General features: G+C 59.3%; 46 protein-coding genes and 2 pseudogenes (2 of these 48 only partly in view). 27 read left to right on the top strand and 21 right to left on the bottom strand.

Annotated features, from left to right (window positions below; genetic code table 11):
• Positions 1-64: the 3' portion of an HD domain-containing protein gene (locus K5R88_RS28925; protein ID WP_192419563.1), read on the top strand. The gene continues 527 nt to the left of window position 1, outside the view; only the last 64 of its 591 coding nucleotides appear in the window; its start codon lies beyond the left edge, outside the window; it ends in the stop codon at positions 62-64.
• Positions 65-171: 107 nt separating this feature from the next.
• On the opposite strand, the gene K5R88_RS28920 is transcribed toward K5R88_RS28925, so the two are convergent.
• Complete coding sequence (locus tag K5R88_RS28920; protein WP_008043641.1) at positions 172-987, bottom strand: UDP-2,3-diacylglucosamine diphosphatase; 816 nt, start codon at positions 985-987, stop codon at positions 172-174.
• Positions 988-1,122: 135 nt separating this feature from the next.
• Here K5R88_RS28920 and K5R88_RS28915 point away from each other — a divergent pair, with 135 nt between their 5' ends.
• Positions 1,123-1,881 carry a helix-turn-helix transcriptional regulator gene (locus K5R88_RS28915; RefSeq protein WP_008030432.1) on the top strand — a complete coding sequence of 253 codons (759 nt, stop codon included), beginning with the start codon at positions 1,123-1,125 and terminating at the stop codon, positions 1,879-1,881.
• A 78-nt stretch (positions 1,882-1,959) separates the two neighbouring features.
• Positions 1,960-2,853, top strand: coding sequence for a DMT family transporter (locus K5R88_RS28910; protein WP_226298807.1), 894 nt, complete (start codon positions 1,960-1,962; stop codon positions 2,851-2,853).
• Here the strand turns inward: K5R88_RS28910 and K5R88_RS28905 are convergent.
• From K5R88_RS28905 to recQ, 4 genes are all read right to left on the bottom strand, one after another.
• Positions 2,847-3,134, bottom strand: a complete 288-nt coding sequence (locus tag K5R88_RS28905; protein ID WP_008030428.1) for a SelT/SelW/SelH family protein — start codon at positions 3,132-3,134, stop codon at positions 2,847-2,849. The genes K5R88_RS28910 and K5R88_RS28905 overlap by 7 nt on opposite strands.
• A 45-nt stretch (positions 3,135-3,179) precedes the next feature.
• Positions 3,180-4,868: a FimV/HubP family polar landmark protein gene (locus K5R88_RS28900; RefSeq protein WP_226298806.1), complete on the bottom strand. Its 1,689-nt coding sequence runs from the start codon at positions 4,866-4,868 to the stop codon at positions 3,180-3,182.
• Positions 4,869-4,996: 128 nt separating this feature from the next.
• Positions 4,997-5,431 (bottom strand): MarR family transcriptional regulator, encoded by a 435-nt coding sequence (locus tag K5R88_RS28895; RefSeq protein WP_008030423.1) that lies wholly within the window; start codon positions 5,429-5,431, stop codon positions 4,997-4,999.
• Positions 5,432-5,561: 130 nt separating this feature from the next.
• Positions 5,562-7,688, bottom strand: coding sequence for a DNA helicase RecQ (gene recQ / locus K5R88_RS28890; protein ID WP_008030420.1), 2,127 nt, complete (start codon positions 7,686-7,688; stop codon positions 5,562-5,564).
• A gap of 1,493 nt (positions 7,689-9,181) precedes the next feature.
• On the opposite strand from recQ, the gene K5R88_RS28885 reads away from it, so the two are divergent.
• From K5R88_RS28885 to K5R88_RS28875, 3 genes are all read left to right on the top strand, one after another.
• Positions 9,182-9,769, top strand: coding sequence for a UPF0149 family protein (locus K5R88_RS28885; RefSeq protein WP_008035840.1), 588 nt, complete (start codon positions 9,182-9,184; stop codon positions 9,767-9,769).
• A 10-nt stretch (positions 9,770-9,779) separates the two neighbouring features.
• The gene (locus K5R88_RS28880) at positions 9,780-10,166 is read left to right on the top strand and encodes a YbaN family protein (RefSeq protein WP_226298805.1); all 387 of its coding nucleotides are present in this window, start codon (positions 9,780-9,782) and stop codon (positions 10,164-10,166) included.
• A gap of 481 nt (positions 10,167-10,647) precedes the next feature.
• The gene (locus K5R88_RS28875; protein WP_226298804.1) at positions 10,648-11,823 is read left to right on the top strand and encodes a hypothetical protein; all 1,176 of its coding nucleotides are present in this window, start codon (positions 10,648-10,650) and stop codon (positions 11,821-11,823) included.
• A gap of 61 nt (positions 11,824-11,884) precedes the next feature.
• On the opposite strand, the gene K5R88_RS28870 is transcribed toward K5R88_RS28875, so the two are convergent.
• The 3 genes from K5R88_RS28870 to K5R88_RS28860 form a co-directional block, all read right to left on the bottom strand.
• Positions 11,885-14,164, bottom strand: a complete 2,280-nt coding sequence (locus K5R88_RS28870) for an autotransporter outer membrane beta-barrel domain-containing protein (protein ID WP_226298803.1) — start codon at positions 14,162-14,164, stop codon at positions 11,885-11,887.
• 278 nt (positions 14,165-14,442) lie between these two features.
• Positions 14,443-16,335 (bottom strand): hypothetical protein, encoded by a 1,893-nt coding sequence (locus K5R88_RS28865; protein ID WP_226298802.1) that lies wholly within the window; start codon positions 16,333-16,335, stop codon positions 14,443-14,445.
• Between the two features lie 287 nt (positions 16,336-16,622).
• Positions 16,623-21,803, bottom strand: coding sequence for a retention module-containing protein (locus K5R88_RS28860; RefSeq protein ID WP_226298801.1), 5,181 nt, complete (start codon positions 21,801-21,803; stop codon positions 16,623-16,625).
• A gap of 590 nt (positions 21,804-22,393) precedes the next feature.
• Here K5R88_RS28860 and K5R88_RS28855 point away from each other — a divergent pair.
• The 3 genes from K5R88_RS28855 to K5R88_RS28845 are packed head-to-tail and all read left to right on the top strand — an operon-like array spanning position 22,394 to position 27,296.
• Complete coding sequence (locus tag K5R88_RS28855) at positions 22,394-23,752, top strand: TolC family outer membrane protein (RefSeq protein WP_226298800.1); 1,359 nt, start codon at positions 22,394-22,396, stop codon at positions 23,750-23,752.
• A gap of 18 nt (positions 23,753-23,770) precedes the next feature.
• Positions 23,771-25,930, top strand: coding sequence for a type I secretion system permease/ATPase (locus K5R88_RS28850; protein ID WP_226298799.1), 2,160 nt, complete (start codon positions 23,771-23,773; stop codon positions 25,928-25,930).
• A 10-nt stretch (positions 25,931-25,940) separates the two neighbouring features.
• On the top strand, positions 25,941-27,296 hold the full coding sequence (locus K5R88_RS28845) for an HlyD family type I secretion periplasmic adaptor subunit (RefSeq protein ID WP_223481428.1): 1,356 nt from the start codon (positions 25,941-25,943) through the stop codon (positions 27,294-27,296).
• A 138-nt stretch (positions 27,297-27,434) separates the two neighbouring features.
• Here the strand turns inward: K5R88_RS28845 and K5R88_RS28840 are convergent, their stop codons facing one another.
• Both K5R88_RS28840 and K5R88_RS28835 read right to left on the bottom strand, forming a co-directional pair.
• Positions 27,435-28,031 carry a tRNA-uridine aminocarboxypropyltransferase gene (locus K5R88_RS28840; protein ID WP_226298798.1) on the bottom strand — a complete coding sequence of 199 codons (597 nt, stop codon included), beginning with the start codon at positions 28,029-28,031 and terminating at the stop codon, positions 27,435-27,437.
• A gap of 4 nt (positions 28,032-28,035) precedes the next feature.
• Positions 28,036-28,929 carry a LysR family transcriptional regulator gene (locus K5R88_RS28835; RefSeq protein ID WP_008034255.1) on the bottom strand — a complete coding sequence of 298 codons (894 nt, stop codon included), beginning with the start codon at positions 28,927-28,929 and terminating at the stop codon, positions 28,036-28,038.
• Positions 28,930-29,263: 334 nt separating this feature from the next.
• Here K5R88_RS28835 and speB point away from each other — a divergent pair, with 334 nt between their 5' ends.
• From speB to K5R88_RS28805, 6 genes and pseudogenes are all read left to right on the top strand, one after another.
• Positions 29,264-30,214: an agmatinase gene (gene speB / locus K5R88_RS28830; protein ID WP_008034256.1), complete on the top strand. Its 951-nt coding sequence runs from the start codon at positions 29,264-29,266 to the stop codon at positions 30,212-30,214.
• A 9-nt stretch (positions 30,215-30,223) separates the two neighbouring features.
• Positions 30,224-30,646, top strand: a complete 423-nt coding sequence (locus tag K5R88_RS28825; protein ID WP_008040968.1) for a YybH family protein — start codon at positions 30,224-30,226, stop codon at positions 30,644-30,646.
• 54 nt (positions 30,647-30,700) lie between these two features.
• Entirely contained in the window at positions 30,701-32,212 is a 1,512-nt protein-coding gene (locus tag K5R88_RS28820; protein WP_008034259.1) for a purine-cytosine permease family protein, read from the top strand.
• Between the two features lie 205 nt (positions 32,213-32,417).
• A complete protein-coding gene (locus K5R88_RS28815) occupies positions 32,418-33,797 on the top strand; it encodes a sodium:solute symporter (protein WP_008034261.1) in 1,380 nt (459 codons plus the stop codon).
• Between the two features lie 85 nt (positions 33,798-33,882).
• Positions 33,883-34,608: an MBL fold metallo-hydrolase gene (locus K5R88_RS28810; protein WP_008040969.1), complete on the top strand. Its 726-nt coding sequence runs from the start codon at positions 33,883-33,885 to the stop codon at positions 34,606-34,608.
• A gap of 34 nt (positions 34,609-34,642) precedes the next feature.
• Positions 34,643-34,732, top strand: a pseudogene (locus K5R88_RS28805) (acyl carrier protein); the annotation flags it as partial.
• Between the two features lie 93 nt (positions 34,733-34,825).
• On the opposite strand, the gene K5R88_RS30755 reads toward K5R88_RS28805, so the two are convergent.
• The 3 genes from K5R88_RS30755 to K5R88_RS28795 all read right to left on the bottom strand — a co-directional run bounded on the left by K5R88_RS30755 (position 34,826) and on the right by K5R88_RS28795 (position 37,072).
• The gene (locus K5R88_RS30755; RefSeq protein ID WP_007914492.1) at positions 34,826-34,954 is read right to left on the bottom strand and encodes a PA1414 family protein; all 129 of its coding nucleotides are present in this window, start codon (positions 34,952-34,954) and stop codon (positions 34,826-34,828) included.
• A 183-nt stretch (positions 34,955-35,137) separates the two neighbouring features.
• A complete protein-coding gene (locus K5R88_RS28800) occupies positions 35,138-36,070 on the bottom strand; it encodes a DMT family transporter (protein WP_223435077.1) in 933 nt (310 codons plus the stop codon).
• Positions 36,071-36,235: 165 nt separating this feature from the next.
• Positions 36,236-37,072 (bottom strand): CvfB family protein, encoded by an 837-nt coding sequence (locus tag K5R88_RS28795; protein WP_008034266.1) that lies wholly within the window; start codon positions 37,070-37,072, stop codon positions 36,236-36,238.
• Positions 37,073-37,423: 351 nt separating this feature from the next.
• Here K5R88_RS28795 and K5R88_RS28790 point away from each other — a divergent pair, with 351 nt between their 5' ends.
• Positions 37,424-37,612 carry a hypothetical protein gene (locus tag K5R88_RS28790; RefSeq protein WP_028621608.1) on the top strand — a complete coding sequence of 63 codons (189 nt, stop codon included), beginning with the start codon at positions 37,424-37,426 and terminating at the stop codon, positions 37,610-37,612.
• A gap of 275 nt (positions 37,613-37,887) precedes the next feature.
• Positions 37,888-38,757, top strand: a complete 870-nt coding sequence (locus tag K5R88_RS28785) for a DUF6279 family lipoprotein (protein WP_226298797.1) — start codon at positions 37,888-37,890, stop codon at positions 38,755-38,757.
• Positions 38,758-38,881: 124 nt separating this feature from the next.
• Here K5R88_RS28785 and K5R88_RS28780 read toward each other — a convergent pair whose 3' ends face one another.
• Positions 38,882-39,271: a hypothetical protein gene (locus K5R88_RS28780; RefSeq protein ID WP_008034272.1), complete on the bottom strand. Its 390-nt coding sequence runs from the start codon at positions 39,269-39,271 to the stop codon at positions 38,882-38,884.
• Between the two features lie 177 nt (positions 39,272-39,448).
• On the opposite strand from K5R88_RS28780, the gene K5R88_RS28775 reads away from it, so the two are divergent.
• A complete protein-coding gene (locus K5R88_RS28775; RefSeq protein ID WP_226298796.1) occupies positions 39,449-40,183 on the top strand; it encodes a DUF899 domain-containing protein in 735 nt (244 codons plus the stop codon).
• A gap of 257 nt (positions 40,184-40,440) precedes the next feature.
• Positions 40,441-40,716, top strand: a complete 276-nt coding sequence (locus K5R88_RS28770; protein ID WP_008034277.1) for a hypothetical protein — start codon at positions 40,441-40,443, stop codon at positions 40,714-40,716.
• 145 nt (positions 40,717-40,861) lie between these two features.
• Here the strand turns inward: K5R88_RS28770 and K5R88_RS28765 are convergent, their stop codons facing one another.
• Positions 40,862-42,208 (bottom strand): DEAD/DEAH box helicase, encoded by a 1,347-nt coding sequence (locus tag K5R88_RS28765; protein WP_008034278.1) that lies wholly within the window; start codon positions 42,206-42,208, stop codon positions 40,862-40,864.
• A gap of 193 nt (positions 42,209-42,401) precedes the next feature.
• On the opposite strand from K5R88_RS28765, the gene K5R88_RS28760 reads away from it, so the two are divergent.
• Positions 42,402-43,700 (top strand): mechanosensitive ion channel family protein, encoded by a 1,299-nt coding sequence (locus K5R88_RS28760; RefSeq protein WP_226298795.1) that lies wholly within the window; start codon positions 42,402-42,404, stop codon positions 43,698-43,700.
• A 134-nt stretch (positions 43,701-43,834) separates the two neighbouring features.
• Here K5R88_RS28760 and K5R88_RS28755 read toward each other — a convergent pair whose 3' ends face one another.
• Positions 43,835-44,479, bottom strand: a complete 645-nt coding sequence (locus K5R88_RS28755; RefSeq protein WP_008040938.1) for a hydrolase — start codon at positions 44,477-44,479, stop codon at positions 43,835-43,837.
• A 159-nt stretch (positions 44,480-44,638) separates the two neighbouring features.
• Here K5R88_RS28755 and K5R88_RS28750 point away from each other — a divergent pair, with 159 nt between their 5' ends.
• Complete coding sequence (locus K5R88_RS28750; RefSeq protein ID WP_008034284.1) at positions 44,639-45,526, top strand: LysR family transcriptional regulator; 888 nt, start codon at positions 44,639-44,641, stop codon at positions 45,524-45,526.
• A 104-nt stretch (positions 45,527-45,630) separates the two neighbouring features.
• Here K5R88_RS28750 and K5R88_RS28745 read toward each other — a convergent pair whose 3' ends face one another.
• The 3 genes from K5R88_RS28745 to K5R88_RS28735 form a co-directional block, all read right to left on the bottom strand.
• On the bottom strand, positions 45,631-46,497 hold the full coding sequence (locus K5R88_RS28745) for a carboxylate/amino acid/amine transporter (protein ID WP_008040940.1): 867 nt from the start codon (positions 46,495-46,497) through the stop codon (positions 45,631-45,633).
• Between the two features lie 334 nt (positions 46,498-46,831).
• Positions 46,832-47,431, bottom strand: coding sequence for an FMN-dependent NADH-azoreductase (locus tag K5R88_RS28740; protein WP_207286301.1), 600 nt, complete (start codon positions 47,429-47,431; stop codon positions 46,832-46,834).
• A 262-nt stretch (positions 47,432-47,693) separates the two neighbouring features.
• A complete protein-coding gene (locus K5R88_RS28735) occupies positions 47,694-48,008 on the bottom strand; it encodes a hypothetical protein (RefSeq protein WP_008034289.1) in 315 nt (104 codons plus the stop codon).
• Between the two features lie 49 nt (positions 48,009-48,057).
• Here K5R88_RS28735 and K5R88_RS28730 point away from each other — a divergent pair, with 49 nt between their 5' ends.
• The 5 genes and pseudogenes from K5R88_RS28730 (at position 48,058) to aqpZ (ending at position 54,223) form a co-directional block, all read left to right on the top strand.
• Positions 48,058-48,981 (top strand): LysR family transcriptional regulator, encoded by a 924-nt coding sequence (locus K5R88_RS28730; protein WP_226298794.1) that lies wholly within the window; start codon positions 48,058-48,060, stop codon positions 48,979-48,981.
• A gap of 14 nt (positions 48,982-48,995) precedes the next feature.
• A pseudogene (locus K5R88_RS28725) lies at positions 48,996-49,801 on the top strand (alpha/beta fold hydrolase).
• Positions 49,802-49,804: 3 nt separating this feature from the next.
• The gene (locus K5R88_RS28720) at positions 49,805-50,368 is read left to right on the top strand and encodes a peptidylprolyl isomerase A (RefSeq protein WP_008040944.1); all 564 of its coding nucleotides are present in this window, start codon (positions 49,805-49,807) and stop codon (positions 50,366-50,368) included.
• Positions 50,369-50,458: 90 nt separating this feature from the next.
• On the top strand, positions 50,459-52,291 hold the full coding sequence (locus K5R88_RS28715; RefSeq protein WP_226298792.1) for an ABC transporter ATP-binding protein: 1,833 nt from the start codon (positions 50,459-50,461) through the stop codon (positions 52,289-52,291).
• Between the two features lie 1,236 nt (positions 52,292-53,527).
• The gene (gene aqpZ, locus K5R88_RS28710; protein WP_008029032.1) at positions 53,528-54,223 is read left to right on the top strand and encodes an aquaporin Z; all 696 of its coding nucleotides are present in this window, start codon (positions 53,528-53,530) and stop codon (positions 54,221-54,223) included.
• 15 nt (positions 54,224-54,238) lie between these two features.
• Here aqpZ and K5R88_RS28705 read toward each other — a convergent pair whose 3' ends face one another.
• Positions 54,239-55,363, bottom strand: coding sequence for a GNAT family N-acetyltransferase (locus K5R88_RS28705; RefSeq protein ID WP_192419522.1), 1,125 nt, complete (start codon positions 55,361-55,363; stop codon positions 54,239-54,241).
• 284 nt (positions 55,364-55,647) lie between these two features.
• Between K5R88_RS28705 and K5R88_RS28700 the strand changes: the two genes are divergently transcribed.
• Positions 55,648-56,964 (top strand): putative porin, encoded by a 1,317-nt coding sequence (locus K5R88_RS28700; RefSeq protein ID WP_008029035.1) that lies wholly within the window; start codon positions 55,648-55,650, stop codon positions 56,962-56,964.
• 161 nt (positions 56,965-57,125) lie between these two features.
• Here K5R88_RS28700 and K5R88_RS28695 read toward each other — a convergent pair whose 3' ends face one another.
• Positions 57,126-57,671, bottom strand: partial view of a beta-ketoacyl-ACP synthase III gene (locus K5R88_RS28695; RefSeq protein ID WP_008029037.1) — the 3' portion only. The gene runs 576 nt beyond the window's last position; the window shows 546 of its 1,122 coding nt (coding positions 577-1,122); the start codon falls outside the window, past its right edge; the stop codon is at positions 57,126-57,128.

Here is a 57,671-nt window from a genome sequence, read left to right as displayed (position 1 = left end):
GTTGTTTGCTCATCCGAAGAACTCGATTTACAGGGCGGCGATGGAAGAACACGCGCCGGCCTGACAGATCTGCGGTGTCAGGCCTGGCCTCTTCGCGGGCAAGCCTCGCTCCTACAAATGCGGCGCTGGCCCTGTAGGAGCGAGGCTTGCCCGCGAAGGCGTCTGACCGGCCTACGCGGGCTCCGCGATTTTGATGGCCTTCAACTCCGCCTCCCGCGCCTGGGCATCCGCCAACCGGTACAACTCGATCGAACCATCCCAATGTTCGATCAGCGCCGTACACGACTCCACCCAATCCCCGCAATTGAGGTAATCCACCTCGCCCACCTTGCGAATCTCGGCATGGTGAATGTGCCCGCACACCACGCCGTGCAACTCGCGTTTGACGCATTCGTGGGCGATGGCTTCTTCGAAGTCGCTGATGAAGCTGACCGCGGTTTTCACTTTGTGCTTGAGGTACGCCGACAGTGACCAGTAACCGTAGCCATACCGGGCACGCCAATGGTTGAGCCAGCGGTTGAGGGTCAGGGTGAATTCGTAGGCCGAGTCGCCGAGGAACGCCAGCCAGCGGTGATAGCGGGTAATCACGTCAAACTGGTCGCCGTGGATCACCAGCAAATGACGGCCGTCGGCGGTCACGTGCACGGCCTCATCCACCAACTGGATGTTGCCCAGAATCAGCTTCGAGTAACGGCGCAGGAATTCGTCGTGGTTGCCAGTGACATAAATCACCTCGGTGCCGCGCTTGCTCATGGTCAACAGACGACGGATCACGTTGGTGTGCGCCTGGGGCCAGTACATGCCGCCGCGCAGCTTCCAGCCATCGATGATGTCGCCGACCAGGTAGATCTTGTCCGCGTGGTAGCCCTTGAGAAACTGCGACAAGTGCTCGGCCTGGCAATCCCGGGTGCCCAGATGCACATCGGAAATCCACAAGGTCCGCACACGTTGCTTACGACTGGGTTTGGCGAGCTCGGCGCTGGTCATGGGCAACCCTCTGCGATTGTTTGCGCAAGCTTGCGCCGGTCGGGTTAATTGCCCATGACAGGGACAAGTCAGTCCTGTGACAACGCACATGAACGCCCTCGGTGTAGACTGGCAGCCTTAATCGGGAGACCTGCGATGAGACCGATCCTCACGCTGCGCCAATACACTCACGACCTGATCGTCCACAGCCACGACCACGCGCAACTGGTGTTCGGGTTGTCGGGTGCGCTGGATTTCGAAGTCGACGGGCATGGCAGCCAGGTGGTTCAGCAGAGTTTCGTGGTCGTCCCGTCCGGCTTCCATCATGCGTGCGGCAGCGCCAATGGCAGCCGCTGCCTGGTGCTGGATGTGCCGAGCGATCAATGGGTGGTTCAGTCCCTTGGCGAGCACGCCGATGCCAGCCGCCGCTTGCTCGACAACGCAGGGCGCCTGCCGCTGGATGCCGGGCAAAGCCAATTGGTCAGTTGGCTGGCGGGCAGTCAGGTCAGCGACCCGCTGATCGCGCAACAAGGCGCGGTACTGTTGCTGGCCAGCCTCAACAACGCCAAAAGCGAAGGGGTGGGCGGTCGGCGCCTGCCGTACGCCGCATTGAATGCGCACATCGATCAATACGCGGCCTATCCGTTGCAAGTGGCCGATCTGGCGCGCATTGCCGGGCTGTCCAGCGCTCGGCTGCATGCGCGATTTGTCGCTGAATGCGGGCAGACGCCGATGGACTACATCCGCAGCCGTCGTTTGCACATGGCCGTGAGTATGTTGCGCGATTCAGCATTGCCCGTTGGCGAGATTGCGAGTCGGGTCGGCTACAGCTCTCAAAGTGCATTTTCAGCGGCGGTGCTGCGGGAGTTTGGTGTCTCACCCGGCAAATTGCGGCGCGAGGCTGGCGACAAATGATGCGAGCCTGACGACAGACAGGCATACCGACAGCCCTCTAGACTGCACCTCTGTTGGTTATGTTTATCAAGGATCGCAATGACTCCCCGTACCGCCCTGGGCGCACTGCATATCGGCGCATTGATGTTTGGCCTGACCGGCGTGTTCGGCAAACTCGCCGCCGCCTCCCCCGCCGTTATCGTCTTCGGTCGTGCGGCCTTTGCCGTGCTCGCCCTGGCCCTTTTCGCACGGTTCGCCAGCCACACCCGCTGGCAAAAACTCGACGCCGTGGACTGGCGCCGATTGCTGCTCAGCGGTTTGTTGCTGGCCGGACACTGGGTGAGTTTCTTCATTGCGGTAAAGGTGGCGGGCGTGGCGATCGCGACCCTCGGTTTCGCCAGTTTCCCGGCGTTCACCGTGATCCTGGAAGGGTTGATCTTCCGCGAGCGAATTCGCGCCAACGAGATCCTGCTGGTGGTACTGGTGAGTGTTGGGCTGGTGCTGGTCACGCCAGACTTCGATCTGGCCAGCGGCGCCACCACCGGCCTGTTATGGGCGGTAGGTTCTGGCCTGCTGTTCGCGTTGCTGTCGCTGACCAACCGCGCCAGTTCCGGCCGAATTCCGCCGGTACAGGCTGCGCTGTGTCAGAACGTAGTGGTCGCGTTGTGTTTGCTGCCGGTAGCGGCACCGCAACTGAGCGAAGTGCGCACCATTGACTGGCTGTGGATCGGCCTGCTGGGAGTATTCTGTACCGGCGTCGCCCACAGTCTGTTCGTCGCCAGCCTCGCGGTGATCAAGGCACGAACCGCCGCCGTGGTATTTGCGCTGGAGCCGGTGTACGGCATCACCATGGCGTGGTTGTTGTTCAATGAAAATCCGACGCTGCGCATGCTGATCGGCGGCGCGTTGATCATCGTCGCGATTGTCGTGTCCAGCAGGCTCTCCGGCGGTTCAAGCAAGAAAGTGGTCGCTGCCGAAGCCGCGTCTCACTGAGTGCGGTCGTTGTGGCCCAGGTCGCGGTCCGGATCAATCTGATCGCGGACCCGCTGCTTGAGTACCTTGGCCTCCGGAAAACCGCCGTCAGCCTTGCGCTCCCAGATCTGCACATCGTTACAGAAAATGTGAAACACGCCACCGGTGCCAGGCACCAGCGACACCTTGCCCAAATCGTCGCCAAAGGTACTGAGCAGTTCTTGCGCCAACCACGCCGCACGCAACAGCCATTGGCATTGCGTGCAGTAAGTGATGACGATTTCCGGTTTATGCGCGGTCATGACGGGCGAAACTCCTGAGCCAAGGGGCACCGCCATGATAGAGCGTCAGCGGATGCCGGCCAACAAGGTCCGCGCAGTCTGTTTGAGTGGCTCATCACCGTCCTTGAGCAACTCGTTCAGCAGCTCGATGGCGCTGTCCAGATCGCCGTCATCGATGCAGGTCTGAGCCTGTTCCAGTTTGCCTGCGTTGGTCGGTTCCACCGGTTCCTGTTTCAGCGGTACAAGCTCAAGCGACTGACCTGCATCGGCGAATTCATTGAGAAAATCGTCGTCCAGAGACTGTGAGTCCGGTTCGGCGATCCATTCCAGCTCGGGCTCGCCCAGGGTCGGTTCTTCGGGTTTGGGCGGTTCGTCCGAGGGTTTAGGGTTTTCGAATGGACTGACCAGGTCCCAACTCGAATCCATCGACAGGTCCTCCAGGTTCAACTGGAACTCATCGCTCGGCGCTGCTTCGGTTTTTACCGGAGTCGTGATAACGCTGGTCGCAGCCTCGGGCACCGCGCTGTTCAGCTTCGGGTAGCGGGCACGGATTTCCTGAAGTTGCCGGGAATCGAACCCGGCGTCTCGCAAGCTGCTCTCCTGCGCATCATAGGCTGGCACATCCCCTTGTTTACCGAGGACTTCCAGCAGTTGCACCGCCAGATCCGTGCGCTGTGGTTCCTTGACCAGGGCATCTCGCAACAATGCCGCCGCTTCGGAAAAACGCCCATACGTCAGATAGATGCCCACACCCTCCAGCACATCGCCGGACGGCGTTTCTTCGTGATGCACAGGGGCGGCCTTCACAACCGGCGCTACGGTTCGATCAAGCACCGGTTCATGCCGTGACGGTAAAACCGGGAGATCTTCGGGCAATGCCTGAATCTGCTGTCGTTGCCGACGAACAATCAGCCCCAGCACCAGCCCCAGCAGCGCCAGCAACCCGATAATCAGCGGCCAGTTGAACGCCTCCGGCTCTTGTCCCACGACCGGGGCAGGCACCACGGCTTGCGGCGTGACCGGCGGTGCTTGCTGGACCTCCGCCAGGCGGGTTTGCAATTCGGTGATCTGTTTTTTTTGGCCGGCGATCTGTTCGTCTTGAGCCTGCAGCTTCGCATTCAACTCATCGACGGTTTTTTGCAGTTGCTGATTTTGCAGCACGCTGGCAGTCAGCTGTTCTGCGACAGGATCAATCACCGGTACAGCGGCCGGCGGCTCAACCTTCGCCTGGGCGGTTTTCTTCGCTACGGGTGGAGGCGCAACGGCGGGTGTAACGCTCGGAAATGGAGAGTTCGGTGAACTGGCGGCGGGTTCGTCAGTGACCGGAGTAATGCCCGGCGTTCCCGGAGGATCGATCAGCACGGTGTACTCGCGCAGCACACGGCCGTTCGGCTGGTTCAGTTGCACGAGAAAATTCAGGAAGGGTTCGTTGACCGCTTTGTTGGAGCTCACCCGGATCAGGCTGCGATTGCCCCGCAGGATCGGTGTGAACTTCAGGTCATTGAGAAAGAAAAGCCGTTCGACACCGGCACGGCTGAACTCGTCTGCCGTCGCCAGGCTGACCGACAGCTCGCCCTCCTCCAGACCGACGGCATCCACCAGGGCGATGTCGGCACGCAACGGTTGATTGAGCGCCGAATGCAGGGTGATCTCACCCAGGCCCAGTGCAGGCGCCAATGCCGAGTAGCTGACAAACCCACCGGCCAGCAGCAGCCTGGCGCAACACCGCAATACAACGTGCCAACTCTCAAGCATGAGCATCCCTTAGATAACCAGAACCAACCAGTGCGTGTTCGCACATCCGTTACGAACACGATATTGCCTGGTAGTTCTTTATAGTCTGCCCAACGGGGTATCTCAAAAAGCCGGCGCTTGCTTATGCCTCAAGATTTTTCCAGGTTGGCCAGTATGTGCCCGTGGACTCGCATGCAGACCTTCAAATCCGCCTCATCGACGCCGTCGAACAGCTCGTGGCGCAGTTGAGTGGCAATGGTTTCAATTTGTTCGATCAGGGGAAGGGCCGGTGCACAGAGGACGATTTTTTTTGCCCGGCGATCTTCGAGCACTGCCTGGCGCTGAACCAGGCCCTGGCTTTCCAGGCTGTCGAGCAGTCGTGCCAGGGTGGGCCCTTCGACGCCGACGCTTTGCGCCAATTCACGTTGGGTCGGGGCGTCGTCAAAACGCGCGAGGTGCAGCAGCACCAGCCAGCGCGCCTGAGACAAACCCAGGCCGGCCAGACGGCGGTCCAGTTCGGCACGCCAGCCGCGCGACATCTGGGCCAGTTGCATGCCAAAGCGGTGTTGATCGGTTAACGGCATAAAACACTCATGGTTAGACTGAAATAGAGAAAAACTAATTATTAGTCAGCTAAGCATGACCCTTGGCTTGAGGCAAGGTTTGCTCTGTACTGAATCGTTACATCAATACAACCGTTTCAGGATTTGAGCGTCAGATCTCGAATTCCGATTGCAGTGCGGCACGTACGCAGTACAAAACACCTTCCGGCACACGACCGGCGAACAGCGCAGCAATCTCCGCCACCGGCGGCAACTCACCCTCGCCGTCGAGGAACGCGTCCTGCACTTCCCCCATCAAGTCTTCGGGCAGATCCAGCGCCTGTTCCAGCGACAACTGCTGCTTGCCAATGGCCTCGGCGAGCATGGTGTAGACATTCTTTTCCGAACATTGCAGCTGACCGGCGATTTGCAGCGGCGTCATGCCGGCCCGCGCGAGCGTTATCAATTCGTGGCGCACGTCGGCCACCACTTTTGGTGCCTCGACCTGACCGCCGAGGACTTCGAGGAAGGCCTCGCCGTAACGCTCCAGTTTGCGCGCACCGACACCGCTGACCGTGGCCATTTCCGATAGAGAGGTCGGCTGGCTGCGGAGCATTTCCAGCAAGGTCGAGTCGGGGAAGATGACGTACGGCGGCACCCCATGCTCCTCGGCGAGCTTGCGGCGCAAGGCGCGCAAGGCTTCCCACTGTTCGCGTTCTTCGCCGCGAACCAGCTGGCTTGCCTGGCTCTTGCTGCTTTTCGCCGTGGTTTGCGGCTTGAGGTCGCGACGCAGTTCCAGGGTCACTTCACCCTTTAGCAGCGGTCGGCAGGTGTCACTCAGGCGCAGGCCGCCATAACCTTCGAGATCGATGTCGGCCAGACCGCGCGCCACCAATTGGCGAAACAGGGAGCGCCACTCACTCTCGCCCATCGACTTGCCGACACCGTATACCGACAGGTGTTGATGGCCGAAGCTGCGGACCTTTTCGTTGTCCTTGCCCAGCAACACATCCACCAGATGCCCGACGCCATAACGCTGGCCGGTGCGATAAATCGCCGAGAGCGCCTGACGGGCCGGTTCGGTAGCGTCCCAGGTCTGCACGCCGTCAACGCAGTTGTCGCAGTGACCGCACGGCTCGGGCATGTCTTCGTCGAAGTAGGCCAGCAAGGTTTGACGACGGCAGCGGGTTTCTTCGCAGAGCGAGAGCATGGCATCAAGCTTGTGATGCTCCAGACGCTTGTGGCGCTCGTCACCTTCGGAGTTCTGCAACATCTGCTTGAGCATCACCACGTCTTGCAGGCCGTAAGCCATCCAGGCATCCGCCGGCAGACCGTCACGGCCGCCGCGACCGGTTTCCTGATAGTAAGCCTCAAGGGATTTCGGCAAATCGAGGTGAGCAACAAAACGTACGTTGGGTTTGTCGATGCCCATGCCGAACGCCACGGTGGCAACCATGATCAGGCCTTCCTCGTTGAGGAAGCGCTTCTGGTGCAGCGCTCGTGTTTCGTTGGGCAGGCCGGCGTGGTACGGCAGCGCCGGGAAACCCTGCTCGCTGAGGAACACCGCCACTTCATCGACTTTCTTGCGCGACAGGCAGTAGACAATGCCGGCATCGCTGCGCCGCTCCGCGAGGAACGCCAACAACTGTTTGCGCGGCTGCTCCTTGGGCACGATGCGGTAAAAAATGTTCGGGCGGTCGAAACTGGAGAGGAAGCGCTCGGCATCCTGCAAGTGCAAACGATCGACGATTTCTTCGCGAGTACGCTTGTCCGCCGTCGCGGTCAGGGCGATGCGTGGAACATTGGGAAACAGTTCCGCCAACTGGCCCAGTTGCAGATACTCGCGGCGGAAGTCGTGGCCCCATTGGGACACGCAGTGGGCTTCGTCGATGGCGAACAGGGCAATTTCAAGGCTTTGCAGGAAGGCCAGCATGCGTGGCTGGACCAGACGTTCCGGCGCGAGGTAGAGCATCTTCACTTCACCGCGCTTGATCCGCGCAGCGAGATCGCGCTGCTGCTCGGCGCTCAGCGTGGAGTTCAACGCAGCGGCAGCGACGCCCAATTCTTCGAGGGTCGCGACCTGGTCGTCCATCAGCGCGATCAGCGGCGACACCACCACCGCCAGCCCTTCGCGCAGCAGCGCCGGCACCTGGAAGCACAGGGATTTACCGCCACCGGTAGGCATCAGCACCAGGGCGTCGCCGCCACTGGCCACGCGCTCAATGATTGCACCCTGACGGCCACGGAAACTGTCGTAGCCGAAGATGTCCTTGAGGACGCGTTGAGCCTGTTCGAGCATAAAAACTCCAAAAATCACCGAAACATCCCTGCAAGGCTGGTTCAGAACCACGCAGGCTGCACTGACAAATCGTAAGTGCGCATTGCATGACGCTTCACATTTCAGCCGCGACGCCAGCAGGGCATCACAAAGCGCGGGAGTATACCCGAGGGCTTCCTTGCAAAGGGCGCCGCTTAGAAGAGGATCACGATGTAACGTCCGTGGGATATTTCATGTTGCACCGCGATCAGGTGGGGTTGGGGTTGGGGTTGGGGTTGGGGTTGGGGTTGGGGTTGGGGTTGGGGTTGGGGTTGGGTACATATCCGTTTCTGCGGTAATGGCTGCTATTGGTTTCGCCCTTACGGCGAGTTACTTGGAAAAGCGCCAAGTAACCAAGCGCTCTTGCCCCTTTCGTTCGGCCCTTCGCCAAGGCTCAGGGTTCCCTCGCTCCGGTCCTGCTCCGTGGGCCCGCCGCCATCGGCCATCCATGGCCGGGGGCGGCTAACCCGGCCTCCATGCCGGGTTGCCCACTGCGCAGAACCTCCACTCGGCCTCTCGAGGGGGCGACTACCGCCACAGCCGCCGAGGCGGCCTGAAAGCCGACCTGGCTCTTTGGATGTCCGCGTTGTCCTTCTCTGCTGCGTTCACTCATTCCGGATATGTACACCGCCCCCCTGTAGGAGCTGGCTTGCTGGCGATGGCGTCCGTTCAGTCACGCACTCATTGCCTGACCCACCGCTATCGCCAGCAAGCCGGCTCCTACACGGTGATTGGGTTCACACGATTCAAAATTGTAGGAGCTGGCTTGCCAGCGATGGAGGTCAACGATAACGCGGGCTGTCTGAATGAACGCGTTGCCCCGACGCTTTTCGCCGGCAAGCCGGCTCCTACAATGGATTGGGTTCACACGATTCAAAATTGTAGGAGCCGGCTTGCTGGCGATGGACGTCAACGATAATGCGGACTGTCGGAATGAACGCGTTGTCCGGTCGTTTTTCGCGGGCAAGCCTCGCTCCTACAGGGAATCGTGTGTGCTTTTGATTTCCACCACTCATCAGGCCGAGCGTTAGCTCGCCTTCCGCTTTTGATCTGAGCGCCCCCTCGAGAGGCCGAGCGCAGGTTCTGCGCAGTGGGCAACCCGGCATGGATGCCGGGTTAGCCGCCCCCGGCCAGGGATGGCCGATGGCGGCGGGCCCACGGAGCAGGACCGGAGCGAGGGTATGCCGAGCCACAGCGAGGCACCGAACGAAAGGGGCAAGAGCCCTTGGTTACTTGGGGCTCTTCCAAGTGACTCGCCGTAAGGGCGAAACCGATAGCAGCCGTAACCACAGAAACGGATATGTACACCATCAAAATCCTCGCCGACTGACACACAGCATTCGCAAGCAGGCTCGCTCCAGCAAGGAATGCGCTGTTCTGGAAAATCGCTGGGGGCAAATATGCCGCGCGGCTGGCCTGAGTGCTCAAGAAGGCCTAGAATTCCCGCATCTGTTAATTCCCAAGGTAGCCCTTTAATGTCCTTCGCTGAGCAACTAACCCGCCTGCAAGTCTTCCTCGACGCCGATGAACTGCATGACGAGGCGCTGGACTACGTGGCCGCCCACGGCTACCTCACCGCGCTGTCGATCTGTTCCGAAAGCGTTCCCGACCGTGAATGGATCGACGCCCTCTTCGCCGAAGAGCCGCATTACGCCGACGACACCGAGCGTGAAGCCATCGAATCCACCCTGCTGGCCCTCAAGGCTCACATCGCCCGTCAACTGGCGTCCGATGAAGAGTTCGAGCTGCCGTGCGAACTGGACCTGGGCGACGACCCGGACGATTCCGACCTGCGTGGCTGGTGCATCGGCTTCATGGAAGGCGTGTTCCTGCGCGAAGCGGCCTGGTTCGAAACCGCCGAAGACGAAGTCAGCGAAATGCTGCTGCCGATCATGGTCGGTTCGGGTCTGTTCGACGAGCAGCCCGAGTTCTCCGACATCGCGGCCGACGCCAACCTGATGGACGACATGATCGTGCAGATCCCGGAAGCCCTGACCGCGCTGTACCTGCTGTGCAACGCGCCAGACGAAAAACCGGCGATCCTCAAGCCACGTCACCACTAAGGTTTTGCCTATGGACAACCCCATAGGCAACCGCTCCCTGATGTTGCGTTACGGGCTGCTGGCCATCGGCTGGCTGAGCGTAGCGCTGGGGGTGATCGGGATTTTCCTCCCGGTATTGCCCACCACGCCTTTCCTGCTGCTGGCGGCCGCCTGCTTCGCCCGCAGTTCGCCGCGTTTTTACAACTGGCTGGTGGAGCATCCACGGCTGGGTCCGTGGATTCGCGACTACCTCGACGGCAACGGCATCCCGCTCAAGGGCAAGGTCTACGCCATCGGCCTGATGTGGGTAAGCATTCTGTTGTCCTGCTACCTGGTGCCCCTGCCGTGGGCGCGCGGGTTCATGCTGACCAGTGCGGTGCTGGTGACGGTATATATTCTTCGGCAAAAAACTCTCTGAAAATCCGGGCCATTGCGATGTGATGCTGGCTGTCACTCCAACCGCTTATCGGAAACCCTCCCACAACTGTTATTTCTGACAGTAGTCAATGCTGATGCTTCACGCATTAAATCAATCCGGCACTCACACCAGGACCGGAGTCCATCACCATGACAGCCAGACAACCGAACGTCCCGTCGGGCACTGCGCCCGAGGAAACAGATTTGATATTGAGTATCACAGCCGTCTGGGACTCCGAAGGGGTCCTTGTAGGTCAAAACCGCGAGACCTCCGACACCTTCTTCACGGTCAGTGGAACCGCTGACCCGGACACGCAGATTGCAGTACGGGACGGCTTTACTCCATTGGCATACGCGCGAAGCAATGCGCAAGGCGTATGGAAGACCGATTTATTCGGGGTCACGCAGGTCAAACGTTACAGCCTGATAGCCAGGAATGAAGCCCCCCCTAACAACACTTCTACCCCCCTCGAGTCTTCACCGTGGTCGCCGACGCCCCCATCATCGAGTACATAGAAGATGACGAGGGAACGATTGATGAAGGCGAAACGACCTACTCCTCATCGGTGAGCGTCACAGGTAAAGCCCTCCCGAGCCAGAAGGTTCAGGCGTTCAATGGCAGCACACCACTTGAAGAGGCGCCGGTTAACCAAAATGGCGTTTACACACTTGAACTCAAGAATCTGCTGTCAGGCACCTCCTACACCATCACCGTCAAGGCACTCTACGGCGAAGGTAAATCATCCGAACCACGAAACTTCAACGTTGCAGCGGACATCGGCCTGTCTCTCGATGCTGTCGAAGACTCGGACGGCAATCCTGTCAACGAAGGCGACACTACCTCCGACCAAAACCTCACCGTCACGGGCAAGTGCAGGCCAGGCAAGGATGTTCAACTCCTCGACCACGACGACCCAGAAGGATTTCCGCCGGCGACCGCCAAGGGTAACGGAGAGTGGGAAATCAAAATCAGCCTGGCCCCTGGCGAGCACAGCCTGAAAGCCAAAAAACTGTACGGTGACGGGGAAGTAACCCCTACGCCCAGAACCTTTACCGTTAAAGGGGCGGATCTTGTAACGCTGGACACCGTGACTGACACCCATGGAACAACCGTCGATGACGGTGGTTTCACCTATGAGAGCAACCTGATTGCCAAAGGCGAAGGCGAAGCAGGCGAGTACGTCGAGATATTCAACGGCGACGACTCTTTAGGTGAGGGGCAAATCGGAGCTGATGGCTACGAAGTCCCCATCGGCCCGCTGCCACTCGATAATTATCGCCTTGTTGCCAAGGCAAAATACCCCGATGGCGGTGAGTCTGGCCCGTACTCGTTTGAGGTCAGAAAATCCATCGCACCACGCGAAACCCAAGTGCATGATGCCAAAGAGGAAATTATCGATAACGGTAACACCACCTCCAGTTATGTAAGAGTCGGCGGCAAAACCGAACCGCTAGCGTCGGTCAACCTCAAGGTCAACGGGACCGTCGACCCGAAATCAGAGTCGGCCAACGAGGATGGTAATTGGGCGACACTCCTCACCGGATTGGCAGTAGGCAGAGCCTATGAGGTCAGTGCCGTTGCTTCCGAAGATCATAACGCCGAATCGAATAAAGTAAGGTTCACGCGGGTTTCGGCGAACGGCTCTACCGACAGTTAACAAAGTCCATTGTGGCAGTGCAAAAAAAACCGCTTTTAGCGGTTTTTTTTGTCTCACACATTTAAAACTGATAGTTCGCACTGAAGGTGGCAGCCACGGGCTGTTCGATATTTTTACCCTTGGCATAATCGACACCGACACCAAGGTGCAGCCTCTCGGACACTGAAACCATCACCCCGGCACCGACTTCGAAACCGCTGCCCGACAGGTTGTTATTGATCGAGTTTCCATTGACCCGCACGTTGTTATCGTTCGATGCAAACTCATGGACCACCGCCACTCGCCCGTATGGACGCACCTGAGTGTCGCCCAGGTTGATGCTTCGACCCGCCATTACGCCGAGCTTTGTGCGCAATGAATGCGTGTCGTCACCTTCAGCGCTCATGCCATTGTCCAAGTAATAGCTTTCTCCCTGGATGATTGCAGCGGATACCTGAACAGAAGGTTTGGCAAACCAGCCATCCCCCAGATCAATTTGGCGACCCCCTTCTACCATCGCACTCACAGCCGAGTTGTTGTAATCGCCTTCGGCACGTTTGCCATCGCTCATACCGACTTTGGACTCGTTACGGAAATGGTTGAACTTCAGGGCGCCATCAACGAAGTAGCCATTGTCCTGATTCCGCCAGCCGAAATAAGGACCGAAGTAGTAGCTGTCAACCGTGGCCGAGGTGCCGCCGCTGAGATTCAGATCGGACTTGCTGTAACCCGCCAGCATGCCGACAGTCCACGGACTGTCACCCAGTCGGGTATCGGCGCCCAGGGTGAAGCCCTGCTGTTCTTGACGATAACCCACACCCGTCGAACCGTCGTCAACGTTCCACTTGTTGCCATAAGCTCGTACCCACAAGCCATGGCGCTTGTCGTCCGCCTGCAACTCGCCCATGCGGTTTTCCAGCGACTTCAACTCGCCATAGGACACGGTAAGGGCTGTTTGAAACAATGCCACTACCGATTGAGCACCGGCACTGAGCCGGGTGGTAGGGTTCAGGTAATACTCCGCTTCGCCGGAGGCATTGGTTCTTTCGGCTAAATCGTATTGCCATGTCCCCACATCGACCCGGCCACCCAACAGCTTGAAATCTGCCTGGTTGTTGCCGATCTGCACCAGCGTCAATTGTTGAGGAGCCGTCGCGTCCTTGCCCGAAGCGTTGACGGCCAATTCATAGCTGCCAGTGGCCGTGCCGGCTTTCAGCAAGTCACTTTCACCGGTCTGGAAGTTGCCCTGCATGGCAATGATGCCGCTGCCATTGAGCGTACTCACCTCAAGTTGACGATTCGCGCGTGGCACGCCAGGCGCACCGAAATAAACCGTGCTGTTGTTCAGCGTCAGGGTGCCGATGCGGTCATCGCCAACCATGGTCAGCCTCGAACCGCTGTTAAGGCTGAGGTTGCTGTTGTTCAGGCGTCCGGTGAACGATGAGCGATTGTTCAAGGTGACATTGGCCGTCGAGCCGTTCTCGCGCAGGATATCGCCTACCATCGAAGCGCTATTGAAGGTGAGATTGGCGGTGCTATTGCCAGTCACTTGCACATTGCCTTGCAAGGCGCTGTTCGCAACTCGCATGTTCGCCGTCGAGGCGCCTTCTACTTCAAGTACATTGCCGTTTCCGCCAATCAGCGTGGAGTTGTTCAACACCTCGATGGTGGCGTTGATGCCCTGCTCCACAACAATGGCCGCTCCATTGCGCCCTTCAGCTGTCGAGTTATCCAGCACCAATGTATTAGCGCCGACGCCGGCAGGGTCCCTGTCCATTATCACGCCAGCCCTGTCACCGCTAATACGAGAACCGGCCGATGCGAGCACTTCACCACCGCGCACGTTCAAGCCAACGCTGCCGACGTCGGTTCCCGTCAAGCTCGTATTGAACAGGGTAAGGGTGCTGAAGCCAGTCACCCTGGCGCCGAGTTCACCGCCATGGAACTCACTGTTTGTGGCAGAGACAACCGAGCCTTGTAACGAGTTGTTGACCCGATTGACCACCAGGCCGACTGTATCGCTGAAAACCTTGGTCGAGTTAATGGTGGCAGTACTGTTGGTAATCGATATACCTTCAATACCAGTGTCGGCATTAATGGTCCCGCCGTTGATGTTTAGCGTAGATCCGGTTTCGACAAAGATACTCTTGGTGGTACTACCTGCCACATTCAAAGTGCTGTTATTGCGGACCAGATAATCAGTAACGGGGGTTGCCGTATCGATATCCTTAATGGTGCCGTTATCGATAATATCAGCAGCAAATAGCGACGAATTTACGAAAAAAAATGCTGGCAGCATTGCCAGTTTCTTGAATGAGCCTGTGCCTGCGGCTGTACGCGGCCTGATATTTTTAAAAGTCATGTTCGTGCGTCCTGTTCGTCAGTTCGTCAACCTCATCGAATTGCGGGTGACGTCGAGAGGTGCGCACGATACCGGCTCGTCTTACAGAAAAATGTAGGATTAATCTCTCTGAGCATGAGGAAATCACCCCGCGTCAAACCAGAGAGCTCAATAAAATAAAACTAAAAACACGCCGTAAAAAAAGGAGGCGCATAAAGCGCCTCCACTTCAGTTACTCCAACGGAGGGACAACACATGACCCGCCTTCACCCTCCCTCATATGCACCTGAACCAAATGCCTACCGGATGTTGTTGAACCCCCCTAGCGTCACAGTGTATTCAACAGCACCGTAGGCACTGCCAGTCTGATCGAAGACAGCGAATGGGAAATTGATATAGGCGCCATCGATGGACTCCCGCTCACTGATTTTGTAATTAACCTTGTCGGTTACACCAACGATTGGAGTAATACCAGCGGCATCTGAATACGCCTGATAAACAAGCTCGATATCTTTATCCGCCAGCTGAGCATCCGGCGGAATCAAGACAATAATTGCCAATCCGCCACCCGAAACTCTGCGAACGGAATTACAGTTAAGATAACCAAAGTCCTCATCAAGATGCTGGAATACCGGATCAGACACATCAACATCATGAATTTGAACGTCAACTTCTGTCGGCAGAGAAACAGCATAGCCATCCGCAACTGCATCAAAGGCGATGTAGTGAACCAGCGTATCGATATCATTGCCTGATGCATCAACCAACGTCCACGGGACCGTAAAAGTAATTTCAAAGCCGGTGGGTTCGGTGCCGAGAACGACATAACGCCCACCTTCATTCGGCGTGGCAGATACCGGAACTTCTACGCCGTTCCAGTAAAGCTGCACTTCTTCGCCTGCTTTAGACCCATCGTACAAAGGTACAGTGACTGTCACAGGCCCCGTTGAGTCAACTTTGCGTATCACATTGTTCTCAGGTGTAACGGCGCCTTTAGCCGTCACCAAAGGCAAACTTTCGTCCGGCGGCCCTGGTCTTTCGGGGTCTATGGTGCCGGGCCTTCTCAAATCTTTTTTGACAAATGTAACGATGGGGCCTGCAGCAGGGTGGTGTTTGTTACCACGCCGAACCCGCAGTCCTACCGGGACGTCATCCTTAAAGGCAACACCGTTGTAGACGTCTCTAAAATGCACGTCAGTAAAGACTGGAAAACCAGTGATCAACTTTTCCTGTTGTACCTTGCTATCCCAGATAATTTGCATATAGTCACGACCGGACACAAAACCCACATACTGTTCTTTGATGCAAACTCCCACGCCGGTAACGGTCTGCGCGTCAATCAAGCTGATGACCCCGTCGTCCTCGTACAGTGGAACAGAGGGTGGTACCAACACCGGAGGATCAGTCAGAACCAAGTCAAGATGCAGACGATCCGATTGCGCCGTTCGATTGCCTTTACGGTCAGTATGATCAGTCCAAAGCGCTTTAGGGATTTCCTCCGTGCCTACCATCTCTTTGGTTAAACGGAACACCGGCGCAGTAATCGGGTTTTTGAGAGTCTCTGTCCCGACCAATACGGTATCGTTTATGCGTGAACCAAACCAACAGCGGATGACATCACCAATTTTGTTGGCTTGGGTCAGCGGCGCTGTCACTTCTATATATCCGTGAAGATCTAGGTACTCCTTGGTAATTTCAGTAACCGGGGCCGTCGGCTTAATGGGCGGAGGTGCTTCCCTGTCGACATTGACAGTCAATGGAGTGACTTTAGCCCCGGTATTCCCCCCATGATTTATACGATAACTTAACTCGTGCTTACCGGCTTTATCTGTCAATCCAGCAGGCAGCGTCAAATTAAAAGGGAAATCAGCAGGGTTAACGGGGGTTTTATAACGATATCTTGGCTCATTCAGCGGAGTCCCGTTCCATAAAAACTGAATGATCCCGTCGATGGAAGGAGTAGTTTGCTGCGACTGTTCAAACTGGTCGATCTGGACCTTAAGTGGCAAACCCTGAAACTGGAAATGAAGCTGGTTCACATCGTCATCGACTTCATGGTTCATGAAGGGGTTATCCGAGTGTAGTCTTGGCGGAGCAGCCGGTACTGGGTCTGCTGAAAATCGCAACTTTCGATAAGCCAGTGCGTTTTCCTGTTCCTTCGTCAGTCGAGTCAGCTTGATGTAGTTCGACATATTATCGTTCCTTTCAGTGCCTGGGCTTTACCTGCCCTTAGGTATAACGACCCAGCGCCTGACCAACGACTGCAAGGCGCCGATAAACAACCTGCTTTGCAAACATTCGCTACAACTAAAAACCTGCAACCTCATGGTTGGATTTAAAGACAGGCCGCTAGCGCTGGCTACTGTCAGAAATCACAGGTTTTGCTACCGCCGGTCGGACACTTCCCCAAACTGCACACAACAAAAAACCCGCCATCCCTTACACAGGGATGGCGGGTTTTGTTGTTTAAGGTTTCAGGTCACACGGTATCCACCTTCAACGAGTGGTCATTCAACATGCCGTTGATGATGGTCGCCGTATCCGCCCCGGCAATCACCCCTCCCGCGCCCGGTGTCACACCGTAATGGCTGGCCAGGTCGACACCGGCCAGGTCGATCGTCTGGTTCGGCGCAGCACCCGCCATGCCGCTGACGTCGATGCTGGTGACCAGTGAATCGCCGCTGCCGGTGACTTTGAAGTGCAGGTAGTCATCCAGCGACGCCGCCGTGCCGTTCTCCCCTTGCAGCAGTTGCGACAGGTCGAGTTTGTCGGTGCCTGGCGTGAAGTCGGTAACCACGTCGTGGCCGCTGTTGCCTTTGAGCCACAGGAAGGAGTCGGCACCGGCACCACCGGTGAGGGTGTTGTTGCCGAGGCCGCCGATGAGCACGTCATCGCCGCCGCCACCGTTGAGCACGTCGTTGCCGAGGCCGCCGGTGATGATGTTGTTGTGGCTGTCGCCGGTCAGTTTGTCATCGAAGCTGGAACCGGTGAGGTTTTCGATGGCGGTCAGGGTATCGGTGCCGGCACCCACGGTGTTTTGCGCGCCGAGCAGGCTCAGATCCACTTTGACCCCGGCGGTGGCGTGGGCGTAGCTCGCGGTGTCGATACCGGCGCCGCCGTCGAGCAGGTCGTTGCCCGCGCCGCTGTAGAGCAAGTCATTGCCGGCGCCACCGTGCAGCTCGTTGTTGCCCGCACCGGCGGTGAGCACATCGTTGCCGTCGCCGGCGTTGATCACGTTGTTGCCGGTGCCCGCCACCAGCATGTCGTCACCCGTTGTGCCGGTTAGGGTGTGTCCGTCCTGATAGCTGATGGTCACCGCTGTGCTGTCGTCGACGGCGTAGGCGCCGTGATAGTCCGGGGTGGTGTTGTGGGCGCCGGAGTAGTCGACGGTCAGGGTCAGTTGATAATTTTCCGCGCCCTTGCCGTTGCCATGCCCGCCGTCATCGATGTTGATGATGTGGATCTGGTAGGTGCCGTCTACTGCGGCGGTGATGGTCTGGCCATCGCCGATGCCGATGAACGAGCCGCCGTTGACCGAGTACTCCATGCTGACGTGACCGCCCGCCAGGTTGTGATCGAGGTTCAGGGTTTCACCCTGTTTGAGGGTGACGGTGATGTGGTCCTCGTCATTGCTGTTGCTGTTGCTGTTACCGTTGCCGTTGCCGTTGCCGTTGCCGTTGCCGTTGCCGTTGTTGTTTTTGGCTTCGCCCAACGCTCCGCTGACCACCAGCACCGCGGTCATGGCTGCGGTGTTGGCGACGAATGCGCTGCGCGCGATGGTCACCGATTGAGCGTTGTTGCCGGTGAAGCTGTAGCTCGGGTTGCTGCCGGTAAAGTCCGCACCTTTGACAATCCAGCCAGTGTTGAAGGTGGTTGGCGATACGGTCAGCGGGTTGGCGTTGGCATCGATGTCGTTGGCCAGCAGCACGTCGCCCGGCACAGTGACGTTGCCCGACAGGACGTTGGTGATGATGGTGACGCCATTGTCGCTGACCGCGTTGATGCAGCCGTTGCTGACGTCGATGGTGATGGTCGTGGTGCTTTCGTCACCGTCGTCATCACGCAGGGTGTAGGTGAACACGTCGGTCGCGCCGGGGCCGTTCACGGCATTCGGGGTGCTGTGGTATTCGACGTTGCCCTGGGCGTCCAGGGTCAGGTAACCGTAGGTGCCGTTGATGTGAGTGTTGAGGCCGCCGTTGACCGGGGTCGAAGTATCCGAGCCGGCGCGCACGCCGACCACGCCACCGCCGAGCAAGGGTCCGTCGGCGCCGGCGACGTCATTCCACAGCACGTTGCCGCTGACGGTGCCGCCCTCCACCACCGAGGTCGCGTCCGGGTTGGCGTTCGGTGTGTCATCGACGATGTTGACGTTGATCTGTCCGGTCGCGGTGCTGCCGTTGACATCCTTGGCCGTCACATCGAAGTTCTCGGAGATGCTGTCGGCACCACCGGGATTCGGGTGGTCGCTGTCGTAACGCAACGTGTAGCTGTAGCTCACCACGCCGGTCGCCGGGTTGTAACCGGTGATGGTGAAGATCGCACCGGTGTCGGTCTCGCTCGATTGCGGGAAACCTGCCGCCACGCCGGCAGTGACCACGGCGATGCCGCCCACGGTGAGGGTCAGCAAGCCATCCGGCGCGTTGACGTTGAAGGTGCCGGTCTGGGTCAGGGCCGGAGCATCCGGGTCGGTGCCGTAGGTGAGGTTTTTTTCGTAAACGGTCAGTTCACCGCCATACGCGTCGAGGCCGTTGAGGGTGACCGGGCTGATGCAGCCGTTGCTGACGTCGATGGTGATCGTCGTGGTGCTTTCGTCACCGTCGTTATCACGCAAGGTGTAGGTGAACACGTCGGTCGCACCGGGGCCGTTCACCCCGTTCGGGTAGCTGTGGTATTCGGCGTTGCCCTGGGCGTCCAGGGTCAGGTAACCGTAGGTGCCGTTGATGTGGGTGTTGAGCCCGCCATTCACCGGGGTCGAAGTATCCGAGCCGGCGCGCACGCCGACCACGCCACCGCCGAGCAAGGGGCCATCGGCGCCGGCGACGTCATTCCACAGCACGTTGCCGCTGACGGTGCCGCCCTCCACCACCGACGTTGCGTCGGGGTTGGCGTTCGGCGTGTCATCGACGATGTTGACGTTGATCTGTCCGGTCGCGGTGCTGCCATTCACATCCTTGGCCGTCACATCGAAGTTCTCGGAGATGCTGTCGGCACCACCGGGATTCGGGTGGTCGCTGTCGTAACGCAACGTGTAGCTGTAACTCACCACACCGGTGGCCGGGTTGTAACCGGTGATGGTGAAGATCGCACCGGTGTCGGTCTCGCTCGATTGCGGGAAACCTGCCGCCACGCCGGCAGTGACCACGGCGATGCCGCCCACGGTGAGGGTCAGCAAGCCATCCGGCGCGTTGACGTTGAAGGTGCCGGTCTGGGTCAGGGCCGGAGCATCCGGGTCGGTGCCGTAGGTGAGGTTTTTTTCGTAAACGGTCAGTTCACCGCCATACGCGTCGAGGCCGTTGAGGGTGACCGGGCTGATGCAGCCGTTGCTGACGTCGATGGTGATCGTCGTGGTGCTTTCGTCACCGTCGTTATCACGCAAGGTGTAGGTGAACACGTCGGTCGCACCGGGGCCGTTCACCCCGTTCGGGTAGCTGTGGTATTCGGCGTTGCCCTGGGCGTCCAGGGTCAGGTAACCGTAGGTGCCGTTGATGTGGGTGTTGAGCCCGCCATTCACCGGGGTCGAAGTATCCGAGCCGGCGCGCACGCCGACCACGCCACCGCCGAGCAAGGGGCCATCGGCGCCGGCGACGTCATTCCACAGCACGTTGCCGCTGACGGTGCCGCCCTCCACCACCGACGTTGCGTCGGGGTTGGCGTTCGGCGTGTCATCGACGATGTTGACGTTGATCTGCCCGGTCGCGGTGCTGCCGTCGACATCCTTGGCCACCACGTCGAAGTGTTCGGAAATGCTGTCGGCACCACCGGGATTCGGGTGGTCGCTGTCGTAACGCAACGTGTAGCTGTAGCTCACCACACCGGTCGCCGGGTTGTAACCGGTGATGGTGAAAATCGCGCCGGTGTCGGTCTCGCTCGATTGCGGGAAACCTGCCGCCACACCCGCCGTGACCACGGCGATGCCGCCGACGGTGAGGGTCAGCAGGCCATCCGGCGCGTTGACGTTGAAGGTGCCGGTCTGGGTCAGCGCTGGTGCGTCCGGGTCGGTGCCGTAGGTGAGGTTTTTCTCGTAGACGGTCAGTTCACCGCCATACGCGTCAAGGCCGTTGAGGGTGACCGGGCTGATGCAGCCGTTGCTGACGTCGATGGTGATGGTCGTGGTGCTTTCGTCACCGTCGTTATCACGCAAGGTGTAGGTGAACACGTCGGTCGCACCGGGGCCGTTCACCCCGTTCGGGTAGCTGTGATATTCGGCGTTGCCTTGGGCGTCCAGGGTCAGGTAACCGTAGGTGCCGTTGATGTGAGTGTTGAGGCCGCCGTTGACCGGGGTCGAAGTATCCGAGCCGGCGCGCACGCCGACCACGCCACCGCCGAGCAAGGGTCCGTCGGCGCCGGCGACGTCATTCCACAGCACGTTGCCGCTGACGGTGCCGCCCTCCACCACCGAGGTCGCGTCCGGGTTGGCGTTCGGTGTGTCATCGACGATGTTGACGTTGATCTGTCCGGTCGCGGTGCTGCCGTTGACATCCTTGGCCGTCACATCGAAGTTCTCGGAGATGCTGTCGGCACCACCGGGATTCGGGTGGTCGCTGTCGTAACGCAACGTGTAGCTGTAACTCACCACACCGGTGGCCGGGTTGTAACCGGTGATGGTGAAGATCGCACCGGTGTCGGTCTCGCTCGATTGCGGGAAACCTGCCGCCACGCCCGCCGTAACCACGGCAATGCCGCCCACGGTCAGGGTTTGCAGACCGTCCAGCGCGGTGACGGTGAAGGTGCCGGATTGGGTCAGGGCCGGTGCGTCCGGGTCGGTGCCGTAGGTGAGGTTTTTCTCGTAGACGGTCAGCTCGCCGCCCTCTACGTCGAGGCCATCCAGGGTGACGGGATTGTCTGGATTGTCTGGAGTATCCGGAATGTCCGGACGATCCGGGGTATCCGCCACAATCGGTGCAGCGGTCGCATTGCCGCCATTGTCCGGATCACCGGCCAGACGCTCCCGGGGAAATTCGGGAATACCATTGAAGCCCGCCGTGGGAAAACCGACAGTCGGATCGACCCGCCCGGCCACTTCCTCCAGCAGCACAAAACTATGACCGCCGCCCAATGCACCGCCGGGCGCACCCGGTGTGCCCGGCCCCGCCGCGGTCGCTTCAGCGGTTTGGGTCGGGTCGTCGCCCGCCGCGATGGCTTTTTGTACTCGCTCGACATCTGACAGTTGAGCCTGAGTCGGCGTGGTCGCTTCAGGTGTATTCACATGGGAGGCGTGATCCACCAGCAACTGAGGGTTCATTTGCAGACTGCTGCCACGCCCGAGCGTCAGTTCCTGGCCATTTTGCAGGTGCACCGCCACCGCGCCTTCGGCCCCGGTGATCAGTTGATCGCCGGCAAACAGCCGGTCCCCCTCGATCAGCACACGCCGGGTACCGTCGCTCCCCTGGGCGAACACCTGACCAATGACCTTACTGACGATACCGATGAGCGTAGCCATGTGCACTTCCTCCGCTGCCGACTGCCGCCGGCATCCTGTTGTTTGCGAAGAGCGTGCTCATGGGTCAAGCGGTGGCCGGCGAGCCTCTTCCGGGGAGCAGCTCGTCAACACCAAGCCACTGCCCTGGCGACTATCTCGCCAAGCGTGTCGCTCACGGGCGACGTGTCCGCTACGGAATAAAACCCTCTGCAATCAAAGGCATCGGGATCCTGTTCGGTAACACCTCGTCCAGTGAGCGATGCGTAACGGTTCTGAACCAACCAAGTGACAAAAAACCGTCACCAAGAAAACCGTTTCGCGTCCCTCCCCTCCAGCACTTCTACGCCCTAGTCGATATGTGGGTGGAACTTTCCTTTTGCCCTTTCGAGCGCCCTAACGCTCATAAATCAAGGGCTTTCGACGTGAACAATGTGCTGGATTTTGCAGAGCGCATAAGTTTTTTTTGGCATAACCCTTATGAGAAATCCTTCTTAGATTCCTCCCAGAATGTTCTTAGCTCTGTTGTAAAGAGCATGAAACGGTTGCACCTATAAATGTCGTCAAATAATTGGCGACTAATAAGCACCATTAGGACTCAGGGAGATGTACCCATGCGCCGATTGAACCCCATCTGCAGTGCGATTCTATTGGCGATGGCCTGTACTTCTCAGGCTCACGCCATGTCACTGACCGAGGCGATCCAGAGCACCATTGCGACCCACCCGGAACTGGCGTCGCGGGTGGACAGCCGTCTGTCGGCCGATGAAGACGTGAAAGTCGCCAAGGGGGGCTTTTATCCTTCCGTGGATCTGAACGCCTCGTACGGGCGCGGGTACAGCGATAACACCAACACCCGGGCCTTCGGCAATCACCACACGGAAATCCTGAACTACACCCAATCGGAACTGCGTCTGCGGCAGATGCTGTTCGATGGCTTCAACACGGCCAACGAAGTCGAGCGCACCAAAGGCGTGGTCAACTCCCGGGCCTATTACGCGCAGGGCACCGCACAGGATCTGGCCCTGCGCACCATCGAGGTCTACCTCGAAGTGCTCAAGCGCCGCGAACTGGTGACGCTGGCCAAGAACAACCTGCAAGCCCACCTGCGGGTCAACGACCAGATCGGCCTGCGCACCCAGCGCGGGATCGGCAGCACCGCTGACGCCGACCAGTCCGTGGCGCGTCGGGCCCTCGCGGAAAACAACCTCGACACCGCGGAAGTCGATCTGGCCGATGCCGAAGCGAATTTCTACGCCGTCACGGGGCGCATGCCCGATGAACTGGAAACGCTGCCATCGATTCGCGGCGAATTGCCGGCCACGATCCGGGATGCCCAACAGAGCATGGTCGACAACAACCCGTACCTGAAATCGGCCCAGGCAGATGTGCAATCGGCCGAGAGCCAGTACGAAGTCGCCAAGTCGCCGCTCTACCCACGCTTCGACGCTGAAGCCGCGGTGGGGGCGAATAACAACATCGCCGGTGAAGAAGGTCACGACAACGAATGGCGCGTCGGCGTCGTGATGAACTACAACCTGTTCCGCGGTGGCAGCGACAAGGCACGACTGGCCTCCGACGCGCACAAGATCAACCAGGCCATGGACATCCGCAACAACGCCCTGCGCCAGCTCAACGAGAACATTCACCTGGCCTGGAACGCCATGGTCAACGCGAAAAAACAAACCCCGACGGCCCGCGAATACGCCGAAACCACTACCCGCGTACGGGCGGCGTATCAAGACCAGTTCGGCCTCGGCCAACGGACCCTGCTTGACGTGCTCGACAGTGAAAACGAACTCTACAACGCCAACCGTCGCTATACCGAAGTGCGCTACACCGAGGAATTCTCGATGTACCGCGTGCTGGCAAACATGGGCCAGTTGCTGAGCAAACAACGCGTGGTGCTGCCCGCCGATGCGATTGCCCGGACCGAAGTGAAAAACGAAGCCCGTTTGCCTGAACTGAAGTAGCGTACTGGAGCGAGCAATGTGACCAGCATGGAATCCGGCAACACTGGTGTCGATCCGCGGCTGAGCTTCGATGACCCGCTTCTGGACGGTCTGTTGATTCTCTGCAAACTTCATGGCGCGACGGTCAGTCGCGCCAGCCTGAGTGCCGGGCTGCCAATGGCACACCAACGCCTGAGCCTGGACCTGCTGCCGCGCGCAGCGGCCCGGGCCAGTTTGCAGGCGCGTTTGTTGCGCCGTGAACTGGACGACATTTCTGCGCTCAACCTGCCCGTGCTGCTGATCCTCGACAACGGTCGCACCGCCGTGCTGCGTCGCTTTGGCGATGATGGTCGCCTGCTGATTCTGCCAAGCGAAGCCGACGGCGGCGAGCAATGGGTCAGCCGTGAAGAGCTGGCCGAAAGCTACAGCGGCCAGGCCTTGTTCGCCCGGCCACGGCATGAACTCGAAGACCTGCGCTCGCCTCTGGTGCCGCGTGTGGAGGCGTGGTTTCGCGACACCTTGAAGCTGTCGAAGTGGCTGTACAGCGATGCGATCCTGGCGAGTTTCCTGATCAACCTGCTGGGGCTGATGGTGCCGTTGTTCGTGATGCAGACCTACGACCGAGTGGTGCCGAACCAGGCCACTTCGACCCTGTGGGTGCTTTCCATCGGCTTGCTGATCGGCACCGGTTTCGAGCTGGCATTGCGGGTGGTCCGCGCGCACTTGCTGGACACCGCCGGCAAGAAGACCGACGTGATCCTGTCCGCGACCTTGTTCGAACGCATCACCGGCATGTCGATGAAAGCGCGGCCAGCGACCATCGGCGGTTTTGCCCAGAGCATCCATGACTTCCAGGGCCTGCGCGAATTCCTCACCGCCGTCACCCTGACCAGCCTGATCGACCTGCCCTTCGCCGCACTGATGCTGGTGGTGATCGGCCTGCTCGGTGGCTGGCTGGTAGTCATTCCGTTGCTGGCGTTTCCGATCACGATCCTGTTCGCGATGGTGATTCAGGTACGGCTGCGCGACACCGTGCAAAAAAGCCTGACCCTCGGCGCCGAACGCCAGGCGCTGCTGATCGAAACCCTCGGCGGCCTGGAAACCCTCAAGGCCTGCAGCGCCGAAAGCGAGCGCCAGCACAAATGGGAAAGCACCCACGGCGCCCTCACCCGCCTCGACAGCCACGCGCGCAACCTCTCGGCGCTGGCCACCAACGGCACGCTGTTCATCCAGCAGTTCTCCGGCATGGCGACCATCGTCGCCGGGGTCTACAGCATCATCGCCGGCAACCTCAGCGTCGGCGCGCTGGTGGCGACCTACATGCTTGGCAGCCGCGTACTCGCACCGCTGGGGCAGATCGCCGGGCTGATCACGCGCTATCAGCAAGCGCAACTGACCATGAAAAGTACCGATGCGCTGATGGGCCTGCCGCAGGAGCGCGATGCGAAACAGCGGCCATTGGAGCGCACGCAACTGCAAGGCGCCCTCGACGTCAGCGGCGTGACCTTTCGCTACAACGGCCAGAATGCACCAGCGCTGGCCAACATCAGTTTCAGCCTCAAACCTGGTGAGCGGGTCGGCATCATCGGTCGCAGCGGTTCGGGCAAAAGCACCCTGGGGCGACTGGTCATGGGGTTCTACGAACCGGAAGAAGGCCAGTTGCTGCTCGATGGCCTGGACCTGCGGCAACTGGACGTCGCCGACCTGCGCCAGCAGATCGGTTACGTCGCCCATGACCTGCCGTTGCTGGCCGGCAGCCTGCGCGACAACCTGACACTCGGCGCACGCTACATCAGCGATGCGAGGATGCTGGAGGTGGCCGAACTGACCGGCGTCACCGAGCTCGCGCGCCAACACCCACAAGGGTTTGACCGCCCCGTCGGCGAACGCGGGCAGTTGTTGTCGGGGGGGCAACGCCAAGCCGTATTGCTGGCCCGCGCCTTGTTGCTCGACCCGCCAATCATGCTGCTCGACGAACCCACCAGCGCCATGGACAACAGCAGCGAAGATGTCCTGCGGCAAAAACTTCACGGTTGGGTCCAGGGCAAAACCTTGCTGCTGGTGACCCACCGCACCTCGATGCTGAGCCTGGTGGATCGGCTGGTGGTGCTCGACAACGGGCGGATCGTCGCCGACGGTCCGAAAGAAGCGGTCATCGATGCACTGCGCAAGGGCCGTGTCGGCTCTGCGGCCGTCTAGGAGTCCGCTCATGTCATCGTCACAAAGCTCACGCGGCTACTTCGACAGCTTCAGCAAAAGCGCCGAAAGCGAGTTCATGCCGGAAACGGCCGGCGCTTCGTTGCAGGATTCACCGCGCTGGTCGCGGATCACCGTGTGGCTCGCCGCTGCGTTGATCATCAGCGCCGTGGTCTGGGCCAAATACGCCGTGTTGCAGGAAGTCACCATGGGCGAAGGCAAGGCGATTCCGTCGAGCAAGGTTCAAGTGATCCAGAACCTGGAGGGCGGCATCGTCACCGAGATTTTCGTGCGCGAAGGACAAATGGTGAACAAGGGCGACACGCTGCTGCGCCTGGATGACACGCGGTTTCTGTCGAACAAGGGCGAGAGTGAAGCGGATCGTTATGCCTTGACCGCGCAGGTCGAACGCCTGTCTGCCGAGGCCGAGGGACGGCCGTTCAGTTTGTCGCCGGAGGTGATCGCCAAAGCCCCGCAAGTGGCCGAGGACGAGCGCTCGCTGTACGAACAACGGCAACGCCGGTTGGCCAGCGAGCAACGCACGCTGACCGAGCAACTGCGGCAGAAAACCCAGGAACTGGCGGAGTTCCGCTCCAAACAGGGTCAATACAGTTCAAGCCTGGCGTTGCTGCAACAGGAAATGAACATGTCTGCGCCACTGGTGGGCACCGGGGCGGTGTCGCCGGTGGAAATCCTGCGGCTCAAACGCAGCGCAGTGGAGATCCGCGGTTCACTGAATGCCACGACGCTGGCGATTCCTCGCGCCGAGTCGGCGATCAACGAGATCAAAAGCAAGATCGACGAGTCGGAACAAACCTTCCGTTCGGACGCGGCGAAAGAGCTGAATGAGAAACGCACCGAGCTGTCGAAAATCACCGCGTCGAGCATCGCCATCGACGACCGCGTCAGCCGCACCACGGTGGTATCGCCGGTGCACGGGATTATCAAAGTGCTGAAGGTCAACACCATCGGCGGCGTGGTCCAGCCGGGCAGCGATATGGTGGAAATCGTGCCCATCGAAGACAACCTGCTGATCGAAGCCAAGGTGCGCCCGCAAGACGTGGCGTTCCTGCATCCGGGGCAGAAAGCGATGGTCAAGTTCAGTGCGTACGACTACACGATTTATGGTGGGTTGAGTGCCAGGCTTGAACTGATTGGTGCGGACACGATTACTGACGACAAGGGCAACAGCTTCTATCTGATTCAGGTGCGGACCGATAAAAACCACTTGGGCGGGGATGTGAAACCACTGCTGATCATTCCGGGGATGGTGGCGACGGTGGATATCATTACCGGGGAGAAAAGTGTGCTGGATTATCTGCTGAAACCGGTGTTGAAAGCGCGGACGGAGGCGATGCGGGAGCGGTAATCACTTTCCGAAAAATTTGGTGATTGACCCGGCCTCTTCGCGGGCAAGCCTCGCTCCTACAGGTTATGCGTTGATTTCGACATTACGCATACCTGTAGGAGCGAGGCTTGCCCGCGAAGAGGCCCTCACTGACACCGATTATTTCGGACCGTGGTTGCGCTGGAAAACGGCCTCCCCCATCGCCGCAATCTGCCCCTCGATCAACGCCTCGAACGGTTTCAACAACGGCTCGAAACTGACAGGCGCTTCCAGCGTCTGCAACGCCTGCACAATCGCCTCCACCGTCGACAACGCCCCCGGCGCCGGCGCCTTGCGCAACCGATAACGCGACACACCGCCATCCGCCAATGTCACTCGGGGCAATGCCGCCAGCAGCGGATTGAGGTGCAGCATTTTGCGCGCCTTGCGCCAGGTGCCATCCGGGACGACCAACAAGAGTGGCTCATCGTTTGCGGCATACGCCTGCATCGGTTGCGCATCATCGGCCGGAAACAATAATCGCGCCTGATAGCCCGGCTGATTCAACAGCGCCGGCAAATCCTCGAACACCTCACCCACAATCAACTCGGCATTCTTCAACCCCAACGCCGCCAGCCTTGCGGTGTTCAGCGCATGGTTCACTTCGCTCGGATGCTGCAACAGCAACACCCGAGTGCGGCTGTCGAGGCTCGGGATCAATGGGCACAGGCAGTGGGTTTGCGGGCGCAGGCAGCGCGGGCATTGGATTCTGGACATGGTTTCAAGCCTGATTGAGCTGCGCCTTGAGCAGGTCGCGGAAGGTCTGGATCAACGGTTCGCGGCTGCGGCCCCGGCGCATGATCATCGAGAACGGTGCCTGGTAACCGAAGGTCGCCGGCAGCAACACGCGTAAATCACCCTTGTCGGCCCAGGCCTGGGCGTAATGCTCCGGCAGGTAACCGATGTAGGCGCCGGACAGCACCAGAATCAACTGCGCCTCCATACTTTCCACGGTCGCGGCACTGTGCTTGAAGCCGTGGCGCGCCAGTTCGGCCTGGCTCCAATAGCCGCGACCGACCATGCGCTGCTGGGTGATGACCTGTTCGGGAATGCGCCGCTCGGTGAACAGCGGATGACGGCTGCTGCAATACAGCCAGTGTTGCTCGCGGTACAACGGCATGTAGACCAGCCCGCTCATGCGCGTGGAAAACGCACCGATGGCCAGGTCGAGGCGGTTGTCCTGTACGCCGAGTTGCAGCTCGTACGGGCTCATCACCGACAGGTGCAAATGCACGGCCGGGTGTTCCTGGCTGTAGGCGCCGATGGCTTCGGCGAACGGCAAGGCCTTGTCGCTGACGGTGGAGTCGATGACGCCGAGGTTCAGCGTACCGCGCAATTCGCCCTTCAGCGCCGCCGCGTATTGCTCGAAGCCTTCGAGTTCGCCGAGCAGGCGCAGGGTTTCCTGATGGAACAGCTCGCCTTTGCTGGTCAGGCTGAAACCGCCGCGCCCGCGATGGCACAGCACCAGGCCGAGGGCCGCTTCGAGCTGGCTCATGTAGGTGCTGATCGCCGAGGTCGAGAGGTTGAGCTCTTGCTGGGCGTTGGCAAACCCCTGATGGCGGACCACGCTGACGAAGATGCGTAATAGTTTCAGGTCGGGTAAAGCGTTGGCCATGGGGGCTCCGTAGCGTGTATCGGTGAGTCCGCGTTGTTTGACGGCGGTTGCTGCGCAACCGAATCGCCAGCAAGCCGGCTCCTACAGGTCGGCGCCGATTTCGAGACACACACAAATCCTGTAGGAGCGAGGCTTGCCCGCGAAGAGGACCTCCGGGCAGACGAGAAGTCTATCCCCCCTCCCGCCATTAGTTTAGAAAAATCTGAACTAAGTATTTGTCCGTAGCGATTCTTCCCGGCCACTACATTTCGCAGAATCGGCCCCTAACGGTGCCCGAGCCTCCCCGGTGCGGTGCAACCGACATAAATAAAACAACGACGATGAGGCCTTACCCGTGGACAAGATTCTTCACCAACCACTGGGCGGCAACGAAATGCCGCGCTTCGGCGGCATCGCCACCATGCTCCGACTCCCCCATGTACCTACCGCTGCCGGCCTGGACGCTGCCTTTATCGGCATCCCACTGGACATCGGTACTTCCCTGCGCCCTGGCACCCGTTTCGGGCCGCGTGAAATCCGCGCTGAATCGGTCATGATCCGCCCGTACAACATGGCCACCGGCGCGGCACCGTTCGACTCGCTGTCGGTTGCCGACATCGGCGACATCGCGATCAACACCTTCAACCTGCTCGACGCCGTGCGGATCATCGAAGAGTCCTACGACAACATCCTTGAACACGATGTGATCCCCCTGACCCTCGGCGGCGACCACACCATCACCCTGCCGATCCTGCGTGCCATCCACAAAAAGCACGGCAAGGTCGGCCTGGTGCACATCGACGCTCACGCCGATGTGAACGATCACATGTTCGGCGAGAAAATCGCCCACGGCACCACCTTCCGTCGCGCCGTCGAAGAAGGTCTTCTGGATTGCGACCGTGTAGTGCAAATTGGCCTGCGCGCTCAGGGCTACACCGCCGATGACTTCAACTGGAGCCGCAATCAGGGCTTCCGTGTGGTTCAGGCCGAAGAATGCTGGCACAAATCCCTGGCCCCCCTGATGGCCGAAGTTCGCGAGAAAGTCGGCGGCGGTCCGGTGTACCTGAGCTTCGATATCGACGGTATCGACCCGGCCTGGGCACCTGGCACCGGCACTCCGGAAATCGGCGGCCTGACCACCATTCAGGCAATCGAGATCGTTCGTGGCTGCCAAGGTCTCGACCTGGTCGGTTGCGACCTGGTAGAAGTCTCGCCCGCTTATGACACCACCGGCAACACCTCGCTGCTGGGCGCCAACCTGCTGTACGAAATGCTCTGCGTACTGCCTGGCGTGGCCCACCGCTGAGGATTGGTCATGAACGAACGTGATCAGGTTCTGCACGCTGCCGCCGATCTGGTGGCAGCCTTTGCCCGTAACGATCGCGAAGCCTACTTCGGCGCCTTCAGCGCCGATGCCAGCTTCGTCTTCTACACCCTCGAGCAGCCTCTGCTGTCGCGCGATGCCTATCAGGCGTTGTGGGACACCTGGCGTGCCGAGGATGGCTTCGAGGTGCTGTCGTGCACCTCGAGCAACGCTTTCGTCAGCCTGCAGGGTGACGTCGCGATTTTCATCCATGACGTGGCCACCGAGCTGCGCATGCAAGGGGAGCAACACTTCAGCCAGGAGCGCGAGACGATTGTTTTCAAGAAACAAGCGTCTGGCCAAGAACAACAAGGCCTATGGCTGGCCTGCCACGAACATTTGTCCGCAATGCCGGAAGGGCTGCCAACCCCTTAGCCAAACAGGTGACGCTCACACACGATGAGCGCGCCTTTATGATCGGAGCAGATCATGAATAACAACAACAACGACCAAAGCCTTACGCACATTGAAACCTACGGGGTCGAACAGATCCCGGACAACGAACGCACCGCAGGCCCGACGGATTTGTTCCGGATGATCTTCGGCGGTTCCAATACCTTTGCCACCGCCGTGCTCGGCAGTTTCCCGGTGCTGTTCGGCCTGTCATTCCAGGCGGGTGTCTGGGCGATTGTGCTGGGCGTGTTGCTGGGCTCGCTGATCCTCGCGCCGATGGGCCTGTTCGGCCCGATCAATGGCACCAACAACGCCGTGTCTTCCGGTGCGCACTTCGGCGTGCACGGGCGGATCGTCGGTTCGTTCCTGTCGCTGTTGACCGCCATCGCCTTCTTCTCGCTCTCGGTGTGGAGTTCGGGTGATGCGCTGATCGGTGGCGCAAAACGCCTGATCGGCCTGCCGGAAACCGACCTGACCCTGGGCCTGGCCTACGGTCTGTTCGCGATCCTGGTGCTGACAGTTTGCATCTACGGCTTCCGTTTCCTGCTGTGGGTCAACAAGATCGCGGTGTGGAGCGCCAGCCTGCTGTTCCTGCTGGGCATCTTCGCTTTTGCCGGTCCTTTCGATGTGAACTACGCCGGCACCGTGAGCATGGGCCAACCGGGTTTCTGGGCTGCCTTCATCGGCGCTGCGCTGGTGGCGATGAGCAACCCGATTTCCTTCGGCGCGTTCCTCGGCGACTGGTCGCGTTACATCCCGCGTGAAACCTCCAAGCGCCGGATCATGGCCGCGGTGGTGATCTCGCAGATCGCAACGTTCATCCCGTTCCTGTTCGGCCTCGCCACCGCCACTATCGTAGCGATCAAGGCGCCGGACTACATCGCCGCCAACAACTACGTCGGCGGCCTGCTGGCCGTCTCGCCGAGCTGGTTCTTCCTGCCGGTGTGCCTGATTGCGGTGATCGGCGGCATGTCCACCGGCACCACCTCGCTGTATGGCACCGGGCTGGACATGTCCAGCGTGTTCCCGCGTGTGCTGTCGCGGGTCAAGGCCACCCTGTTGATCGGTGTGATGTCGATTGCCTTTATCTTCATCGGACGCTTTGCGGCGAACCTGGTGCAGAGCGTGTCGACCTTCGCCGTGCTGATCATCACCTGCACCACTCCGTGGATGGTGATCATGATCATCGGCCTGCTGGTACGCCGCGGCTTCTATTGCCCGGATGACCTCCAAGTGTTCACCCGCGGCGAGAAAGGCGGTCGTTACTGGTTCACCCACGGCTGGAACTGGCGTGGGCTGGGTGCCTGGATCCCGAGTGCATTGGTCGGTTTGTGCTTTGTGAACCTGCCGGGGCAATTCGTGGGTGTACTGGGGAACCTGGCGGATGGCATCGACATCAGCCTGCCGGTAACCCTCGGCCTGGCCTCGCTGGTGTACCTGGCGCTGCTGAGCCTGTTCCCGGAGTCGGCTGCGGTGTTCGGCCCGAATGATCCACGCAGCAAGAGCACGGATTCGCTCGGTAAACCGGCGTTGCGACAAGCCGCCTGATTAAACGCATTACCTGTGGTTAGGGATGACCTGTAGGAGCGAGGCTTGCCCGCGAAGGCGGCGGCACATTCAACATCAATGTTGACTGACACACCGCCTTCGCGGGCAAGTCGGAACGCCGCATCGCACGCTCCTACAGAGATGGTTTTTCCACAGGGATTGATTTTCGCCTCACCATAAAAAAGACAATCGGAGACACGCCATCATGGCATTGGATTTATTCGTCGTACTCATCTACGCCGCCGCGATGCTGATACTCGGCTACTACGGCATGCGCAAGGCCAAGACCAACGAAGACTTTTTGGTCGCCGGTCGTAACCTCGGCCCAAGCCTGTACATGGGCACCATGGCCGCTACCGTTCTGGGCGGCGCATCTACCGTCGGCACCGTGCGCCTGGGCTACGTCCATGGCATTTCCGGTTTCTGGCTCTGCGCGGCCCTCGGTTGCGGGATCGTGGCGCTGAACCTGTTCCTCGCCAAACCGCTGCTGAAACTGAAAATCTACACCGTTACCCAGGTGCTGGAAAAACGCTACAACCCGATGGCCCGCTCCGCGAGCGCGGTGATCATGCTGGCGTATGCACTGATGATCGGCGTGGTTTCGATCCTGGCCATCGGCACCGTGCTGCAAGTGCTGTTCGACCTGCCGTTCTGGCTGTCGGTATTGGTCGGCGGTGGCGTGGTGGTGATTTATTCGGCGATCGGCGGCATGTGGTCCCTGACCCTGACCGACATCGTCCAGTTCGTCATCAAGACCGTGGGCCTGATGTTCATCCTGCTGCCGATCTGCCTGTACCGCGTCGGCGGCTGGGATCAGTTGGTGGCCAAACTGCCGGAGGCGAGCTTCAGCTTCACCACCATCGGCTGGGACACCATCATCACCTACTTCGTGATCTACTTCTTCGGCATCCTGATCGGTCAGGACATCTGGCAACGGGTGTTCACCGTCAAGACCGCCAAGGTCGCGCAATACGCCGGTACTGCCGCAGGCCTCTACTGCATCATCTACGGTCTGGCGTGCGCCCTGATCGGCATGGCCGCTCACGTACTGATCCCGGATCTGGACAACGTCAACAACGCTTTCGCCGCCATCGTCAAACTGTCGCTGCCTGACGGTATCCGTGGCCTGGTCATCGCCGCTGCACTGGCCGCCATGATGTCCACCGCCAGCGCAGGCCTGTTGGCTGCCGCCACTACTCTGAGCGAAGACCTGCTACCTAAACTGCGTGGCGGTAAACAGTCGAGCCTGAGCCTGAACCGCCTGGTGACGCTGCTGACCGGTATTGTCGTGCTGGGTATCGCCCTGGTGGTGAACGATGTGATCAGCGCCCTGACCCTGGCCTACAACCTGTTGGTCGGCGGCATGCTGATCCCGCTGATGGGTGCGATTTTCTGGAAACGCGCCACTACCGCCGGCGCCATCGCCAGCATGGGCCTGGGCTTCGCAACCGCTCTGCTGTTCATGGTCAAGGACGGTCTGGATGCCAACACCCCGATCTACTACAGCCTGCTCGCAGGTCTGGTGAGCTTCATAGTGGTGAGCCTGATGTCTCGCCGCCCGGCTGCGGTGGCGAACGCCATCTAAGCTTTCTATAACGACTTGATGCTTTCTTCGACGGGTGTGGCGTCGGTTGCCACACCCGTTTTTTTTCGCCTGGAGAAAACCTTTGATGAAGATTGTTTCTCGCGATCAGTGGTTCGAGGTCAAGCAACTCAGCGACGGCATCCGTCTGATTCACGAGCCTTACATCCGTCCCTTCTACCGCTGCAACCTCTGGCACATTCAGGGCCGTGACAAGGACCTGCTGCTGGACAGCGGCTCCGGTTTGGTGAGCCTGCGCGAGCAACTGCCGTGGATCACCGAACGGCCATTGGTGGCGGTGGCCAGTCATTGCCATTTCGACCACATCGCCGGCCATCACGAATTTGCCGAACGCCTGGTGCATCCGGCCGAGGCCGACATCCTGGCGGCACCTGACGGCGAAAACGATTTGAGCCGGGCATTCGTCGGCGACGATATGTTCGAGGCGCATCCTGATTGCCCGCTGTGCTACGCCGAGTACCGGGTCAAAGCCGCGCCGGCCACGGGAATGATCGAGGAAGGTGACGTGCTGGATCTGGGCAATCGCGTGTTGCAGGTGCTGCATACGCCGGGACATTCACCGGGCGGCATCAGCCTGTATGAAGCGGCGACCGAAACCCTGTTCAGCGGCGACATCATCTACGACGGGCCGCTGATCGAAGACGCTTACCATTCCAACCTCGACGACTACGCGCGCAGTCTGCAACGCTTGCGTGAGCTGCCGATCCGCACCGTGCATGGCGGGCATTTCGGGAGTTTTTCCGGGGAACATTTGCGCACGATGATTGATGAGTGGCAGCGCTCGCATGGCTGACGCCTGCTGTACTCGACACCAGGGAAAACAACAGGCATTTAGCGCCGAAGAAGAGCGGATGCTCAAAATCGCCAGGACGGCGAATGATCTGAGTCGGTTTTTGATGGAGATCGGGCGGTACTGATTTCGCCCGATTTTTGAATTTACACCTGCTACGCAGCCGAATGCAGCCGTCGACAGCTGCTACAACACGGCTGCGGTGTTCCAGACCTTGACGTTACCGACGACGCTGCTGGCGTCGACGCTGTTCATCGTCAGTGCGAATAGGCACAGGTTGCAGAGGCGGTTCGATCAAACCGAGTGCGACACCCAGGTCATGCAGCCAGTTTTGAATTTTCTCTTTCATGGTGCCCCCTTCAGGGTAGTGCCGAGCGGCTGAAATTCTGTAGCCCCTTCGCACTGATAATAGTCCGAAGTCCTACGAAATGCTCGGCAAAATCCGCAATGATCTGTTACTGAATTGATCAAAATACCTGACCATTAGCTCAGGCAATCGCCTGGGCCTGGATCGACACCCTGGGTTGACCGGTCACTGCTGGCCAAGGGCTTTGCGCAAACGACGGCGCACCCACTGCTCAGCGCTGACAAACGTAATGCCGAGCAGCACCAGCACGGCACCGATGACAAAGTTGAGACTCAGCGCCTCACCCAGCAACACCACGCCGAACGTGACACCGAACAACGGCGTCATGAACGAAAACACCGCGAGGTTCGCCGCCAGATACCGGCGCAACAGCCAAAACCACGTCAGGTAACTGAAAAACGAGACCACCAGCCCCTGGAACAACACGCTGGCCACGGCCACGGTGGTCAGACTGACGTGGGTAACCTGGCCGCTGAGCATCGCGATCAGCAGCAGGCCGACGAAACCGACAATCAATTGATAGAACAACGTGAGCGTCACCGGCGCTTCCGACAGGCGCGAGGCCCGCACCACGACCGTGGTCGCCCCCCAGGAGGCACCGGCCAATACGCCCAGTGCATCGCCCATCAACATGCGGTGATCGAGGTTGTCCCAGGACACCCCACCGGCAAACGCGATGGCAATCCCGACAAACGCCAGAAAAATCCCCAACCATTGCACCGGTCTTAAACGCTCACTCGGCAACAGCCAGTGCACACCCAGCGCGGTGAAGATCGGCGCGGTGTAAAGGAACACCGACATGTGTGCGGCCGTGGTCAGCTGCAAGCCTTCGGAAATGAAGAAAAATTCCAGTCCAAACAGCGCGCCGGCCAGTAATCCACCGCGCCACGTATGGCTGACCTGATCCCAACCGCCCTTCCAGCAGATCAGCAATCCTACAAGCAACGCAGAAATGCCTGACCGACCGGCCGCCTGCATGACTGGCGCGATGTCCGGCGCCGCCCACTTGATCATGACTTGCTGTACGCCCCAGATCAGGCACAACCCGACCATCACTTGCAGGGCAAACCCATCGGCGCTACGCCGGCTGGCGCTCACCGGAACACCTCGACAATACAATCCATGGCAGTGACTCACAGTAGAAAGCAAAGCCCCGACTCAAGGTCGGGGCAAATATTTATGCTGTCGATTATTAACCAGATGGCCAGAAAAAGTAGCCTGTGGGAGACCTTCAAGTCACCACGGACGCCATCTTGCGCGACGTCACTTCAGTTCAATGCGATCGGCATGAATGACGATCTGGCCATTCTTGTACAACGCGCCGATAGCCTTCTTGAAGTTGCCCTTGCTGACACCGAACATGCTGGTGATCACCGCCGGATCGCTCTTGTCGCTCACCGGCAGCGCGCCGTTGTTGTCGCGCAACTTGGCGAGGATCTTCGAGTTCAGGCTGGTGGCGGCTTCTTCGCCCACTGGTTGCAGGCTCAGGCTGATCTTGCCGTCGGCACGGACTTCTTTGATGAAGCCCTTCTCTTCTTTACCGGCGCGCATGAACTTGAAGATTTCGTTCTTGTGGATCAAGCCCCAGTGCTTGTTGTTGATGATTGCCTTGAAGCCCATATCGGTGGCTTCGGCAACCAGCAGATCAACTTCCTGGCCAGGGGTGTAGTTGGCCGGGGTCTTGTCCAGGTAACGGTCCAGACGCGCGGTCGCGGTGATACGACGGGTGTGCTTGTCGAGGTAGACATGCACCACGACGTACTCGCCCGCGGTCATCTGACGCTTTTCTTCGGAAAACGGCAGCAACAGATCCTTCGGCAAGCCCCAATCCAGGAAGACACCGATGCTGTTGACTTCAACGACTTTCAAACTGGCGAATTCACCGACCTGAACTTTCGGCTTTTCGGTAGTTGCGATGAGTTTGTCATCGCTGTCCAGATAAATAAAAACGTTGAGCCAGTCTTCATCTTCGCTGGGAATATCTTTGGGAATATAACGATTAGGCAGAAGGATTTCGCCGTCCGCACCACCGTCCAGATATAAACCGAAGTTAGTGTGTTTAACCACTTGCAAACTGTTGTAACGCCCGACTAAAGCCATTTCCAATACCCTCATTGCGTGGGCGGCATTCTACCCGTTTTTGCAGGCCGCGTTCGGCGCCCGGCCCGGTGGCGCGAGAAAATCCTCTGGGGGCCTTAATTTTCCTGGGGTTTGACAGGCGGGTCTGGCCGCTCGTCAGGCCGACCTGTCGATTCATCGCCCTTCCAGCCAGGTAAAAATCCATTCTTCCCTACCGATGTTCTTATTTAAAACAGCAGCTTAGGGACATAACTCGAATAATAACTTGCGATTAATAGCGCTTTTGTGATGTGTATTTCAGGGGGATATTTGCCAAGCAATTGTCAAGTATTTCCTGTACGATGCGTGGCCAAGTTAATTTTCTACAGGTTAATGGCCGCCATGCGCGTAAAAGCATCCACCAGCAAAGCAAAGCCAGCTCCAGCCGTTGAAACCAGCGAATCGATCAACAATCAGATTGCTGCGTTCCTCAAATCCGGCGGCGAGATCCAGCAAATTGCCAAAGGCGTCAGCGGCCAGACGTTCGGCCCGTCCAAGCAGATTACCTTGGGCAAAAAATAACACCCGCGTTACCTGGTCCCTAAGCGCTTTGAGCTTCGAAGCGCTTGGACTGGAACCCTCCCCGCAACACCCCGCCAAACCCCATCAATATTTCAAAAATCGACGAACGGCCCTCGATGCCGAGCATTCGCCGGTAGCTCCGCCTATTCCGGGCACAACAGTCAGTGCGATGGCCTGGTCACCCTCAAGGCTGAACGCGCGTTTTATTGATTGGCTGAACTGGCAGGCTCATCCTGCGATCACATGAGAACCTACGCTTTCGCAAGGACTCGCCCATGTCGCGCTGGTTGAAGTGTCTCGCTGTCGTCATCACTCTCAGTCTTGCCCTCGGTGCCTGCAGCCGCATGGGTCTGGCCTATCGCAACCTCGACGTGATCATCCCGTGGACGCTCAGCGATTACCTGGACATGAACGGCGAGCAAAAAGGCTGGTTCAACGAGCGCCTCAAGGAACACCTGAGCTGGCACTGCACCACGCAACTGCCAGGCTATCTCGACTGGCTGGACCGTTTGCAGGTGATGGTCGAAACCAATCAGGTCACCGACGCCGCGCTGCAATCCCGCACCCAGGAAGCCAAACAAGCCATCGCCCAGACCGCCCGGGAAATCACCCCGTCGGCCATCGAGCTGTTGCAGGGGCTGGACGACAAACAAGTCGCGGAAATGAACGAAGCCTTTGCCAAAGACCAGCGCAAACGCCAGCAGGACTACGTAAAACCGTCGCTCATTCAGCAGGTCAAGGAACGTAGCCAGCGCATGGAAAAACGTCTGGACGGCTGGATCGGGCCGCTGAGCCCGCCCCAACAACAACGGGTCGTTGACTGGTCAAATGCGTTGGGCGACCAGAACACGCAATGGATTGCCAACCGCGTGCATTGGCAGAAACAGTTCAGCGCGGCGGTTGCGCAGCGCCAAAGTCCAGGATTCCCACAGCGCATCGAGACGCTTCTGGTGAATCGCGAGAGCTTATGGACAGCCGATTACCGCAAGGCCTACGCCAACACCGAAGCACAGGCACGAAGCCTGTTTGTGGATTTGATGGCCGAAAGCACACCGGCTCAACGCCAGCGGCTGCTGAAAAAAATCGAAGGAGTGCGCAAAGACTTCAACGACTTGAAGTGCCTTAAGGCAGCACAACAGAGCTAAGAACAACACAAAAACAATGTGGGAGCGAGCCTGCTCGCGATGGCGGTGTTTCAGACAACATGGATGTCGACTGACACACCGCCATCGCGAGCAGGCTCGCTCCCACATTGGTAATCGAAGTTCTTCAGGCAATCTGCGCGTGGGACGCCACCTCATCAAACGTCACCTCATCCAGCGCATCGTCCTGCTCATCCAGCACCTGCCGCGGATGATCATTGCCCGGAATGCTGCTGTCGATCAGGCTCAACAACCTTGAACCCCGCATCGTCAGCCTGTAATTCGAACCGGTTCCGCCCTGCTCTTCAGGTCGAGGCTCGATGTAGCCACGCGCCAACAGTAACTTTTCATACTCGCCGGCCACCGCTTTCAGGTGATCCAGGTTCTCAGTCTCTTCGCCCTCCGTGGCTTTTTCCGCCGCGTACTGTTCGGCATAGGGCCGTGGCGTGAAGCTGGGTGCTGCGTTCTGCACTTCGTGCAGCAGGCGTTCAATCAAATCCCAGTTATAAGTCGTCATCCTGTCCAACCTCCAAAACCTGTGAGTGTGATGGCCTTCATAGCTTGTGACCGACAGCGCTCGCCGCCGTTCAGCGCAGTTCTTTAACGGCGCTGACCGGCGGTATGTCGAATTTGGCATAGGTCAAACGACAAGGTTGTGTCAGTCACCGCCCAGCATTGCGCAGGAGAAAACCCGATGAACGTTCAGAACCATCCGGTCGTGTCGCGAGAAGAATGGCTCGCCGCCCGCAAACAACACCTGGCCCACGAAAAAGCCTTCACCCGGGAACGGGACAAACTCAGCGCCGAACGCCGCGCCCTGCCCTGGGTGAAAATCGACAAGGACTATCACTTCCAGGGCCCCAATGGTGAATTGAAGCTGGCCGACCTGTTCAGCGGTCGCAGCCAACTGGTCATCTACCACTTCATGTTTGCCGACGGTTGGGACGAAGGCTGCCCCGGTTGCTCATTCCTGTCCGACCACATCGACGGTGCCAACCAGCATCTGGCGCATCACGACGTGGCGGTGGTGGCGGTTTCCCACGCCCCGTTCGCTGAATTCCAGGCGTTCAAGCGACGCATGGGCTGGAAATTCGATTGGGTGTCGTCAGAAGGTTGCGACTTTAACTATGACTTTGGCGTCTCGGCCCGAGCTGAAGATGTTGCTGCTGGAAAGGCCACCTACAACTACGAAAAAACTGACGGCGCCGAAGAAGAACTCCCAGGCCTCAGCGTGTTTTATCGCAACGAAGCAGGCGAGATTTTTCACACCTATTCAACTTATGCCCGTGGCCTGGACATGCTGGTCGGCGCCTATAACTACCTCGACCTGACACCCAAGGGGCGTAACGAAGAGCAGATCATGGAATGGGTACGGCATCACGACAGGTATGAAGACAAGGTGAGTTCGAGCTGCTGCCATGGGGGGTAGACCACACCTTCGCGAACCAGCTTGCTCCCTCAGCGGTCAGGGCCGGACACAATGTCCGTGAACACCGCAATTCCTGTAGGAGCAAGCTTGCTCGCGATGCTTACTTACAATCAACGCCGATGCAATTGACACACCGCTATCGCCAGCGATTGGCTTTCAGCTTGTCACTCGAACAAAAGAAGCCGATACGCTGAACTTTCCCCTGATCTCAACCCTCAACCGGATAACCCGCCTTAACCGGAACTGAGGCCCGCCATATGAAAACCCTGCTTAAACTCACCCTCGCCGCCACCCTCGCGTGCGCCCTGCCCGTTTGGGCCTGCACACCCGAGGAAGCCACCACCAAACGCGAACAACTGGCCAAGGAAGTGGCCAAACTCACCGAGCAGAATCCGAAGAAGGCCAAGGAGATCAACGACGAGTTACAGAAAATGGATTTGGGCACGGCCAGCGCGGATCTGCCGGACAAGTGCCAGTTGATCGATCAGCGCATGAAGGAGTTGGAAACAGCGGATAAAAAAGCTGAGAGCTAACCTTGTAGGAGCCAGCTTGCTGGCGATGGCTGCACCGCGGTGTATCTGTTAGATCGCATCGCCGGCAAGCCGGCTCCTACAGGGGATCGCGTTATAAAAAAAACCGGACATTTGTCCGGTTTTTTTATGAGATCGCTACGGCGCTTTACTCAGCAGCCGGGGCTTCCGGCTTGCGGCGCTTGAGCGGGGCCATGCCGTCCTTGCTGACCAGCGACAGGGCGTCGGTCTTCGGGCGGTTGGCGATTTTGCGCTTGGTCGGTGCCTTGGCGCCGGTTTTCTTCTTCTCGCCCTTGGCGTCGACCTTTTTCTTCTTCACGCCAACCGCTTTGCCCGAGGCCTTGACCTTTTTCGGTCCGCCGTAGGTGCCTTTGACTTCCTTGATGGTGCGGCGCTCGAAGCTCTGCTTGAGGTAGCGCTCGATGCTCGACATCAGGTTCCAGTCGCCGTGGCAGATCAGCGAGATGGCCAGGCCATCGTTGCCGGCACGACCGGTACGACCGATGCGGTGAACGTATTCGTCGCCGCTGCGCGGCATGTCGAAGTTGATCACCAGGTCCAGGCCGTCAACGTCCAGGCCGCGAGCGGCAACGTCGGTGGCCACGAGGATTTTCACGCCGCCTTGCTTCAGGCGATCGATCGCCAGCTTGCGGTCTTTCTGGTCCTTGTCACCGTGCAGGACGAACGCTTTGTATTCCTGCGCCACCAGGCGGCCGTAGATACGGTCGGCCATGGCCCGGGTGTTGGTGAACACGATGGCCTTCTGATAGGTCTCGTTGGCCAGCAGCCAGTTCACGATCTGCTCTTTGTGCTGGTTGTGGTCAGCGGTGATGATCTGCTGACGAGTGGTCGCATTCAGGTCGCTGACGTTGTTCAGCTGCAGGTGTTCCGGGTTGTTCAGAACCTTGGCAACCATCTCGCGCAGGCCCGAACCGCCAGTGGTGGCGGAGAACAGCATGGTCTGCTGGCGATTGGTGCACTCGTCCACCAGACGCTGCACGTCTTCGGCAAAGCCCATGTCGAGCATGCGGTCGGCTTCGTCGAGCACCAGTACTTCGACTTCTTTCAGGTCGAGGTTGCCGGCGTTCAGTTGCTCGATCATCCGGCCCGGCGTACCGATCAGGATGTCCGGCACCTTGCGCAGCATGGCGGCCTGGACCTTGAAGTCTTCACCGCCGGTGATCAGGCCGGACTTGATGAAGGTGAATTGCGCAAAGCGCTCGACTTCCTTGATGGTCTGCTGGGCCAGCTCGCGGGTCGGCAGCAGGATCAGGGTCTTGATGCTGACGCGGATTTTCGCCGGGCCGATCAGACGGTTGAGGATCGGCAAAACGAAAGCAGCGGTTTTGCCGCTACCGGTTTGCGCTGTCACCCGCAGGTCACGCCCTTGGAGCGCCAGCGGAATAGCCGCTGCTTGCACAGGCGTTGGCTCGACAAATTTAAGCTCGGCCACGGCTTTGAGCAGGCGTTCGTGCAGGGCGAATTGGGAAAACACGGGTGCTACCTCGAAGAAATACAAAAAAACAGCTGCATAGGGTAACGGTTTCGAGCGCGAAGGCCGAGTTTCTTTATGCAATCGACCGTAAACAGTGGCTTTTTTGTTGCCTCTTTTGTCCTTAAACGTCATGCAAAGCGTCTTAAATGCTCTAATCGGTCCGACACGGACAATAGAAGAAACGGTTTTACCCATGGATATCAAACAGCTCTGGCTCAACGTCCAAGACATCTGGGGTGCTCTCGATCAGCATCCGCTCCTGCATTCCGGCCTCGGGCTGCTTCTGTTGCTGGTGGTGGCGCTGACCCTCGGACGAGTGGCGCGTTACCTGATCCTGCACGCGACCAAAATGCTCGGCCGCCAACCGGCGTTGCACTGGGTCAACGACTTTCGCCAGAACAAGGTGTTTCATCGCCTGGCGCAGATGACGCCGTCGCTGGTGATCCAGTTCGGCCTGCACCTGGTGCCGGAGTTGAGCAAAACCAGCCTGATTTTCCTCGGCAACGTCGCACTGGCCTTCACCATTCTGTTCCTGGTGCTGGCGATCAGCGCCCTGCTCAATGCGTTACTGGACATCTACGCCCGCACCGAACACGCCCGCACCCGCTCGATCAAAGGCTACGTGCAACTGGCGAAAATGGTGTTGTACGTATTTGGCGCGATCATCATCGTCGCCACGTTGATCGACCGTTCGCCGCTGTTGCTGCTGTCGGGTCTGGGCGCCATGTCGGCGGTGATTCTGTTGGTCTACAAGGACACGTTGTTGTCGTTTGTCGCCAGCGTGCAGTTGACCAGCAACGACATGCTGCGGGTCGGCGACTGGATCGAGATGCCGCAAGTCGGCGCCGATGGCGATGTGGTGGACATCACGCTGCACACGGTCAAGGTGCAGAACTTCGACAAGACCATCGTTTCGATTCCGACCTGGCGCCTGATGTCCGAGTCGTTCAAGAACTGGCGCGGCATGCAGCAGTCCGGTGGACGACGGATCAAGCGCAGCCTGTTCATCGACGCCAGCGGCGTGCGATTCATCCGTGATGACGAAGAGCAAAAGCTGTCCCAGGTGCACCTGCTGACCGACTACATCAGCCGCAAGCAGGCTGAACTCAAGGCCTGGAACGAAGCTCAGGGCAACGTCGCGGCAATGTCGGCCAACCGTCGGCGGATGACCAACATCGGCACCTTCCGCGCCTACGCGCTGGCGTATTTGAAAAGCCATCCGGAGGTCCAGCCGAACATGACCTGCATGGTGCGGCAGATGCAGACCACGGCGCAGGGGATTCCGCTGGAAATCTATTGCTTCACCCGCACCACGGCGTGGGCGGATTACGAGCGGATTCAGGGGGATATTTTCGATTATCTGCTGGCGGTGCTGCCGGAGTTTGGCTTGAGCCTTTATCAGCAGCCGAGTGGCGGGGATCTGCGGGCCGGGTTGCTCCCGGCGATGCTTGGCGCAAGCCACATCCCCGAACCCGAAAAACACATCATGTAACCCCCAAACCCTTGTAGGAGCGAGGCTTGCCCGCGAAGGCGGTGTGTCAGTCAACATTAATGTCGATAGACGCACCGCCTTCGCGGGCAAGCCTCGCTCCTACAGGTTGCAGAGTTGATTTAGCAACACCGGTGTTATTTGACCTGACGCTGCGGCGCCTTGTGCACCATGGTGTAGGCGTAATCCACACCCATGCCATACGCGCCGCTGTGTTCCAGCACCAGTTCCATTACCGCCTCGTAAGTGTCTTTGTGTGCCCAGTCACGCTGGTATTCCAGCAGCACTTGTTGCCAAGTGACCGGCACCGCGCCTGCCTGAATCATCCGCTGCACCGACATGTCGTGAGCTTCTTTGGTTGTGCCGCCAGACGCGTCGGTCACGATGTACACCTCGTAGCCTTCAGCCAGGGCTTCCAGCGCCGGGAAGGTCAGGCAGACTTCAGTCCAGAGCGCAGCGATGATCAGCTTCTTGCGGCCGGTGGCTTTCACCGCGTCAACCAGCGCCTTGTCTTCCCAGGAGTTCATCGAGGTGCGCTCGATCGGCTTCTGCTCTGGGTGAACAGCCAGCAACTCCGGCCAGATGAAGCCGCTGAAACTTTCGGTTTCCACCGAGGTGTAGATCGTCGGCACGTTGAAGATCTTGGCGGCCTTGGCCAGGCCGACGGTGTTGTTCTTCAGGGTCTGACGGTCGATCGACTGCACGCCGAAAGCCATTTGCGGCTGGTGGTCAATCAGGATCAGAGCGGAGTTGGTTGGGTTGAGCAGTTCACGAATAGACATGGCGCGTTCCTTTTGATGTCGATAGTTCAAATCAGTAATGGGTTAGTCGACGTGGCTTCCAGAGGCTTTGTCGTCGGCTTGGATGTCACTTTAGGGGCTAGCAAGGAAAGGGACAATTACCTAAAATCGAGAATCATTGATTCTAAAATAGGGACAATCATGGATCGCATCGAATGCATGCGCGCGTTCGTCGTCACGGTCGGCGAGAACGGCTTCGCCGCCGCTGCACGGGCAATGGATGTGCCGCGATCAAAAGTCAGCAAACAGATTCAGGCGCTGGAGGAAGCCATCGGTGTGCAACTGCTGCAGCGCACCACGCGCAGCCTGCACCTGACCGAGGCTGGCGCGGAGTATTTCGACGCGGCGCGGGAAGTGCTGGCCTCGCTGGACGAGGCCGAACAGCGTGCCCGTAACGGCATCGGCGAGTTACGCGGGGTGCTGCGGGTCAATGCGCCGATGTCCTTCGGGTTGCGCCGGCTGGGGCCGCTGATTCCGCTGTTTCATGAACAACACCCGAACATAGAGCTGCAACTGGTGCTCAGCGATCAGCAGGTTGACCCGGTTCGCGGTGGTTTCGACGTGACCATCCGCATCGCCAGCATGCCGGACTCGACGATGATTGCCCGGCAACTGGCGCCCGCCCCGCGAATCATGGTCGCCTCACCTGCGTATCTCGAACGCGCAGGCACTCCGCAGACGCCACAGGATCTGCGCGCCCATCAATGTTTGAACTACGGGTATTTGCAAAGTGGCGTGAGTTTGCAGCTGTGCAACGGCAAGGAAACCCAACGGGTCAACGTCACGGGCCCGCTGCACGCCAACAATGGCGACTTGCTCGCCCAGGCTGCCGAGGCCGGCATGGGCATCGCGCTGTTGCCCAATTTCATTGTCGAGGATGCGCTGGCGGCTGGCCGGTTGGTACCGGTGATGTGTGAATGGCAGGCGCCTGCGATCACGATTAACGCGGTCTATCCATCGGCACGCCGGGTACCGCAGAAGACCCGGACGTTCATCGAGTTTCTGGTGGCGCAACTGGCAGAGAAATAACACATCCCTTGTAGGAGCGAGGCTTGCCCGCGAAGGCGGAGTGTCAGTCAACATACCTGTTGCCTGTCACACCGCGATCGCCAGCAAGCCGGCTCCTACAGGAGTCAGGTGATTGCCAACGACTTTCGTACACCCAGTCTGCTGATCCACACCGCCATCAAAATCACCGACCCGCCAAAGAACAACCGCCCCAGCTCTTCATGCTGATTCCAGATCAGCAGATTGATCAGCAACCCCACCGGCACATGCAGGTTGTTCATCACCGCCAGCGTCCCGCCATTCACCAGGCACGCGCCCTTGTTCCACCAGTACAACCCCAGCGCGGTCGAGACCAGGCCGAGGAACACCAGCACGCCCCATTGCAGCGGTGCTTCGGGCAGGAAGTTCTGTTTACCGAACAACAGAAACGCCGGTAACGCCACCGCCAATGCGCCGAGATAGAAATAACCGAAGCGCCGGTAATGCGGCAGATCGCTTGGATGACGCGCCACCAGATGCTTATAAAGCACCTGCCCGGCGGCGTAGGTGAAGTTGGCCAGTTGCAGCAGCAGGAACCCCATGAAGAAATCCGGGTTGATCCGGTCGTAGCGAATCACCGCCGCGCCGAGCACCGCCACCAGCGCCGCGACCAAGGCCCAAGGATTGAAGCGTCGGTTCAGCGCGTCTTCGATCAGCGTCACATGCAGCGGTGTGAGGATGGTGAACAGCAACACTTCCGGCACCGTCAGCACCCGGAAGCTCAGGTACAGGCAGACGTAAGTCACGCCGAACTGCAACGCACCGATCAGCAGCATGCCGCGCATGAACGCAGGCTCCACCGAGCGCCAGCGCGTCAACGGAATAAACACCAGCCCCGCCAGCAGCACGCGCACCAGCACCGCGAAGTAACTGTCGACATGACCGGCCAGGTATTCGCCGATCAGACTGAAGGAAAACGCCTGGATCAGCGTGACAAAAAGTAGATAGCCCATGCTCGCCTCGTTTTGAATGGCGGCGACGATAGCGGGTTTTGCCGACGATCGCGAGACACGCAGGCCCCTGTAGGAGCGAAGCTTGCTCGCGAAGACGGTGTGTCAGCCGCTATCTCTGTTGACTGTGACACCGTCTTCGCGAGCAAGCTTCGCTCCTACAGGTTTGTGGCAAACCACCAAATCGCAGGCAAAAAAAAGCCCGATCTCGCTAAAGCGTTCAATCGGGCTACAGCACTCAGGAGCAACAAGTGCAAAGGGAGGTCGATGCGCGTACAGGCTTGAAGGGTTGCGCCAGGTCACTAGACCATCCAGCGATTATCTGGCGATTAAAGCCTCAAGCCACTTGGGAAAGCTTGGCGTTGGCCTGGTTCAGGCCCTTCTCCTGGAAGTCACCGCCCAGGTTCATACCTTCGGCGTGGATGAAGGTCACATCGTGGATTCCGATGAAACCCATGACCTGACGCAGGTACGGTTCCTGATGATCCGCGGTGCTACCGGCGTAGATCCCGCCGCGAGCGGTCAGCACGTAAGCGCGTTTGCCGCTGAGCAGGCCTTGCGGGCCGGTGTCGGTGTATTTGAAGGTCACACCGGCTCGCAGCACGTGGTCGAGCCAGGCTTTCAGCGTGCTGGGGATCGCGAAGTTGTACATCGGTGCGGCCATGACCAATACGTCGGCGGCCAGCAATTCATCGGTCAACTGATTGGAGCGCTCCAGGGAAGCCTGTTCGATGTCGTTGCGCTGCTCGGCGGGTTTCATCCAGCCGCCCAGCAGGTTGATGTCCAGGTGCGGCACCGGATTGACAGCCAGGTCACGGACGGTGATCTGGTCGTTCGGGTGAGCGGTTTTCCACTGGTTGATGAAGGTCTGGGTCAGTTGACGCGAAACCGAGTCTTGCTGACGGGCGCTGCTTTCGATGATCAGAACGCGGGACATGGGATGTAGCCTCCATCTGAGAATGCTGTAAGTCGATGGAGTGAAGGTTAAACAGAGTCATATCGATGAAAAAGCGCAAATAACTGCTATAACCCATCAATAAATTCGTTTATAAGCTGAGCATGACCTGTAGGAGCGAGCGGTGCGGCGATCCGACTTGCCCGCGAAGGGGCCGTGTCATTCAACATTGATGTCGACTGGTACATCGCCTTCGCGGGCAAGTCGGATCGCCGCATCGCTCGCTCCTACAAGGGGGTTGGTGTTATTTCGGGGTGCAGGTCAGGTTGATGCGCATCTTGATGATGGTCCGGTTGAACTTGGCAGTGGCATTTTTGTGCTTGCCGGCCGCCACTTCGATATTGCGGGTGCGCGGCGCTTCCGGACCGTTATTGAAAACCACCTTACAGACTGCATCGGTGCTGCCGAAGTTGTTGACCTGTATGGAGGCGATGTCGGTATCCGTGTCATACGCGTTGTAGTCGATGTCCATGCCGTTCAGCTGTTTTTGTACGTCGATCGGGTAGGCAAACGCAGTCAACGGCAACATCGCCAGCACCACACAACAGAATTTTTTCATTCGGCAGTCTCCAATAAGGACCGCCAGCTTAGGACAAGAGGAGCTCAAGATGAAAGCGCCCCGCGTGACCCTTGATCAATGGCGAACGTTACAGGCCGTGGTCGACCACGGCGGTTTCGCCCAGGCCGCCGAAGCGCTGCATCGCTCGCAATCGTCGGTCAGCTACACCGTGGCGCGCATGCAGGATCAACTCGGCGTGCCATTGCTGCGCATCGACGGCCGCAAGGCGGTGCTGACCGAGGCCGGCGGCGTCTTGCTGCGTCGCTCGCGGCAACTGGTGAAACAGGCCAGCCAACTGGAAGACCTGGCGCATCACATGGAACAAGGCTGGGAAGCGGAAGTGCGTTTGGTGGTCGACGCCGCCTACCCCAGCGCCCGCCTCGTCCGCGCCTTGACCGCGTTCATGCCGCAAAGCCGTGGCTGCCGCGTGCGTCTGCGCGAAGAAGTATTGTCGGGCGTGGAAGAAGTCCTGCTCGAAGGCGTGGCCGACCTAGCGATCACCGGGTTCAGTATTCCCGGCTATCTGGGTGCGGAATTGAGCGACGTCGAATTCGTCGCCGTCGCCCACCCCGAGCACGCCCTGCATCGATTGAACCGTGAGCTGAATTTCCAGGACCTGGAAGGCCAAATGCAGGTGGTGATCCGCGACTCCGGCCGTCAACAGCCACGCGACGTCGGCTGGCTCGGCGCCGAACAGCGCTGGACCGTCGGCAGCCTGGCCACCGCCGCGACGTTTGTCAGCAGCGGCCTGGGATTTGCCTGGTTGCCGCGGCACATGATCGAACGCGAACTGAAGGAAGGGACGCTCAAGCTGCTACCGTTGGATCAGGGCGGTAGCCGGAACCCGAGTTTCTACCTGTATTCAAACAAGGAAAAACCCTTGGGCCCGGCCACGCAAATCCTCATCGAACTGCTGCGCACCTTTGACACCGCGCCGCTGGATGCGCCCTTCGCTGCCCCAGAACAAGCCTGACACGGAGTGATCGCATGGCCTATTTCGAACACGAAGGTTGCAACCTGCACTATGAGGAGTATGGCCACGGCACGCCGTTGCTGCTGGTTCACGGGCTCGGTTCCAGCACCCTGGACTGGGAAAAACAGATCCCGGCATTGGCGGCCCGTTACCGGGTGATCGTCCCGGATGTGCGCGGCCACGGTCGCTCCGACAAACCCCGCGAGCGCTACACCATCGCCGGGTTCAGCGCCGACCTGATCGCCCTGATCGAACATCTGAACCTCGGCCCGACACATTACGTGGGACTGTCGATGGGCGGCATGATCGGCTTCCAACTGGCGGTGGATCAGCCCCAATTGCTCAAGAGCCTGTGCATCGTCAACAGCGCGCCCGAGGTCAAATTGCGCAGCCGCGACGATTACTGGCAATGGTTCAAGCGCTGGAGCCTGATGCGTGCGCTTAGCCTGGGCACCATCGGCAAGGCCCTTGGTGGCAAACTGTTCCCCAAGCCGGAACAGGCCGAATTGCGTCAAAAGATGGCCGAACGCTGGGCAAAAAACGACAAACATGCTTATCTCGCCAGCTTCGACGCGATTGTTGGTTGGGGGGTTCAGGAACGACTTTCCAGGGTGTCCTGTCCAACCCTCATTGTCAGCGCCGACCGGGACTACACGCCGGTAGCGTTGAAAGAGAACTATGTAAAACTGCTGCCCGATGCGCGGCTGGTGGTGATCGCCGATTCGCGTCACGCCACCCCGCTGGATCAACCCGAACGCTTCAACCAAACCCTGCTCGAGTTTCTCACCGCAGTCGACACCACCACACTCAGGATCACTGACCCATGCTGAAAAAAATCGCCCTCGTCGCTGGCACCGTTCTGTTTGCCGCCAACCTGATGGCCGCTACGCCCGCCAAGGCCCCACACGTTCTGCTGGAAACCACCAACGGCCAGATCGAAATCGAACTGGACCCGGTCAAGGCGCCGATCAGTACCAAGAACTTTCTTGAGTACGTCGACAGCGGCTTCTACAACAACACGATTTTCCACCGTGTGATCCCGGGCTTCATGGCCCAGGGCGGCGGTTTCACTGCGCAGATGGCGCAAAAAGACACCAAGGCACCGATCAAGAACGAAGCCAGCAACGGCCTGCATAACGTGCGCGGCACCTTGTCGATGGCGCGTACGTCGAACCCGGATTCGGCCACCAGCCAGTTCTTCATCAACGTCGCCGACAATGCGTTCCTCGACCCGGGTCGCGACGCCGGTTACGCGGTGTTCGCCAAAGTGGTCAAGGGCATGGACGTGGTGGACATCATCGTCAATTCGCAAACCACTACCAAACAAGGCATGCAGAACGTGCCTATCGACCCGGTGCTGATCAAGTCGGCCAAACGTATCGACTAAGATCCACAGGCACAGGGATGTTGAGCGGCCGCCGGTATTCGGCGCCGCTCATAGTGTTTAAAGGAGAGCCCGCACGCGGGCGGAGAACCGATGCTTTATCGCCGTTTTGAACAATTGATTGACGTGTTCCGTGACGCCCCGACGGCGGCTCCGCCCGACCGTGTTTTCCCCTTCTATACCTATTACCTGAAGCAGGTCTGGCCGAGTTTCGCCGCCCTGCTGACCGTCGGCCTGTTCGGTGCATTGATCGAAGTGGCGCTGTTCAGCTACCTGAGCCGCATCATCGACCTGGCCCAAGGCACGCCGAACGTCAATTTCTTCAAGGAACACGGCATCGAACTGGCCTGGATGGCCGTCGTGGCACTGATCCTGCGCCCGGTGTTCGTGGGCCTGCATGACTTGCTGGTGCACCAGACCCTGAGCCCGAGCATGACCAGCATGATCCGCTGGCAAAACCACAGTTACGTGCTCAAACAGAGCCTGAATTTCTTCCAGAACGACTTCGCCGGGCGCATCGCCCAACGCATCATGCAGACCGGCAACTCGCTGCGCGATTCCGCCGTGCAAGCGGTGGACGCGCTGTGGCATGTGCTGATCTACGCGATCAGTTCGCTGGTGCTGTTCGCCGAGGCCGACTGGCGCCTGATGATCCCGTTGTTGACCTGGATCGCCGCCTACATCGGCGCCCTCTGCTACTTCGTGCCACGGGTGAAAGAACGCTCGGTAGTGTCCTCGGATGCGCGCTCCAAGCTCATGGGCCGGATCGTCGACGGCTATACCAACATCACCACGCTGAAGCTGTTCGCCCACACCAATTTCGAACAGCAATACGCCAAGGAAGCCATCCAGGAACAGACCGTAAAAGCCCAACTGGCTGGCCGCGTGGTCACCAGCATGGACGTGGTCATCACCAGCATGAACGGCTTGCTGATCGTCAGCACCACGGGCCTGGCGCTGTGGCTGTGGACGCAGTCGCTGATCACAGTGGGCGCCATTGCACTGGCCACCGGCCTGGTGATCCGGATCGTCAACATGTCCGGCTGGATCATGTGGGTGGTTACCGGCATTTTCGAAAACATCGGCATGGTTCAGGACGGTTTGCAGACCATTTCGCAACCGGTCAGCGTCACCGATCGTGCGGAGGCCAAACCGCTGACCGTCGCCCGGGGCGAAGTGCGTTTCGAGCACGTGGATTTCCACTACGGCAAGAAGAGCGGGATCATTGGCGACCTAAACCTGACGATCAAACCGGGTGAAAAAATCGGTTTGATCGGTCCGTCCGGCGCCGGTAAATCGACCCTGGTCAACCTGCTGCTGCGCCTCTATGACGTGCAGGGTGGGCGGATCGTGATCGACGGCCAGAACATTGCCGAAGTCGGTCAGGAAAGCCTGCGCGAGCGCATCGGCATGATTACCCAGGACACGTCGCTGCTGCACCGTTCGATCCGCGACAATTTGCTCTATGGCAAACCGGACGCCACCGATGCCGAACTCTGGGAAGCGGTGCACAAGGCCCGGGCCGACGAGTTCATCCCGTTGCTCTCGGACGCCGAGGGACGCACCGGTTTCGATGCGCATGTCGGTGAGCGTGGGGTGAAGCTCTCCGGTGGTCAGCGTCAGCGGATCGCCATTGCCCGCGTGCTGCTCAAGGACGCGCCGATTTTGATCATGGACGAAGCGACTTCGGCGCTGGATTCGGAAGTCGAAGCGGCGATTCAGGAAAGCCTGGAAACCCTGATGAAGGGTAAAACCGTGATTGCCATTGCTCACCGGCTCTCGACCATCGCCCGGATGGACCGGCTGGTGGTGCTTGAGAAAGGCAGGATTGCCGAGACGGGGACCCATGCTGAGTTGCTGGCGCATGGCGGGTTGTATGCGCGGTTGTGGCAGCATCAGACTGGGGGGTTTGTTGGGATCGATTGATTGGGGATTGGGGTTGGGATTGGGGGCATATCCGTTGCTGCGGTAACGGCCGCTATGGGTTTCGCCCTTACGGCGAGTCACTTGGAGAAGCGCCAAGTAACCAAGCGCTCTTGCCCCTTTCGTTCGGTGCCTCGCTAAGGCTCGGCATGCCCTCGCTCCGGTCCTGCTCCGTGGGCCCGCCGCCATCGGCCATCCATGGCCGGGGGCGGCTAACCCGGCATCCATGCCGGGTTGCCCACTGCGCAGAACCTGCGCTCGGCCTCTCGAGGGGGCGGGCACCTCAAGATCAAAAGCGGAAGGCGAGCTAACGCTCGGCCTGATGAGTGGTGGAAATCAAAAGCGTACGTGCCCCCTGTAGGAGCCGGTTTGCCGGCGATGGCGGTGGGTCAGTCGACGTATTTATTGCCTGAAAGGACGCGATCGCCAGCAAGCTGGCTCCTACAAGGGAAATGCATAGGTGTCTGGAGAAATACGATCAACTGTAGGAGCCGGCTTGCTGGCGATAGCGGTGGGTCAGTCGACGTATTTATTGCCTGAAAGGACGCGATCGCCAGCAAGCTGGCTCCTACAAGGGAAATGCATAGTTGTCTGGAGAAATACGATCAACTGTAGGAGCCGGCTTGCTGGCGATGGCGGTGGGTCAGTCGACGTACTTATTGCCTGAAAGGACGCGATCGCCAGCAAGCCGGCTCCTACAGGGGATCGGTGTACATATCCGGAATGAGTGAACGCAGCAGTGAAGGAGAACGCGTGCACCAAAGAGCCAGGTCGGCTTTCAGGCCGCCTCGGCGGCTGTGGCGGTGGTCGCCCCCTCGAGAGGCCGAGCGCAGGTTCTGCGTAGTGGGCAACCCGGCATGGATGCCGGGTTAGCCGCGCACGGCCAAGGATGGCCGATCGCGGCGGGCCCACGGAGCAGGACCGGAGCGAGGGCATGCCGAGCATTAGCGAGGCACCGAACGAAAGGGGCAAGAGCCTTTTGGTTACTTTGGGGCTTTTCCAAAGTGACTCGCTGTAAGAGCGAAACCAATAACCGCCGTTACCGCAGAAACGGATATGCCCCCAACCCACACCCCCCCATAACCCCCATAACCCCCAGCCCCCAACAGCTCTAAGCCCACTGGAATTCCAGAAAAACCCTGCTGTACTCAGCCAAGGTTCTGGAGATGAGCCTGTCGTAAATCTGCAGGATGCATAACTCGATACAGTCTCGATAGGAAACCTATCAAGGACACTCTCATGTCTCTGTTCAAACGTTCAGTCACTGAGTTGTTAGGTACGTTCTGGCTGGTGTTGGGGGGTTGCGGCAGTGCGGTTCTGGCCGCGTCTTCTCCGCTTGGGATCGGAGTACTCGGTGTGGCCATCGCGTTTGGTCTCACCGTACTGACCATGGCCTTCGCCATCGGCCACATCTCCGGTTGCCATCTAAACCCCGCCGTATCGGTCGGTTTGTCAGTCGGTGGCCGATTCCCCGCCAAGGAACTACCCGCCTACATCATCGCCCAGGTCATCGGCGGGATCATCGCCGCCGCGTTGATCTACTACATCGCCAGCGGCAAGGAAGGCTTCGACCTCTCCGCCGGCCTGGCCTCCAACGGCTACGGCGAACACTCCCCCGGCAAATACTCGATGGCCGCAGGCTTTGTCTGTGAGCTGGTGATGACGGCGATGTTTGTGCTGATCATCCTCGGCGCCACCGACAAACGTGCGCCGGCCGGGCTGGCACCGATCGCTATCGGCCTGGCCCTGACACTGATCCACCTGATCTCGATTCCCATCACCAACACTTCGGTCAACCCGGCCCGCAGTACCGGCCCGGCCCTGATTGTCGGCGGCTGGGCGATCGCGCAACTGTGGATGTTCTGGGTCGCGCCGCTGCTGGGTGCGGTGGTCGGTGGTGTGACGTATCGGTGGCTGGGCAAGGAAGGCACTTGACCCCATGGAGGAGGATCAGTCCTGTCGGTAAGGCAAGGCGGTCCTCGCTTCCTCGGCATAGGCCAGGACGCCGAGACGCTCCTGATGAAGGAAGTCTTTGACGGCGGCTTTCAAGCCGGGATGGCGCAAGTAGTGCCAGGAATGGGTGATCACCGGTTCAAACCCGCGAATCAGTTTGTGCTCACCCTGAGCACCGGCATCGAAACGCTGAAAACCGTTGGCAATTGCGTAGTCCATCCCTTGATAGAAACACGTCTCGAAATGCAGACGATCGAACTCCGCCAGACAGCCCCAGTAACGCCCATAAAAACTGTCGCCGCCCACCAGGCTGAAGGCCATGGCCACCGGCCGTGAGCCCTGTTTGGCCAAGACCACGCGAATCGATTCCGGCATGCGCTCGGCCAACAGACTGAAAAATTCCCGCGTCAGATAGGGCCGTTGCCGGCGCACCGCGTAGGTGTTGGCATAACAGGCGTACACGAAATCCCACTGCGCCTGATCCAGTTGCTTGCCTTCCAGCCACTCGAAATCAAACCCCTGCCCCGCCACTTGCTCGCGCTCTTTGCGCATCTGCTTGCGCTTGCGCGAACTGAGGACGTCGAGGAAGTCCTGAAAATCCCGATAGCCGCGATTTTGCCAGTGGTACTGACAGCCGATGCGCTGCAGCCAGCCGGGTTGTTCGGCCAGCGCCGCGTCGGTGAACGGATCGGTGAAATTGATGTGCGCACTGGAGAGTTCTTCGATCTCGAGGTAGCCCGGCAAACTCTTCAGCAGTTCGAAACCGTCCTCGACCGAGGCCGCCAGCAAGCGCGGTCCGCTGACCGGGCTGAACGGCACGGCGGTCAACAGTTTGGGGTAATAGTCGATGCCGGCACGCTCGCAGGCATCGGCCCAGGCGTGATCGAACACGTACTCGCCATAGGAATGCCATTTGCGGTAACTGGGCAGCGCGGCGATCAACCGGTCCCCGTCCATGTGCAACAAATGCTCGGGCTGCCAACCGGAATGCGGACCGACGCTGCCGCTGTCCTCCAGTGAACTGAGAAAGGCATGGCGCAGAAACGGCTGATCATCCGGCACCAGGGCATCCCAGGTGTGCGGGGCTATTTCGGACAGTCGTTCCAGGCGTTGCAGCGGCATCACTTCCCTCTCCACTTCTTGGCGTAAAAGCCTCGCGAGTATCGCCTATCGAGGCGCAATCCACACTCGTGATCCGCCGACAGGGCCCGGAATAGAAAGTTCCTTCGCACTTTGTATCGTCATCGAGCCGCCATCACTTTGCCACTGCCTTGTCATAAACCATCGCGATACTGGCGCCAGTTTTTAGAGCGTCGGGTTCTTAGCCCGATCACTGTTTTCCGTCCGACATCGGTCGGTTGTGCCCTGGATGGCTAAGTCATCCCCTCTCATCTTCGGAGATTGATATGCGTCTTGCTTCCACGAAAACTGCGGCGGCCCTGTGTGGCGGTCTGCTGCTGGCCATGAGTGTTCCGGCCAGCGCCGCAGTCGACGCCAAACTGCTCGACATGCTGAAGGCTAACGGTTCGATTACCAACGCGCAGTACAGCGAGTTGCAAGCCGAGCTGGCCAGGGATCAGAAGGATCAGCAAATCGCCCGTCAGGCTCAGCAAGAGACTAACGAGCAGATCGCGGCCACCGCGAAGAAAACCGAAGCACTGAGCACCTTCGACCAGAAACTGGCGTGGGCTGCCAAGACCCAGTTCAAGGGTGACGTGCGTTTCCGCCAGGAAACGGTCAAGAACGACGGTGTTTCCAACACCGGCGACCAGGATCGTCAACGTATTCGCGTCCGCCTGGGTGCCTACACTGCAATCAACCCGCAAGTGGACACCGGCATCCGTATTGCCACTGGCAGCGACAACGACTCTCGTTCCACCAACCAGAGCCTGGATGGCAACTTCACCAAGAAGGATATCTGGCTGGACCAGGGTTACGTCGACTACCACCCTGACGCCATCAAGAATCTGCACTTGATCGGCGGCAAGATGGCGCAACCATGGGTGAGCATGGGCGACATCATCTGGGATAGCGACATCAACCCGGAAGGTCTGGCAGTGACTTACAAATACCCGCTGGGCGGCAGCACCGAGCTGTTCGGTAGCGCCGGCCACTTCACCCTCAAGGACAACGTCGACGGCGAAGGCAAGCAGTTCCGCCACGACCTGCGTCTGTACTCAGGCCAGTTGGGCGCGCGTTTCGCGATCACTGACAACCTGAAAATGACCTTGGGTGGCAGTCTCTACGCTTACGACAACGACAACGACATCAACAATACCTGTGCGGCGAACACCTGCCGACTGGCCATTAACGGCAACACGGCGAACGAACAGTTCAAACTGTACGAAGGCTTTGGTCAGCTCGACATCGGCGGCCTGCCAATGCCACTGTCGATCTACGGTCAAGTCGTCAACAACGACGATGCCAGCAACGATCAGGACATGGGCTGGCTGGCCGGTGTCAAGACCAACGTCTTCGGCTTCGGCGTGGACTACAACTATCGTGACGTACAGCGTAACGCCGTGGTCGGCGCCTTCACCGACTCTGACTTCGCCAACGGTTTCACCGGTTCGCGCGGCAGCAAGTTGAAAGTGAGCTACGAGATCGACAAGAACTTCGCCCTCGGCGCGACGTACTTCATGGCTGATTCCGACTACACCAACGCCACCCTGCGGGACTCGAAAATCAACACCCTGCAACTGGATGCCGAAGCCAAGTTCTGATCCCTGCTACACGGTTCGGGCAAGGACGCCCAAACTGCTTTTACAAACTCGCGCTGCTGTATCGGTCCCCATCATCCGTCCGATTCAGCAGCGCGAGTTTTTTTATGCAAAAAAAGATCGCAGCCTTCGCAGGCTGCGATCTTTTCATTTACCGCGACAACTCAACGCTTGCGCAGAATCACGCTACCAATCGAATAACCGGCGCCGAACGAGCTGAGCACCGCCAGCGAACCCGCCGCCAGATCATCCTGGTTCTTGTGAAACGCAATCACCGAGCCCGCAGAGCTGGTGTTGGCGTAGGTGTCGAGAATCACCGGGGCTTCTGCTTCGGTGGCTTCGCGACCCAGCAGTTTCCTCACGATCAAGTGGTTCATGCTGAGGTTGGCCTGGTGCAGCCAGAAGCGCTTCACGTCGCCGACGTTGAGCTGGTTCTCTTCCAGGTGCGCACCGATCAGCTCGGCCACCATCGGGCAGACTTCCTTGAACACCTTGCGGCCTTCCTGCACGAACAGCTTGTCCTTGGCACCGATGCCCTCTTCCGCCGCGCGGTTGAGGAAGCCGAAGTTGTTGCGGATGTTGTTGGAAAACTTGGTCAGCAGCTTGGTGCTGACCACGTCGAACTGGTACTTGGACGTCGCCAGGTCCGCTCGCTCGATGATCACTGCAGTGGCCGCGTCGCCGAAGATGAAGTGGCTGTCGCGGTCACG

It is taken from the genome of Pseudomonas sp. MM213 (genome assembly GCF_020423045.1).
Classification (GTDB): domain Bacteria; phylum Pseudomonadota; class Gammaproteobacteria; order Pseudomonadales; family Pseudomonadaceae; genus Aquipseudomonas; species Aquipseudomonas migulae.
This window is presented reverse-complemented; position numbering and strand designations above follow the sequence as displayed.

What these genes read in the sequence shown, in the direction of transcription:
- K5R88_RS28920 (WP_008043641.1), bottom strand. Translation starts at nt 987, where the DNA reads ATGACCAGCGCCGAGCTCGCCAAACCCAGTCGTAAGCAACGTGTGCGG.
- K5R88_RS28915 (WP_008030432.1), top strand. Translation starts at nt 1,123, where the DNA reads ATGAGACCGATCCTCACGCTGCGCCAATACACTCACGACCTGATCGTC.
- K5R88_RS28910 (WP_226298807.1), top strand. Translation starts at nt 1,960, where the DNA reads ATGACTCCCCGTACCGCCCTGGGCGCACTGCATATCGGCGCATTGATG.
- K5R88_RS28905 (WP_008030428.1), bottom strand. Translation starts at nt 3,134, where the DNA reads ATGACCGCGCATAAACCGGAAATCGTCATCACTTACTGCACGCAATGC.
- K5R88_RS28900 (WP_226298806.1), bottom strand. Translation starts at nt 4,868, where the DNA reads ATGCTTGAGAGTTGGCACGTTGTATTGCGGTGTTGCGCCAGGCTGCTG.
- K5R88_RS28895 (WP_008030423.1), bottom strand. Translation starts at nt 5,431, where the DNA reads ATGCCGTTAACCGATCAACACCGCTTTGGCATGCAACTGGCCCAGATG.
- recQ (WP_008030420.1), bottom strand. Translation starts at nt 7,688, where the DNA reads ATGCTCGAACAGGCTCAACGCGTCCTCAAGGACATCTTCGGCTACGAC.
- K5R88_RS28885 (WP_008035840.1), top strand. Translation starts at nt 9,182, where the DNA reads ATGTCCTTCGCTGAGCAACTAACCCGCCTGCAAGTCTTCCTCGACGCC.
- K5R88_RS28880 (WP_226298805.1), top strand. Translation starts at nt 9,780, where the DNA reads ATGGACAACCCCATAGGCAACCGCTCCCTGATGTTGCGTTACGGGCTG.
- K5R88_RS28870 (WP_226298803.1), bottom strand. Translation starts at nt 14,164, where the DNA reads ATGACTTTTAAAAATATCAGGCCGCGTACAGCCGCAGGCACAGGCTCA.
- K5R88_RS28865 (WP_226298802.1), bottom strand. Translation starts at nt 16,335, where the DNA reads ATGTCGAACTACATCAAGCTGACTCGACTGACGAAGGAACAGGAAAAC.
- K5R88_RS28860 (WP_226298801.1), bottom strand. Translation starts at nt 21,803, where the DNA reads ATGGCTACGCTCATCGGTATCGTCAGTAAGGTCATTGGTCAGGTGTTC.
- K5R88_RS28855 (WP_226298800.1), top strand. Translation starts at nt 22,394, where the DNA reads ATGCGCCGATTGAACCCCATCTGCAGTGCGATTCTATTGGCGATGGCC.
- K5R88_RS28845 (WP_223481428.1), top strand. Translation starts at nt 25,941, where the DNA reads ATGTCATCGTCACAAAGCTCACGCGGCTACTTCGACAGCTTCAGCAAA.
- K5R88_RS28840 (WP_226298798.1), bottom strand. Translation starts at nt 28,031, where the DNA reads ATGTCCAGAATCCAATGCCCGCGCTGCCTGCGCCCGCAAACCCACTGC.
- K5R88_RS28835 (WP_008034255.1), bottom strand. Translation starts at nt 28,929, where the DNA reads ATGGCCAACGCTTTACCCGACCTGAAACTATTACGCATCTTCGTCAGC.
- K5R88_RS28825 (WP_008040968.1), top strand. Translation starts at nt 30,224, where the DNA reads ATGAACGAACGTGATCAGGTTCTGCACGCTGCCGCCGATCTGGTGGCA.
- K5R88_RS28820 (WP_008034259.1), top strand. Translation starts at nt 30,701, where the DNA reads ATGAATAACAACAACAACGACCAAAGCCTTACGCACATTGAAACCTAC.
- K5R88_RS28815 (WP_008034261.1), top strand. Translation starts at nt 32,418, where the DNA reads ATGGCATTGGATTTATTCGTCGTACTCATCTACGCCGCCGCGATGCTG.
- K5R88_RS28810 (WP_008040969.1), top strand. Translation starts at nt 33,883, where the DNA reads ATGAAGATTGTTTCTCGCGATCAGTGGTTCGAGGTCAAGCAACTCAGC.
- K5R88_RS30755 (WP_007914492.1), bottom strand. Translation starts at nt 34,954, where the DNA reads ATGAAAGAGAAAATTCAAAACTGGCTGCATGACCTGGGTGTCGCACTC.
- K5R88_RS28795 (WP_008034266.1), bottom strand. Translation starts at nt 37,072, where the DNA reads ATGGCTTTAGTCGGGCGTTACAACAGTTTGCAAGTGGTTAAACACACT.
- K5R88_RS28790 (WP_028621608.1), top strand. Translation starts at nt 37,424, where the DNA reads ATGGCCGCCATGCGCGTAAAAGCATCCACCAGCAAAGCAAAGCCAGCT.
- K5R88_RS28785 (WP_226298797.1), top strand. Translation starts at nt 37,888, where the DNA reads ATGTCGCGCTGGTTGAAGTGTCTCGCTGTCGTCATCACTCTCAGTCTT.
- K5R88_RS28780 (WP_008034272.1), bottom strand. Translation starts at nt 39,271, where the DNA reads ATGACGACTTATAACTGGGATTTGATTGAACGCCTGCTGCACGAAGTG.
- K5R88_RS28775 (WP_226298796.1), top strand. Translation starts at nt 39,449, where the DNA reads ATGAACGTTCAGAACCATCCGGTCGTGTCGCGAGAAGAATGGCTCGCC.
- K5R88_RS28770 (WP_008034277.1), top strand. Translation starts at nt 40,441, where the DNA reads ATGAAAACCCTGCTTAAACTCACCCTCGCCGCCACCCTCGCGTGCGCC.
- K5R88_RS28760 (WP_226298795.1), top strand. Translation starts at nt 42,402, where the DNA reads ATGGATATCAAACAGCTCTGGCTCAACGTCCAAGACATCTGGGGTGCT.
- K5R88_RS28755 (WP_008040938.1), bottom strand. Translation starts at nt 44,479, where the DNA reads ATGTCTATTCGTGAACTGCTCAACCCAACCAACTCCGCTCTGATCCTG.
- K5R88_RS28750 (WP_008034284.1), top strand. Translation starts at nt 44,639, where the DNA reads ATGGATCGCATCGAATGCATGCGCGCGTTCGTCGTCACGGTCGGCGAG.
- K5R88_RS28745 (WP_008040940.1), bottom strand. Translation starts at nt 46,497, where the DNA reads ATGGGCTATCTACTTTTTGTCACGCTGATCCAGGCGTTTTCCTTCAGT.
- K5R88_RS28740 (WP_207286301.1), bottom strand. Translation starts at nt 47,431, where the DNA reads ATGTCCCGCGTTCTGATCATCGAAAGCAGCGCCCGTCAGCAAGACTCG.
- K5R88_RS28735 (WP_008034289.1), bottom strand. Translation starts at nt 48,008, where the DNA reads ATGAAAAAATTCTGTTGTGTGGTGCTGGCGATGTTGCCGTTGACTGCG.
- K5R88_RS28730 (WP_226298794.1), top strand. Translation starts at nt 48,058, where the DNA reads ATGAAAGCGCCCCGCGTGACCCTTGATCAATGGCGAACGTTACAGGCC.
- K5R88_RS28720 (WP_008040944.1), top strand. Translation starts at nt 49,805, where the DNA reads ATGCTGAAAAAAATCGCCCTCGTCGCTGGCACCGTTCTGTTTGCCGCC.
- K5R88_RS28715 (WP_226298792.1), top strand. Translation starts at nt 50,459, where the DNA reads ATGCTTTATCGCCGTTTTGAACAATTGATTGACGTGTTCCGTGACGCC.
- aqpZ (WP_008029032.1), top strand. Translation starts at nt 53,528, where the DNA reads ATGTCTCTGTTCAAACGTTCAGTCACTGAGTTGTTAGGTACGTTCTGG.
- K5R88_RS28705 (WP_192419522.1), bottom strand. Translation starts at nt 55,363, where the DNA reads ATGCCGCTGCAACGCCTGGAACGACTGTCCGAAATAGCCCCGCACACC.
- K5R88_RS28700 (WP_008029035.1), top strand. Translation starts at nt 55,648, where the DNA reads ATGCGTCTTGCTTCCACGAAAACTGCGGCGGCCCTGTGTGGCGGTCTG.